59 protein-coding genes and 1 pseudogene (1 of these 60 running past the window's edge) are annotated in these 54,464 nt (G+C 70.5%); 34 read left to right on the top strand and 26 right to left on the bottom strand.

Features of this window, described 5'->3' with window-relative positions:
- Window positions 1–43, bottom strand: the 5' portion of a protein-coding gene (locus ABT004_RS15885) for a nucleopolyhedrovirus P10 family protein (protein WP_351336509.1). 707 nt of this gene lie to the left of the window's left edge; only the first 43 of its 750 coding nucleotides appear in the window; it begins with the start codon at window positions 41–43; its stop codon lies off the left edge, out of view.
- 107 nt (window positions 44–150) lie between these two features.
- Between ABT004_RS15885 and ABT004_RS15880 the strand changes: the two genes are divergently transcribed.
- The 5 genes from ABT004_RS15880 to amaP are packed head-to-tail and all read left to right on the top strand — an operon-like array spanning window position 151 to window position 2,435.
- Window positions 151–621: an Asp23/Gls24 family envelope stress response protein gene (locus ABT004_RS15880; RefSeq protein WP_351336506.1), complete on the top strand. Its 471-nt coding sequence runs from the start codon at window positions 151–153 to the stop codon at window positions 619–621.
- Between the two features lie 43 nt (window positions 622–664).
- Window positions 665–850, top strand: coding sequence for a hypothetical protein (locus tag ABT004_RS15875; RefSeq protein WP_351336504.1), 186 nt, complete (start codon window positions 665–667; stop codon window positions 848–850).
- Between the two features lie 3 nt (window positions 851–853).
- A complete protein-coding gene (locus tag ABT004_RS15870; protein ID WP_351336502.1) occupies window positions 854–1,198 on the top strand; it encodes an Asp23/Gls24 family envelope stress response protein in 345 nt (114 codons plus the stop codon).
- Complete coding sequence (locus ABT004_RS15865; RefSeq protein ID WP_351336499.1) at window positions 1,195–1,851, top strand: DUF6286 domain-containing protein; 657 nt, start codon at window positions 1,195–1,197, stop codon at window positions 1,849–1,851. The genes ABT004_RS15870 and ABT004_RS15865 overlap by 4 nt, the downstream gene beginning before the upstream one ends.
- Window positions 1,848–2,435 (top strand): alkaline shock response membrane anchor protein AmaP, encoded by a 588-nt coding sequence (gene amaP / locus ABT004_RS15860; protein ID WP_351336497.1) that lies wholly within the window; start codon window positions 1,848–1,850, stop codon window positions 2,433–2,435. The genes ABT004_RS15865 and amaP overlap by 4 nt, the downstream gene beginning before the upstream one ends.
- A gap of 134 nt (window positions 2,436–2,569) precedes the next feature.
- Here amaP and ABT004_RS15855 read toward each other — a convergent pair whose 3' ends face one another.
- The 6 genes from ABT004_RS15855 to ABT004_RS15830 all read right to left on the bottom strand — a co-directional run bounded on the left by ABT004_RS15855 (window position 2,570) and on the right by ABT004_RS15830 (window position 8,331).
- Window positions 2,570–3,325: an SDR family oxidoreductase gene (locus ABT004_RS15855; protein ID WP_351336494.1), complete on the bottom strand. Its 756-nt coding sequence runs from the start codon at window positions 3,323–3,325 to the stop codon at window positions 2,570–2,572.
- 4 nt (window positions 3,326–3,329) lie between these two features.
- Window positions 3,330–5,141, bottom strand: a complete 1,812-nt coding sequence (locus ABT004_RS15850) for a glycoside hydrolase family 15 protein (protein WP_351336491.1) — start codon at window positions 5,139–5,141, stop codon at window positions 3,330–3,332.
- A 100-nt stretch (window positions 5,142–5,241) separates the two neighbouring features.
- Window positions 5,242–6,036, bottom strand: a complete 795-nt coding sequence (locus ABT004_RS15845; RefSeq protein ID WP_351336489.1) for an SURF1 family cytochrome oxidase biogenesis protein — start codon at window positions 6,034–6,036, stop codon at window positions 5,242–5,244.
- Between the two features lie 77 nt (window positions 6,037–6,113).
- The gene (locus ABT004_RS15840) at window positions 6,114–6,347 is read right to left on the bottom strand and encodes a metallothionein (protein ID WP_351336486.1); all 234 of its coding nucleotides are present in this window, start codon (window positions 6,345–6,347) and stop codon (window positions 6,114–6,116) included.
- Window positions 6,348–6,638: 291 nt separating this feature from the next.
- A complete protein-coding gene (locus ABT004_RS15835; protein ID WP_351336484.1) occupies window positions 6,639–7,625 on the bottom strand; it encodes a DEDDh family exonuclease in 987 nt (328 codons plus the stop codon).
- A 79-nt stretch (window positions 7,626–7,704) separates the two neighbouring features.
- On the bottom strand, window positions 7,705–8,331 hold the full coding sequence (locus tag ABT004_RS15830; RefSeq protein ID WP_351336481.1) for a TetR/AcrR family transcriptional regulator: 627 nt from the start codon (window positions 8,329–8,331) through the stop codon (window positions 7,705–7,707).
- Between the two features lie 130 nt (window positions 8,332–8,461).
- On the opposite strand from ABT004_RS15830, the gene ABT004_RS15825 reads away from it, so the two are divergent.
- The 7 genes and pseudogenes from ABT004_RS15825 to ABT004_RS15795 all read left to right on the top strand — a co-directional run bounded on the left by ABT004_RS15825 (window position 8,462) and on the right by ABT004_RS15795 (window position 14,557).
- The gene (locus ABT004_RS15825) at window positions 8,462–9,259 is read left to right on the top strand and encodes an acetoacetate decarboxylase family protein (RefSeq protein WP_351336479.1); all 798 of its coding nucleotides are present in this window, start codon (window positions 8,462–8,464) and stop codon (window positions 9,257–9,259) included.
- Between the two features lies 1 nt (window position 9,260).
- On the top strand, window positions 9,261–10,145 hold the full coding sequence (locus ABT004_RS15820; RefSeq protein ID WP_351336476.1) for an SDR family NAD(P)-dependent oxidoreductase: 885 nt from the start codon (window positions 9,261–9,263) through the stop codon (window positions 10,143–10,145).
- A gap of 45 nt (window positions 10,146–10,190) precedes the next feature.
- Complete coding sequence (locus ABT004_RS15815; RefSeq protein ID WP_351336474.1) at window positions 10,191–11,483, top strand: amidohydrolase family protein; 1,293 nt, start codon at window positions 10,191–10,193, stop codon at window positions 11,481–11,483.
- Window positions 11,480–12,724 carry an amidohydrolase family protein gene (locus ABT004_RS15810; RefSeq protein ID WP_351336471.1) on the top strand — a complete coding sequence of 415 codons (1,245 nt, stop codon included), beginning with the start codon at window positions 11,480–11,482 and terminating at the stop codon, window positions 12,722–12,724. The genes ABT004_RS15815 and ABT004_RS15810 overlap by 4 nt, the downstream gene beginning before the upstream one ends.
- A gap of 24 nt (window positions 12,725–12,748) precedes the next feature.
- A pseudogene (locus ABT004_RS15805) lies at window positions 12,749–12,907 on the top strand (VIT1/CCC1 transporter family protein); the annotation flags it as partial.
- A gap of 79 nt (window positions 12,908–12,986) precedes the next feature.
- On the top strand, window positions 12,987–13,871 hold the full coding sequence (locus ABT004_RS15800; protein WP_351336468.1) for a sterol desaturase family protein: 885 nt from the start codon (window positions 12,987–12,989) through the stop codon (window positions 13,869–13,871).
- A 14-nt stretch (window positions 13,872–13,885) separates the two neighbouring features.
- Window positions 13,886–14,557, top strand: coding sequence for a lysoplasmalogenase (locus ABT004_RS15795; RefSeq protein ID WP_351336553.1), 672 nt, complete (start codon window positions 13,886–13,888; stop codon window positions 14,555–14,557).
- Here the strand turns inward: ABT004_RS15795 and ABT004_RS15790 are convergent.
- Entirely contained in the window at window positions 14,517–15,314 is a 798-nt protein-coding gene (locus ABT004_RS15790) for a class I SAM-dependent methyltransferase (protein ID WP_351336466.1), read from the bottom strand. The two genes, ABT004_RS15795 and ABT004_RS15790, sit on opposite strands and share 41 nt — an antisense overlap.
- 189 nt (window positions 15,315–15,503) lie before the next feature.
- Here ABT004_RS15790 and ABT004_RS15785 point away from each other — a divergent pair, with 189 nt between their 5' ends.
- Window positions 15,504–16,763 carry a sensor histidine kinase gene (locus ABT004_RS15785; protein ID WP_351336464.1) on the top strand — a complete coding sequence of 420 codons (1,260 nt, stop codon included), beginning with the start codon at window positions 15,504–15,506 and terminating at the stop codon, window positions 16,761–16,763.
- The gene (locus ABT004_RS15780; protein WP_351336461.1) at window positions 16,760–17,395 is read left to right on the top strand and encodes a response regulator; all 636 of its coding nucleotides are present in this window, start codon (window positions 16,760–16,762) and stop codon (window positions 17,393–17,395) included. The genes ABT004_RS15785 and ABT004_RS15780 overlap by 4 nt, the downstream gene beginning before the upstream one ends.
- A gap of 29 nt (window positions 17,396–17,424) precedes the next feature.
- Here the strand turns inward: ABT004_RS15780 and ABT004_RS15775 are convergent, their stop codons facing one another.
- From ABT004_RS15775 to ABT004_RS15765, 3 genes are all read right to left on the bottom strand, one after another.
- Complete coding sequence (locus ABT004_RS15775) at window positions 17,425–18,441, bottom strand: CopD family protein (RefSeq protein ID WP_451189429.1); 1,017 nt, start codon at window positions 18,439–18,441, stop codon at window positions 17,425–17,427.
- A gap of 145 nt (window positions 18,442–18,586) precedes the next feature.
- The gene (locus tag ABT004_RS15770) at window positions 18,587–19,999 is read right to left on the bottom strand and encodes a CoA transferase (protein WP_351336458.1); all 1,413 of its coding nucleotides are present in this window, start codon (window positions 19,997–19,999) and stop codon (window positions 18,587–18,589) included.
- 134 nt (window positions 20,000–20,133) lie between these two features.
- Entirely contained in the window at window positions 20,134–21,663 is a 1,530-nt protein-coding gene (locus ABT004_RS15765; protein WP_351336456.1) for a S8 family serine peptidase, read from the bottom strand.
- Window positions 21,664–21,933: 270 nt separating this feature from the next.
- Between ABT004_RS15765 and ABT004_RS15760 the strand changes: the two genes are divergently transcribed.
- The 3 genes from ABT004_RS15760 (at window position 21,934) to moaA (ending at window position 25,070) form a co-directional block, all read left to right on the top strand.
- Window positions 21,934–22,302: a DUF485 domain-containing protein gene (locus ABT004_RS15760; RefSeq protein WP_351336453.1), complete on the top strand. Its 369-nt coding sequence runs from the start codon at window positions 21,934–21,936 to the stop codon at window positions 22,300–22,302.
- An 8-nt stretch (window positions 22,303–22,310) separates the two neighbouring features.
- Window positions 22,311–23,930: a monocarboxylic acid transporter gene (locus tag ABT004_RS15755; protein WP_351336548.1), complete on the top strand. Its 1,620-nt coding sequence runs from the start codon at window positions 22,311–22,313 to the stop codon at window positions 23,928–23,930.
- 150 nt (window positions 23,931–24,080) lie between these two features.
- Window positions 24,081–25,070: a GTP 3',8-cyclase MoaA gene (gene moaA, locus ABT004_RS15750; RefSeq protein ID WP_351336450.1), complete on the top strand. Its 990-nt coding sequence runs from the start codon at window positions 24,081–24,083 to the stop codon at window positions 25,068–25,070.
- 4 nt (window positions 25,071–25,074) lie between these two features.
- Here the strand turns inward: moaA and ABT004_RS15745 are convergent, their stop codons facing one another.
- Both ABT004_RS15745 and ABT004_RS15740 read right to left on the bottom strand, forming a co-directional pair.
- Complete coding sequence (locus ABT004_RS15745; protein ID WP_351336448.1) at window positions 25,075–25,323, bottom strand: hypothetical protein; 249 nt, start codon at window positions 25,321–25,323, stop codon at window positions 25,075–25,077.
- Window positions 25,324–25,528: 205 nt separating this feature from the next.
- Window positions 25,529–25,879 carry a DUF3099 domain-containing protein gene (locus ABT004_RS15740; RefSeq protein ID WP_351336445.1) on the bottom strand — a complete coding sequence of 117 codons (351 nt, stop codon included), beginning with the start codon at window positions 25,877–25,879 and terminating at the stop codon, window positions 25,529–25,531.
- 226 nt (window positions 25,880–26,105) lie between these two features.
- On the opposite strand from ABT004_RS15740, the gene ABT004_RS15735 reads away from it, so the two are divergent.
- Window positions 26,106–26,381 carry a GlsB/YeaQ/YmgE family stress response membrane protein gene (locus ABT004_RS15735; RefSeq protein WP_351336442.1) on the top strand — a complete coding sequence of 92 codons (276 nt, stop codon included), beginning with the start codon at window positions 26,106–26,108 and terminating at the stop codon, window positions 26,379–26,381.
- Window positions 26,382–26,462: 81 nt separating this feature from the next.
- On the opposite strand, the gene tyrS is transcribed toward ABT004_RS15735, so the two are convergent.
- The 3 genes from tyrS to ABT004_RS15720 form a co-directional block, all read right to left on the bottom strand.
- Complete coding sequence (gene tyrS / locus ABT004_RS15730) at window positions 26,463–27,737, bottom strand: tyrosine--tRNA ligase (RefSeq protein WP_351336439.1); 1,275 nt, start codon at window positions 27,735–27,737, stop codon at window positions 26,463–26,465.
- A gap of 102 nt (window positions 27,738–27,839) precedes the next feature.
- The gene (locus tag ABT004_RS15725; protein WP_351336437.1) at window positions 27,840–29,234 is read right to left on the bottom strand and encodes a metallopeptidase TldD-related protein; all 1,395 of its coding nucleotides are present in this window, start codon (window positions 29,232–29,234) and stop codon (window positions 27,840–27,842) included.
- Window positions 29,231–30,754: a TldD/PmbA family protein gene (locus ABT004_RS15720; RefSeq protein WP_351336435.1), complete on the bottom strand. Its 1,524-nt coding sequence runs from the start codon at window positions 30,752–30,754 to the stop codon at window positions 29,231–29,233. The genes ABT004_RS15725 and ABT004_RS15720 overlap by 4 nt, the downstream gene beginning before the upstream one ends.
- 208 nt (window positions 30,755–30,962) lie before the next feature.
- Here ABT004_RS15720 and fabG point away from each other — a divergent pair, with 208 nt between their 5' ends.
- From fabG to ABT004_RS15705, 3 genes are all read left to right on the top strand, one after another.
- The gene (gene fabG, locus ABT004_RS15715) at window positions 30,963–31,682 is read left to right on the top strand and encodes a 3-oxoacyl-[acyl-carrier-protein] reductase (protein ID WP_351336432.1); all 720 of its coding nucleotides are present in this window, start codon (window positions 30,963–30,965) and stop codon (window positions 31,680–31,682) included.
- Between the two features lie 5 nt (window positions 31,683–31,687).
- A complete protein-coding gene (gene fabI / locus ABT004_RS15710) occupies window positions 31,688–32,473 on the top strand; it encodes an enoyl-ACP reductase FabI (protein ID WP_351336430.1) in 786 nt (261 codons plus the stop codon).
- An 82-nt stretch (window positions 32,474–32,555) separates the two neighbouring features.
- Window positions 32,556–32,930 carry a hypothetical protein gene (locus ABT004_RS15705; RefSeq protein WP_351336428.1) on the top strand — a complete coding sequence of 125 codons (375 nt, stop codon included), beginning with the start codon at window positions 32,556–32,558 and terminating at the stop codon, window positions 32,928–32,930.
- Here the strand turns inward: ABT004_RS15705 and ABT004_RS15700 are convergent.
- Window positions 32,905–33,600: a FadR/GntR family transcriptional regulator gene (locus ABT004_RS15700; RefSeq protein ID WP_351336426.1), complete on the bottom strand. Its 696-nt coding sequence runs from the start codon at window positions 33,598–33,600 to the stop codon at window positions 32,905–32,907. The two genes, ABT004_RS15705 and ABT004_RS15700, sit on opposite strands and share 26 nt — an antisense overlap.
- Window positions 33,601–33,690: 90 nt before the next feature.
- Between ABT004_RS15700 and ABT004_RS15695 the strand changes: the two genes are divergently transcribed.
- From ABT004_RS15695 to ABT004_RS15680, 4 genes are all read left to right on the top strand, one after another.
- Window positions 33,691–34,986 (top strand): CynX/NimT family MFS transporter, encoded by a 1,296-nt coding sequence (locus ABT004_RS15695; RefSeq protein WP_451189420.1) that lies wholly within the window; start codon window positions 33,691–33,693, stop codon window positions 34,984–34,986.
- A 75-nt stretch (window positions 34,987–35,061) separates the two neighbouring features.
- Window positions 35,062–35,172: an SGM_5486 family transporter-associated protein gene (locus tag ABT004_RS15690; RefSeq protein ID WP_351336545.1), complete on the top strand. Its 111-nt coding sequence runs from the start codon at window positions 35,062–35,064 to the stop codon at window positions 35,170–35,172.
- 166 nt (window positions 35,173–35,338) lie between these two features.
- Window positions 35,339–35,545, top strand: a complete 207-nt coding sequence (locus tag ABT004_RS15685) for a hypothetical protein (protein ID WP_351336423.1) — start codon at window positions 35,339–35,341, stop codon at window positions 35,543–35,545.
- An 84-nt stretch (window positions 35,546–35,629) separates the two neighbouring features.
- The gene (locus ABT004_RS15680; RefSeq protein WP_351336421.1) at window positions 35,630–36,148 is read left to right on the top strand and encodes a SixA phosphatase family protein; all 519 of its coding nucleotides are present in this window, start codon (window positions 35,630–35,632) and stop codon (window positions 36,146–36,148) included.
- A 94-nt stretch (window positions 36,149–36,242) separates the two neighbouring features.
- Here the strand turns inward: ABT004_RS15680 and serB are convergent, their stop codons facing one another.
- Complete coding sequence (gene serB / locus ABT004_RS15675; protein WP_351336418.1) at window positions 36,243–37,484, bottom strand: phosphoserine phosphatase SerB; 1,242 nt, start codon at window positions 37,482–37,484, stop codon at window positions 36,243–36,245.
- 124 nt (window positions 37,485–37,608) lie between these two features.
- Window positions 37,609–39,093, bottom strand: coding sequence for a streptophobe family protein (locus tag ABT004_RS15670; protein ID WP_451189416.1), 1,485 nt, complete (start codon window positions 39,091–39,093; stop codon window positions 37,609–37,611).
- A 285-nt stretch (window positions 39,094–39,378) separates the two neighbouring features.
- Here ABT004_RS15670 and ABT004_RS15665 point away from each other — a divergent pair, with 285 nt between their 5' ends.
- On the top strand, window positions 39,379–41,916 hold the full coding sequence (locus ABT004_RS15665) for an ABC transporter ATP-binding protein/permease (RefSeq protein WP_351336415.1): 2,538 nt from the start codon (window positions 39,379–39,381) through the stop codon (window positions 41,914–41,916).
- Window positions 41,917–42,041: 125 nt separating this feature from the next.
- On the opposite strand, the gene ABT004_RS15660 is transcribed toward ABT004_RS15665, so the two are convergent.
- The 3 genes from ABT004_RS15660 to ABT004_RS15650 all read right to left on the bottom strand — a co-directional run bounded on the left by ABT004_RS15660 (window position 42,042) and on the right by ABT004_RS15650 (window position 44,881).
- Window positions 42,042–42,785 (bottom strand): transglycosylase SLT domain-containing protein, encoded by a 744-nt coding sequence (locus ABT004_RS15660; protein WP_351336413.1) that lies wholly within the window; start codon window positions 42,783–42,785, stop codon window positions 42,042–42,044.
- Between the two features lie 318 nt (window positions 42,786–43,103).
- Window positions 43,104–44,186: an S-adenosylmethionine:tRNA ribosyltransferase-isomerase gene (locus ABT004_RS15655; protein WP_351336410.1), complete on the bottom strand. Its 1,083-nt coding sequence runs from the start codon at window positions 44,184–44,186 to the stop codon at window positions 43,104–43,106.
- Window positions 44,186–44,881 (bottom strand): SDR family NAD(P)-dependent oxidoreductase, encoded by a 696-nt coding sequence (locus tag ABT004_RS15650; RefSeq protein ID WP_351336407.1) that lies wholly within the window; start codon window positions 44,879–44,881, stop codon window positions 44,186–44,188. The genes ABT004_RS15655 and ABT004_RS15650 overlap by 1 nt, the downstream gene beginning before the upstream one ends.
- Window positions 44,882–45,066: 185 nt before the next feature.
- On the opposite strand from ABT004_RS15650, the gene ABT004_RS15645 reads away from it, so the two are divergent.
- From ABT004_RS15645 to ABT004_RS15630, 4 genes are all read left to right on the top strand, one after another.
- Window positions 45,067–46,212 carry a GAF domain-containing sensor histidine kinase gene (locus ABT004_RS15645; RefSeq protein ID WP_351336404.1) on the top strand — a complete coding sequence of 382 codons (1,146 nt, stop codon included), beginning with the start codon at window positions 45,067–45,069 and terminating at the stop codon, window positions 46,210–46,212.
- Window positions 46,205–46,846 carry a response regulator gene (locus ABT004_RS15640; protein ID WP_351336402.1) on the top strand — a complete coding sequence of 214 codons (642 nt, stop codon included), beginning with the start codon at window positions 46,205–46,207 and terminating at the stop codon, window positions 46,844–46,846. The genes ABT004_RS15645 and ABT004_RS15640 overlap by 8 nt, the downstream gene beginning before the upstream one ends.
- Before the next feature lie 172 nt (window positions 46,847–47,018).
- Window positions 47,019–47,264 carry a chaplin gene (locus ABT004_RS15635; protein WP_351336399.1) on the top strand — a complete coding sequence of 82 codons (246 nt, stop codon included), beginning with the start codon at window positions 47,019–47,021 and terminating at the stop codon, window positions 47,262–47,264.
- Between the two features lie 222 nt (window positions 47,265–47,486).
- The gene (locus tag ABT004_RS15630) at window positions 47,487–47,726 is read left to right on the top strand and encodes a chaplin (protein WP_351336397.1); all 240 of its coding nucleotides are present in this window, start codon (window positions 47,487–47,489) and stop codon (window positions 47,724–47,726) included.
- 78 nt (window positions 47,727–47,804) lie between these two features.
- On the opposite strand, the gene ABT004_RS15625 is transcribed toward ABT004_RS15630, so the two are convergent.
- Complete coding sequence (locus tag ABT004_RS15625; protein WP_351336394.1) at window positions 47,805–48,587, bottom strand: Rv1486c family protein; 783 nt, start codon at window positions 48,585–48,587, stop codon at window positions 47,805–47,807.
- Between the two features lie 165 nt (window positions 48,588–48,752).
- Between ABT004_RS15625 and ABT004_RS15620 the strand changes: the two genes are divergently transcribed.
- The 3 genes from ABT004_RS15620 (at window position 48,753) to ABT004_RS15610 (ending at window position 51,146) form a co-directional block, all read left to right on the top strand.
- Window positions 48,753–49,550 (top strand): ABC transporter ATP-binding protein, encoded by a 798-nt coding sequence (locus ABT004_RS15620; protein ID WP_351336391.1) that lies wholly within the window; start codon window positions 48,753–48,755, stop codon window positions 49,548–49,550.
- 68 nt (window positions 49,551–49,618) lie between these two features.
- Window positions 49,619–50,053 carry an NfeD family protein gene (locus ABT004_RS15615; RefSeq protein ID WP_351336388.1) on the top strand — a complete coding sequence of 145 codons (435 nt, stop codon included), beginning with the start codon at window positions 49,619–49,621 and terminating at the stop codon, window positions 50,051–50,053.
- Between the two features lie 136 nt (window positions 50,054–50,189).
- Entirely contained in the window at window positions 50,190–51,146 is a 957-nt protein-coding gene (locus tag ABT004_RS15610; protein WP_326016807.1) for an SPFH domain-containing protein, read from the top strand.
- A 60-nt stretch (window positions 51,147–51,206) separates the two neighbouring features.
- Here the strand turns inward: ABT004_RS15610 and ABT004_RS15605 are convergent, their stop codons facing one another.
- The 3 genes from ABT004_RS15605 to ABT004_RS15595 form a co-directional block, all read right to left on the bottom strand.
- Window positions 51,207–51,713 carry an HNH endonuclease gene (locus ABT004_RS15605; protein ID WP_351336386.1) on the bottom strand — a complete coding sequence of 169 codons (507 nt, stop codon included), beginning with the start codon at window positions 51,711–51,713 and terminating at the stop codon, window positions 51,207–51,209.
- A 172-nt stretch (window positions 51,714–51,885) separates the two neighbouring features.
- A complete protein-coding gene (locus ABT004_RS15600; RefSeq protein ID WP_351336383.1) occupies window positions 51,886–52,428 on the bottom strand; it encodes a YbhB/YbcL family Raf kinase inhibitor-like protein in 543 nt (180 codons plus the stop codon).
- 68 nt (window positions 52,429–52,496) lie between these two features.
- Entirely contained in the window at window positions 52,497–53,279 is a 783-nt protein-coding gene (locus tag ABT004_RS15595) for a sporulation protein (RefSeq protein WP_351336381.1), read from the bottom strand.
- A 114-nt stretch (window positions 53,280–53,393) separates the two neighbouring features.
- Between ABT004_RS15595 and ABT004_RS15590 the strand changes: the two genes are divergently transcribed.
- A complete protein-coding gene (locus ABT004_RS15590; RefSeq protein WP_351336378.1) occupies window positions 53,394–54,035 on the top strand; it encodes a DNA-3-methyladenine glycosylase in 642 nt (213 codons plus the stop codon).
- Window positions 54,036–54,464 lie beyond the last annotated feature (429 nt).

The following is a 54,464-nucleotide window of genomic DNA, read 5'->3' as shown; positions in this document are numbered from 1 at the left end:
CCAGCTGCGTACGCACTGCCTCTGTCCATCGATCAGCCGTCATTGCCCCAGGCTGCCCCATACCGAGCGCGCCTTCCTGTTGCTGGACCTAATGTGGGCAAAAGAAGGCAGCACACCACCGAGATCCCACCTCACCGAGGGGACGGCCCGATGAGTGACACCGCGCAGAAGCCGGGCGAGACGCCCGGTTCGGCCGCAGCCAGGACCAATGTGACCAAGCGGGCCGGCGGCGACCCCGCCGGCCGTGGGCGGACGACCATCGCCGACGGCGTCGTCGAGAAGATCGCGGGCCTCGCGGCACGCGACGTCGAGGGCGTCCATGCCATGGGCAGCGGCCTCTCCCGCACGTTCGGCGCGGTGCGCGACCGGGTCCCCGGCGGCGCCAAGTCCGTGTCGCGCGGGGTGAAGGCCGAGGTCGGCGAGGTACAGACGGCGCTCGATCTGGAGATCGTCGTCGAGTACGGCGTGTCGATCGCGGACACCGCGCGCGCCGTCCGGGAGAACGTGATCGTCGCCGTCGAGCGCATGACCGGGCTCGAGGTCGTCGAGGTCAACATCGCCGTCAGCGACGTGAAGCTGCCGGACGAGGAGGACGAAGAGCCGGAGTCACGGCTCCAATGACATCCGTCGCCGTAGCTACGGGCTTCCCTAGGAGGAGCGCACGATGAACCTGGCCGTGGTCGGCATGATCGCCGGCATGGCCCTCGGATTCGCCGGATACTTCGGCGGTTTCGGGGCCTTCCTGCTGGTGGCGGCGCTCGGCGCCATCGGTTTCGTCGCAGGCCGGTTCCTGGAAGGGGACCTGGAATTCGGCGAGTTCTTCCGTTCGCGCGGCGATCGGCGGGGGTGACCGATGTCGGCTCAGGTCGCGCCGACCGAGCGCGGCGCGACCCGGATCGCCGACCGGGTCGTCGCGAAGATCGCCGCGCACGCGGCACGAGAGGCACTGATGCGGATCCCCGAGGACGGGGCGGCGCCGGGCGCCACGGTCACCGTGCGGCAGGGCAGCGCGCGGGTCCGGATCAGCATTGAGCTGGAGTATCCGACGGACATCGGTCGGCAGTGCGGTGCCGTGCGTCGTCAAGTCTCGCAGCGGGTAAGGGAGTTGGCGGGAATGGAAGTGCCCGAGGTGGCCGTCCAGGTCGAGCGGCTGCACTCGGCGCACACGCGTGGAACGGACCGGGGGAGGATCCGATGAGCGAACCCACCCGGCCGATTCCGGTGGTCGAGCGGGACGGAAGCAGCGAGCTCGACCAGTCGGCGTCCGCCGCCTCGTACGAACCGCACCCCACGCTGGAGAGCGAGCCGAAGGCGAGCCGTTTCTGGTCGGGTCGGCGCGTCCCGGCGGCGCTCGTGGCGCTGGTGCTCCTGGCCGCCGTCGGGCTGCTGCTCTACGACGTGGCCGCGGTGCGGGCGGGGCGCGACGCGATGGGGTGGCGGCAGACGCTCGCGGACGAGCTCTCCACGCGGCCCCTCGACGACACCGCCGTCCTCATCGGCGCGGGTGTCGCGGCCGCGCTCGGCCTGTGGCTGATCGTGCTCGCGGTGACGCCCGGACTGCGCTCCCTGCTGCCGATGCGCCGCACGCACCCCGAGGTCCGCGCGGTGCTGCACCGGGACGCCGCCGCGATGGTGCTGCGCGACCGGGCCATGGAGGTGTCGGGCGTGCAGTCCGTACGCGTACGTATGAAGCGCTCCAAGGTGGACGTGCGGGCGCTCTCGCACTTCCGTGAACTCGACGACGTACGGGCCGACTTGGACGCCACGCTCGGCGACGGGATCAAGGAGCTGGGGCTCGGCAAGGCGCCGGGCCTCGCCGTGCGTGTCGCACGGCCGGGGAAGAAGGGATGAGCGGCGTGCTCAGGACCGTCAACCGGATCGTGCTCGGCCTGCTGGGGCTCGTTCTCGCACTCGGCGGCGGCTCGGTGCTCGCCGTCGGGCTCGGCGTGCAGCCGCCGTCGTGGTGGATCCACGACGGCCGGGACGACGTGCTGGTCAGCGATGCCGACCGGGCGCGCTGGCACGACGAGGGCTGGTTCTGGCCGACGGTGATCGCCGTGCTCGGCGTCGTCGTGCTGCTCGCCCTGTGGTGGCTGATGGCGCAGCTACGGCGCCGCAGGCTCGCCGAGGTGCTGGTCGACAGCGGTGACGGCGAGGGGGCGCTGCTGCGGGGCCGGGCCCTGGAGAACGTCCTCGCGAGCGGCGCGGAGTCCCTGGACGGGGTCGACCGGGCCGGCGTGCGGCTGACCGGCCGCCGCTCCACTCCGCAGGCCCGCGCGACCCTCACCCTGGAGCCGCACGCGGTTCCCGGCGAGGCGCTGCGCCTGCTGAGCGAGGACTCCCTGAGGCAGGCGAGGGACTCGGCGGGCCTGACGGAACTCCCGACGGAGGTCCGGCTGCGGGCGGTCAAGCACCGTGCGGAGCGGGTGAGTTGAGCATATTCAGCCCGCGCGACGATTGAGGACGGGCCGAAGCCCCGTGCATTCGGCGGCAAAGGGCGGGATCCATTTCAAGCCCGCTCTGGGACGAGAGGCACACGAGCCCGAAGGGCGATCCCTACGGCCAGCCGTCAGAACCCGTGCCGGAAACCCCCGTCCACCGGCAGCATCACACCGGTGAGGTAGGACGCGGCGGGTGACAGGAAGAACGCCGCCGTCCGCCCGAACTCCTCCGGAGTCCCGTACCGCCGCAGCGGGATCCGGGACTCCTGCGCCGTCCGGGCCGCCTCCGGATCCGCCGCCATCCCGTCCAGCTCGCGCACCCGGTCCGTGTCGATGCGGGCGGGCAGCAGCCCCACGACACGAATGCCGCGCGGCCCCAGCTCGTCCGCGAGGGACTTGGCGAAACCGGCGAGCCCGGGCCGCAGCCCGTTCGAGATCGTCAGTCCGGGGATCGGCTCGTGCACGGAGCCGGAGAGCACGAACCCGATGACGCCGCCCTCGTGCAGTTGCGCCGCGGCCGCCCGGGCTAGCCGCACCGCCCCGAGGAACACGGACTCGAACGCGGCGGTCCACTGCTCGTCCGTGTTGTCGGCGACGAAGCCGGGCGCGGGCCCGCCGACGCTCACCAGGATCCCGTCGAAGGAGCCGAACTGCTCGCGGGCCGCCCGGATCAGCTGCTCCGCGACGTCCGGGTCGGAGTTGTCGGCGGCGACGCCGTACGCGTTCGGTCCGAGCGCGGCCGCCGCCTCCTTGGCCGTCTGCTCGTCGCGCCCGCTGATGACGACCTTCGCGCCGTCGGCGACCAGCTCGCGCGCGGCCGCGTTGCCGAGGCCCCGCGTCGCGCCGGTGACTACGTACACACGGTTCTTCAGTCCAAGATCCATGCTCCTATCCTCCCTCTCCCTCGGACGGCGTGCCGAACAGGGTCAGCGCCGTGCCCACGAGGCCGATGTGACTGAACGCCTGCGGGAAGTTGCCGAGCAGGCGGCCCGCCACGGGGTCGTACTCCTCGGCGAGCAGCCCCACATCGTTGCGCAGCGCCATGAGTCGTTCGAACAGCTCGCGCGCCTCCTTCGTGCGCCCCGTCATGTGCAGCGCGTCCGCGAGCCAGAACGAGCAGACCAGGAACGCGCCCTCCTGGCCGGGCAGCCCGTCCACGACGGTCTCGTCGGTGCTGTAGCGGCGCAGCAGGCCCTGGTACGACAGCTCGTCGCGGACCGCGTCGACCGTGCCGACCACGCGCGGGTCGTCCGGCGGCAGAAAGCCGACGCGGGGCAGGAGCAGGAGCGACGCGTCGAGTGCGGACGAGCCGTAGTACTGGGTGAACGTGCCGCGCTCCGCGTCGTAGCCGCGCTCGCACACGTCCCGGTGGACGGCGTCGCGCAGCTTGCGCAGCCGGTCGATGTCGCCGGGCAGCTCCGGGTCGTCCTCCATGGCGCGCACGGTGCGGTCGGCGGCGACCCACACCATCACCTTCGAGTGCACGAAGTGCCGGCGCGGCCCGCGCACCTCCCACAGCCCTTCGTCGGGCTCGCGCCACGCCTCCTCCAGGAAGTCGAGCAGCGCCAACTGCAGCCGCCAGGCGTGCGGTTGGGCCTGCAGGCCCTCGCGGCGGGCGAGCGCGAGGGAGTCGACGACCTCGCCGTACACGTCCAGCTGGAGCTGATGGGCGGCGTCGTTGCCCGCGCGTACGGGGCGGGAGTCGCGGTAGCCGCTCAGCCAGCCGAGCTCCTGCTCGGGAAGGCGCCGCTCGCCCGCGAGGCCGTACATGATCTGCAGGTCGGCCGGGTCGCCCGCGGCGGCCCGCAGTAGCCAGTCGCGCCAGGCCTCGGCCTCGTCGAGATAGCCGGCGGAGAGCAGCGCGCCGAGCGTCAGCGTCGAATCGCGCAGCCAGCAGTACCGGTAGTCCCAGTTCCGTACGCCGCCGATCTCCTCGGGGAGCGAGGAGGTGGGGGCGGCGACGATGCCGCCGGTCGGCGCGAAGATGAGGGCCTTCAGCGTGAGGAGGGAGCGGAGCACGGCCTCCCGGTGCGGCCCTTGGTAGCGGCAGCGGTCCGCCCACGCACGCCAGTCCTCCAGGCTGTGCCGCAGCGACTCGTGCGGGTCGATCTGGGGTGGGCGCTTCTCGTGCGAGGGATGCCACGTCAGGACGAAGGCGACGGTCTCGCCGGCCTCGACCGTGAACTCCGAGTGGGTACCGAAGTCCTCGCCCCACGTGTGGACGTCCGGTTCGCTGCGCAGCCACGCCGAGTCCGGTCCCGCGACGGCGACCCGGTGCCCGTCGGAGCGGCGCATCCACGGCACGACGGAGCCGTAGTCGAAGCGCAGGCGCAGCGTGCCGCGCATCGTGACGCGTCCGCTGAGGCCCTCGACGATGCGGACGACGTCCGGGGCCTCGTCGCGCTGCGGCATGAAGTCGGTGACGCGGACGCTGCCGTCCGGCGTCTCCCACTCGGTGTCGAGCACGAGGGAGCCGGGGCGGTACGCGCGCGTGGTGCGGTGTTCGGCAACTTCGGCCCCTTCGGGTGCTTTGGGGGCGAGCCGCCAGTGACCGTTCTCCTCGCCGCCGAGCAGCGCGGCGAAACAGGCGGGGGAGTCGAAGCGGGGCAGGCACAGCCAGTCGATCGACCCGTCCCTGCCGACGAGCGCGGCGGTCTGGTGGTCACCGATGAGGGCGTAATCCTCGATATGTGGGCGCACACGACATGGGTTCCCCGTGAGAGGCGGGGTGCTGCATGTGAATTTCTGTCGCGTCCTGTATGCCGTGCCCTGCGTGCCGCGCTCTGTGTGCCGGTCCGTTTCAGCCGACGGCGGCAGGCGTCTCGGCCTCGGCCGTGGACGCCTCTTCCTTACGGCGACGCTCCCGCAGCTCGCGACGCACCAGCACCACCCAGCCCACGGGCACCGCGGCGGCGAACAGCCACCATTGGATCGCGTACGCGTAGTTCAGTGCGGAGTCCTCTTTGCCGGGGGCTCCGACCAGTTCGGGGGTGGACCCCTTCGGGTCGGGCGCGGTCTGGGCGACGTAGCCGCCGAGCACCGTCTTCCCGAGGCGCTCGGCCTCCTGCTTGCTGTTGATCAGCATGACCTGTCGGTCGGGCAGGTCCTTGATGTCCTTGATGCCGCTGGCCTCGGTCGTCTCATTGGGCATCAGACGGCCGGTGACGGTGGTCTCGCCGCGCGGCGGGGCGGGGACCCTCGGGAAGGAGGTCTGCGCCCCGTTCGCCGGGATCCAGCCGCGGTTGACCAGCAGGACCTTGCCGTCCTTCAGGATGAACGGGGTCAGGATGTGATAGCCGACCTCTTCGTTCGTGTTGACGCGGCGCCGCACCACGAGCTCGTCCGCGGTGTCGTAGCGGCCCGTCGCGGTCACCGAGCGGTACCGCTCATTGCTGGTGACGGTGTGGTCGACGGACGCCAGGTCCTCCACGGGGACGGGCTTCGCGTTGAGCGCGTCGGTGACCAGCTGGTTCCTGGCGTCGCGCTCGTGGTAGCGGTCCATCTGCCAGATGCCCAGCCGGATCATCGTGGGGATGAGAACGAGGGCGACCAGGGTGAGGATCACCCACTGCCGGGTCAACAGGAAGCGGTACACCCCACGACCGTACAGCGGCGGGCATGGGGTGCTTTCAGTGGGGTGCGCCCGATTGGGGCGGGCGTGTTCCGGAGGGCTCAGGCGTTGTCGACGATGCCCACCTTCCCTTCCGCGCGGGAGCAGTGCGCCCCGCAGAACCAGTGCCCGTCGACCTCGACGCCCTGCCCGATGATGCGGCACCGGCAGTGCTCGCAGATCGGCGCCATGCGGTGGATGGCGCAGCTGAAGCAGTCGAAGACGTGCACCGCGCCTTGCGCGTGCACCTCGAAGGACATGCCGTAGTCGTTTCCGCAGACTTCGCAACGTGCCATGCGCCACAGGGTGGGCGTCCGAGGCCGCGCCGGGCGAGCGGTCGCGGGGCGAGTCGCCCCGCGTTCACCCGTCTGCCAGGGGCCGGTGGCCTAGGGACTGTCGTTTGGGTCAGGCCGGGCTCGCGGGGTCTGGCACGCACGCTCGCTGCGTTGTCGTCGGTCGACGACTTCCCCAAGCTCTCGGCTTCGCTCGAGCAGGGGAGGCCCCATTCGCGTCGCCTCCCTCCTCCGCCTTGCGATCGCACGCACCAGCCCCCGCTCCCTGATCCGGCCTGACCCAAACGACAGTCCCTACGCGCCGTCCGCCGGTGTGACGTCCTGCAACAGCTGTCCGAACGCCGCCTCGTCCATGACCGGCGTCCCGAACTGCTTCGCCTTCACGACCTTCGAGGTGTACGAGTCCGGGTCATTGGTCACGAGGAGGCTGGTGAGCCGGGACAGGCTCGTCGCGACATGGAGGCCCGCTTCGGCCGCCCGGTCCTCCAGGAGTTCACGGTCGACCGAGGTGTCCCCGGAGAACGCCACCCGCATGCCCTGCTTGAGCTGCCGGCCCGGCTCGTAGCGCCCCGGGTTCGGGTACGGGCAGGCGGGGCGCTTGCGCGAGGCGCGCCAGGTGCCCCCGCCGCCTCTCGCGTAGGAGGAGGACCCGGGCTGACGCGGCACCGACGCCTCCGACCACTCGGTGAGCGGGCGGCATTCGAGCAGCGGCAGCCGCACGTTCCCCGCCGCGGCCGTGCGCAGGCTCGGGCGGAACGCCTCCGCGAGCACGCGCGCGTCGTCCAGCGCGTTGTGCGCGTGCTCCTGTATGACGCCGAAGTGCGCCGCGAGGGACTCCAGCTTGTGGTTGGGCAGCGGCAGGCCCAGCTCCTTGGAGAGCGCGATGGTGCACAGGCGCTGGCGGACCGGGGCGGTGCGCTGTGCGCGCGCGTACTCACGGGCGATCATCGACCAGTCGAAGACCGCGTTGTGCGCGACCAGGACGCGGTTGTCGAGGCGGGCGGCGAACTCCTCGGCGATGTCCGGGAACAGCGGCGCGGCCGTGAGCACGTCCGTCGTCAGGCCGTGGATCCACACGGGCCCGGGGTCGCGCTCCGGGTTGACCAGCGTGTACCAGTGGTCCTCGACATCGCCCCGCGCGTCCAGGCGGTAGACGGCGGCGGAGATGATCCGGTCGTCCCGGGACAGGCCGGTGGTCTCCACGTCGACGACCGCGTATCCCTTTGGATACGCGGCCGGCCAGGAGGCTGCGGACGCTGCGGTCGGATGGTCTTCGAGCATGGTCCCAGAGGATACGGGCCGGGACTGACACTCCGGTCGCCGCCTTCCCCACAAGCCGTGTCACGGATCACCGGGCGGCTCAAGTGGGCGGGTCCAGGAGCGACTTCACCAGGGCACGTACGGACGTGGTGAAGATCCGCTCCGGGTCGGCGGGCGCGGCGAGCGCGCGGGCCAGCACCCGGTCCTCCTCCGCGGTGCCCGCGCCCCAGAGTTCCTCCTCGCGCGGGTGCTGGGCCGGGGCCCGCTCCCGGTTCCGCTCGACGAGGACGTGGCCGACGACCTGGAAGACGACCGCCCGTACGGCGTCCGCGGCGTGCGTCCCGCGCAGTCCCGCGGCGTGCACCTCGTGCACGAGGGCCTGCTGTGCGGGCAGGAACATCCGCTCGGTGAGGCCGCGTTCGTGGACCATCGCGATCAGATGCGGGTGGGCGCGCAGCCGGTGGCGCAGCGTGCGGGCGACGGAGAGCACGCGGTCCTGTGGGGTGGCCCCGCGTGGCCGGAAGCCGCCGAGGTCGGCGACGGTGCGCTCCACGAGGGCGTCGAGCAGGGACTCGCGGTTGCCGACGTGCCAGTAGATCGACGTGACGGCCGTGCCGAGTTCGGCCGCGAGCTTTCGCATGGTCAGCGCCTGCGGGCCGTGCTGCTTGACGAGACCGGCGGCGACGACGATGACCTCCTCGCGGGTGAGCGGTGCGCGTGCGGCCACTTTCCGCCTCCCCGTCGCTGTCTCGCGCGTATGTCTTTACCCTTCATCGCCTCCGGTGTAACTGTGTTACAGGCGCCTCGCGAACGACCGAACGACCCCCCATCACGGCTCGTACGAAGGGTGGTACGACATGGCACGCGTACGGTACGGAGCGCGCAGTGAGGCGGAGATCGCCGCTTCGCGCTCGGCGAGCAGCAAGCTTCCCGACATCTGGTCCACCGGTGTGGTGGCTGTGTGGGAATCCGATCCGGACGCGGTGGCCGCGGTGCTGCCGCCGCCGCTGAAGCCCACGGGGCGGCCCCTGGTGCGGGCCAACATCAGCAAGGTCGATCTGCCGGGCTATCCGCTGGGCGCGGGCTCGGTGGCCGTCGCCGCCGAGCACGGGGGAGTGCAGGGCTGGTATCCGCTCGTCATGCCGATGACGCACGAGCGGGCGCTGATCGGCGGGCGCGAGGTCTTCGGCGAACCGAAGAAGCTCGGCGAGGTCACGGTGGAGCGCGAGGGGCTCGTCGTGACGGCGGCGCTCGCGCGGCACGGCATCGCCTTCGTGGAGGTGCGCGGCGCCGTCAGCGGTGACCTGCCGCTCCCCGAGCCTTCGCAGAAGACGGACTTCTACTTCAAGTTCCTTCCAGGGGTGGACGGTTCGGGTTTCGACGCGGAGCCGGTCCTGGTGCACTGCCTGCGCAACGAGAAGGTCAGGAAGCTGGAGCGGATCACCGGGGACATCGTCCTGCGGGAGTCCATGTTCGACCCGGTCGCCGACCTTCCGGTGCGGTCCCTCGTGGAGATCACCATCGGCGAGAAGACCACCGACCAGAAGGGCAAGGTCGTCGAGCGGGTCAGCGCCGAGGCCCTGCTGCCGTACATCCATCAGCGCTACGACGACCCGCAGCAGATCCACGACGGCCCGCCCGAGGGGAGCGCCTGACATGGAGTTGCGTGAGGGACAGGTCGCCGTCGTCACGGGTGCGGCGAGCGGGATCGGGCTCGCCATGGCGCGGCGGTTCGCGGCGGACGGCCTGAAGGTGGTCCTCGCCGACGTGGAGAAGGGCGCGCTGGAGAGCGCCGCCGAGGAACTGCGGCGCACCGGTGCGAGCGTGCACGCACGCGTGGTCGACGTCGGCGAGCGCGAGCAGGTCATGGACCTGGCCGCGGACACGTACGCGACGTTCGGCGCCTGCCATGTGCTGTGCAACAACGCGGGCGTCGGCTCGGGTGCCGAGGGCCGCATGTGGCAGCACGAACCGAACGACTGGAAGTGGGCGTTCAACGTCAACGTGTGGGGTGTCTTCCACGGCATCCAGGCCTTCGTGCCGCGCATGATCGAGGGCGGTGAGCCCGGCCACATCGTCAACACGTCCTCTGGGGACGGCGGCATCGCGCCGCTGCCGACGGCGTCCGTGTACGCGGTGACGAAGGCGGCCGTCGTGACCATGACCGAGTCGCTGTACGCGCACCTGAAGGCGGAGCACGCGCGCGTGGGCGCGTCCGTGCTGTTCCCAGGACCTCACATGTTGCGTACAGGCCTGTGGGAGTCGCACCGCAACCGGCCGGACCGGTTCGCGAAGGAGCGTCCACGTAAGACGCCGTACCGCAGCCTCGACCAGTGGGAGGCCGCCATGAAGGAGGCCGGGAACGAGGTCGCGTTCACGCCCGTGGAGGAGGTCGCCGACTTCGTCGCGGAGGGCATCGCGGCGGACCGGTTCTGGCTGCTTCCGGCCAGTGAGCACAGCGACAAGCAGATCCGGGCGCGGTCGGGGTCGATGCTCGACCGGGCGAATCCGGCGTACCTGGAGAGCTTCATTCTCGACTGAGTCCGAGTGACCTTCCCGTGACCTTCCCTTAAGGAGGGACGCACGATGAGCAATCAGGACAATCAGGACCCCTATCTGATCATCTCCTCCGACTGCCACGCCGGGCTGCCCACCGAGGAGTACCGGCCCTACCTGGACAGCCGTTTCCATCGCGACTTCGACGGCTTCCTCGGCGAGCGGGACAAGCGCCGTGAGGAGGCGACCCGGCTCGGGATCCGCAACGACGCGTTCGCCGCCAAGTGGTTCGAGGACAACGAGGAGGGCCTGCGCGGCGGCTGGGACAGCGCACAGCGCCTCAAGGAACTCGACGGCGACGGGGTGGCCGCCGAGGTCGTCTTCCCCGACGCGGACGCCGTGGACAGCCAGACGGCGGCGCCCTTCGGCGTCGGACTCGGCCTCTCCGGCGACCAGGACCCCGAACTCGGCATGGCGGGCGCGCAGGCCCACAACCGCTGGCTCGCCGAGTTCGTCGGCCAGAACCCCGAACGGCACTGCGGCGTCGCCCTGTTGCCGGTCACCGCGGACCCGGACAAGGTCGTCGCCGAGATCCACCGGGCCAAGGAGTCGGGGCTCGGCGCCCTGATGATCCCCTCTATGTGGGTCGACCAGGACCCGTACCACGCGCGCCGCTACGACCCCGTGTGGGCGGCGGCGGCCGAGTGCGAGATGCCCGTGGTGACGCACTCGGGGGCGGCGCCGCGGCACGAGTACGGCGACCATCTGGGCATCTACGTAAGCGAAGTGACGTGGTGGCCCGCGCGCCCCCTGTGGTTCCTTCTCTGGTCGGGCGCCTTCGAGCGGCATCCGGGGCTGAAGTTCGGTGTCGCCGAGTCGGGCTGCTGGTGGCTGCCGAACCTGCTGTGGTTCATGGACCGCCTCTACCTGGGGGCGCACGGCGGCAAGAAGCTGTCCCCGTTCGCCGAGTTGAAGCGCTCTCCGGCGGAGTACCTCGACCGGCAGGTCTTCGTCTGCGCCACCAACACCAAGCGCCGCGAACTCGCCCAGCGCTACGAGATCGGCGTCGACAACATCCTGTGGGGCAGCGACTTCCCGCACCCCGAAGGGACCTGGCCCGACACGCACACGTGGTTGCGCAAAACCTTCCACGACATCCCGGTCTCCGAGACCCGGCGGATGCTCGGCCTGTCCGCCGCCGAGGTCTTCGGCTTCGACACCGCCCAGCTGGTGCCGCTCGCGGCCCGCATCGGCCCGACCCCGGCCGACCTCGGCCAGGACGCCGACCAGAGCGCCGTTGAGGCCTCCTGGGCGCGCTCGCGCGAGGTGGGCAGGCACTGGCTGACCGAGCACGACTTCCCGAACATCGGGGTGACCCCATGACTGCCGCAGCTTCTTCTGAGGACCGGTACACCGTCATCTCGGCGGACTGCCACGCGGGCGCCGATCTCCTCGACTACAAGCCGTACTTGGAGGCACGGCACCACGACACGTTCGACGCCTGGGCCGCCGGCTACGTGAACCCGTACGAGGACCTGCTCGCCGACAGCGCCGACCGGAACTGGAACTCCGGGCGGCGCGTCGAGGAGCTGGAGCGGGACGGCATCGTCGCCGAGGTCGTCTTCCCGAACACTATCCCGCCGTTCTTCCCGTCCGCCTCGCTCATGGCGCCCGCGCCCACCCGCGAGGAGTTCGAGCAGCGCTGGGCCGGTCTGCGCGCCCACAACCGGTGGCTGGCGGACTTCTGCGCCGCGGCCCCCGGCCGCAGGGCGGGCGTCTTCCAGATCCTCCTCAACGACGTCGACGAGGCCGTCAAGGAGATCCGCTGGGCAGCCGAAGCGGGCCTCCAGGGCGGCCTGTTGCTGCCCGGCACGCCGCCCGGCTCGGGCCTGCCGGAGCTCTACTCGTCGACGTACGACCCGATCTGGCGGACCTGCGCCGAGCTCGGCGTCCCGGTCAACCACCACGCGGGTTCGGCGTCCCCGCCGCTCGGCGAGGAACCGGCCGCCCGCGCGGTCTTCATGGTCGAGACGACGTGGTTCTCGCACCGTGCCCTGTGGCACCTCGTCTTCGGCGGCGCGTTCCGTAAGCATCCGGACCTTCGGCTGGTCCTCACGGAGCAGGGTTCCGGGTGGATCCCCGGAGTGCTCGACATGCTGGACTACTACCACGCGCGCCTGGTGAAGGCCGCCACGCGCGCGAACACCGCGGAGTCCAAGTTCGGTGCGGGCCTTGCCGATTCGATGGGCAAGGGGCCTTCTACTGTGTGGCGCGAGAACTGCTACGTAGGCGCGAGTTTCATGCGTCCCCACGAAGTGCCCCTGCGGGACCGGATCGGCCTCGACAAGATCATGTGGGGCAGCGACTACCCGCACGACGAGGGCACGCACCCGTACACGCGCGAGGGCCTGCGCATCGCCTACGCCGGGCTGCCGAAGGACGAGATCGCCGCGATGGTCGGCGGCAACGCGGCCCGCGTCTACGGGTTCGATCTCGGCCTCCTCGACCCCATTGCGGCCCGTGTGGGCCCCACGGTCGCGGAGATCGACGAACCGCTCAAGGAGCCGCCCGCGGACGCGACGAGCCCGGTGTTCGCACCAGGGGCGTCGGTACGCGTGTGGTGACGCGCCTGGTGGCACGCTCAGCGCGTGACGGAACCCGGAGCGCGATCCACCCATGACGAGTCCCACGGCGGCGCGCTCGGCCCGCGGCTCAACTGGCTGCGCGCCGCCGTGCTCGGCAGCAACGACGGCGTGGTCGCGATGGCGGGCGCGTTTGCGGCGGGTTCTTTGTTGGGTGTCGCCGGAATCCGACCCGTTACCGGGGGTATTACTTGTCGGTAACTACCTCTAGCCGGGGTCCGTGTCCGGCGCTTACGGTGCACACATGCCGACCCCGAACCTGCCCGACGCCGTGCTGTGGTCGATTCCCGCCTTCGTGCTGCTCACGGTGATCGAGATCGTCAGCGTGCGTATCCATCCCGACGAGGATGCCGCCGGCTACGAGACCAAGGACGCGGCGACCAGCGTCACCATGGGGCTCGGAAGCCTGGTATTCGACCTCCTGTGGAAGATCCCGATCGTCGCGATCTACACGGCGGTCTACGAACTGACACCGCTGCGCGTGCCCGTCCTGTGGTGGACGATCCCGCTGATGCTGCTCGGCCAGGACTTCTTCTACTACTGGTCGCACCGCGGACACCACGTGATCCGCATCCTGTGGGCGTGCCACGTGGTGCACCACTCCAGCCGCAGGTTCAACCTCACCACGGCGCTCCGGCAGCCCTGGACGAGCCTGACCGTGTGGCCGTTCTACCTGCCGCTCATTGCCCTGGGCGTGCACCCGGCGGCGCTCGCGTTCTGCTCCTCGGTCAACCTCGTGTACCAGTTCTGGATCCACACCGAGCGCATCGACAAGATGTGGCGGCCCTTCGAGTTCGTCTTCAACACGCCCTCCCACCACCGCGTCCACCACGCCTCCCAAGGCGGCTACCTGGACCGGAACTTCGGCGGGATCCTCATCCTCTGGGACCGCCTCTTCGGGTCGTGGGTCGCGGAGGTCGAGCGACCCGAGTTCGGGCTCACCAAGAACATCAGCACGTACAACCCGCTGCGCGTCGCCACGCACGAGTACGCGGCCATCGCCAAGGACCTGCGGGCGGCGTCCGGTTGGCGCGAGCGGGCCGGGAGGGTCTTCCGGGGGCCGGGGTGGCAGCCCAAGCCCACCGGCGCCCCGAGCGCCCCGCAGAAGGTCACCGAGGGCGCTGCGTGAGACCTGCCGCACCGATGTGGCGCGCCGCGTTCCTCGGTGCGTGCGCCGCCGACCTCGGCGCGCTGCTCGTCGGCGCGGAAGATGCGCACGTCGTCCTCAAGCCCCTGCTCATGCCGCTGCTCGTGGCCTACGTGATCGCGTGCCGCGGCCCCCGGCTGCTGTGCGCCGCCCTGCTGCTGGGGTGGTGCGGCGACGTGCTGCTGCTGTTCGACCAGGACACGGTGTTCCTCGCCGGAATGGGCGCCTTCGCCGTCGGACACGTCTGCTACCTGGTGCTGTTCAAGCGGCACGGGACGGCACGCGCACGTGGTGCGCTGCTCGGGGCCGCGTACGGCGTCGCGCTCGTCGTGACCGTGGCCTTGCTGTGGCCCGATCTGCCGGCGGACATGCGCGGGCCCGTCGCCGCGTACAGCGTGCTGCTGACCTGCATGGCGTTCGCGGCCTCACGGCTCGGTGCGGCGGCGGGCGTCGGCGGCGCCCTGTTCCTTCTCTCGGACTCGCTCATCGCCACGGGCGTCGCCGACTGGCCCGCCCTGCCGCGCCCCGACTTCTGGGTCATGGGCACCTACGTAGCGGCGCAGTATTTGCTCGCCCGGGGAGTGCTCGGGGAGCGACATGGAGGGCGTGCCCGGTGGCTACAAGGCCCTAGGAATCGGTCCGGGCCTGCCGGTCCGTCGCGCGCGTGACGCGGATCTTGGACTGGCCGTGCTTCAACTCCTCCCAGTCGTCCATGAAGCGCGCCGCCAGGCCGTGCTGGGCGGCCAGCGCGGCCAGCGTCTCAGTGCGGTAGTAGAAGTCCTCCCGCAGTACGTGGTGTTCCTCGCCCTCCGTGCGGTCGAAGGTGAAGTCGAACCAGCCGCCGGGCGCGAGGAGCCGGCCCATGTGCGCGAAGCACTCCTCGATGACCGGAAGCGGGGAGTGCGAGAACACGCTGTGCGCGTGCACCACGTCGAACTCGCCCTCCGGGAGGAACCCCAGCGTCAGATCGCGCACCGGGGTCAGCGTCGGCAGCCGGTCCTGGAGCTCCTGGTCCCGGAGGGTGTCCTGGGCGGCGAAGAGGATGTCGGGGGAGATGTCGACGCCGTAGTAGTGGCCTGGTTCGAGGTAGTCGATGAAGCGCCAGCCGGCCCGCAGATTGCCGCAGCCGATCTCCAGCATCCGGTGCTCCGGACGCAGCCCGTGGCGCCGCAGATAGTCGAACTGCATCGCCCCCAGCGCCAGCCAGCGCTCCCGGCTGCGGCCGCCCACCGCCGCGTCGGGATCGCGGCGCGTGTCGGAACGCATGACCGCCCTGTAGTAGGCGACATGGTCCGGCGAGCGGTGACGCAACCAGGCGTCGCGGGCCGCGCGGCGCAGATGGCGCGGGACGCGGGCGGGGTTGCGCAGCGCGTAGCCGACGCGGTGGGAGAGGGCGGCGCGGTTGGCGGTGAGGTTCTTCGGCATGGTGGTACTCGATCTCCGTAGGGGCCGTGTACCGGAAGTCTCACGGCCGCCCCGCGCCGCCTCTTCGGACGTGCGGCTGCGTCGGGGGGTCCCGCCGGGCCGTACCGATGTCAGCCGATCGGATGATGTCCCCAACGCCGCGTGCGGATATACGTGGTCGGACGGTACGGGCGAGGCGATGGGGAAACGGTGGAACGAGCGGACACGCGGCCGGACGCCGGCCCGCGGTGGCTGACCACCGCCCTGCACGCCGCGTTTGCCCTGCTGCTCGCGGGCGCGGTCGTCCGGCTGCTGACCCGCGGCCCGACCACCGGGCGCATGGTCTTGGTGCTCGCCCTGTTCCTCGTCTTCGGGGCGCTCTACGTGGCCGGCCAGGCACTGGCTCCCGCGCCCCAGCACGGCGGGCGGCCCACCGCCCGCCATCTGCTCTGGCTGGCCGCCGTCCTCGCCGTCTGGCTTGTACTGCTCGCCCTGGAACCGAGCGCCACCTGGTGCACCATGCCGCTGCTCTTCATCGGCCTGCACCGGCTGCCGGTCCGGATCGCGGTGCCGCTGGCCGCCGTCCTCGTCGTGCTGGTGGTCGCCACCGAACTGCGGGTGGCCACCGGCGGGTTCAACCCCAATCTGGTGCTCGCCCCGGTGGCCCTCGGCACGATCGCCACCGCCGTCCTGGTCGACGCCCGGCGGCTGACCGACCGGCAGCGCGTGCTCATCGACGACCTGGTGCGCGCCCGCGGCGAACTGGCCGCCACCGAACGGCACGCGGGCGTCCTGGCGGAGCGCCAACGCCTGTCGGCGGAGATCCACGACATCCTCGCCCAGAGCCTGTCCAGCCAGCGGATGCTGCTCCAGGCCGCCGAACGGCACTGGCACACCGCACCGGACACCGCGCACGCCCACGTACAGGACGCCGCGGGCACGGCCGACCGCGCGCTCGCCGAGGTCCGCCGGTTCGTCCGCGACCTCACCCCGCTCGACCTCGCCGGCAGTTCCCTCGTCCAGGCACTGCGCGAACTGGCCGAACCGGGCGGGATGCCGGGGCCGGCCGAAGTGCCCCGGCCAGTCGTCGAGTTCCGGCTCGACGCCGAGCCCGGTGCTCCCGGCCCGCTGCCGGGACCGGCGGAGACCGCGCTGCTGCGAGTGACCCAGCAGGCTCTGGCCAACGTACGGGAGCACGCCGGGGCGCGTCGGGCCGTCATCACCCTGACCTGCCTGGAGGACCGGATCACCGTGGACATCGCCGACGACGGACGAGGCTTCGACGCGGACAGGCCGCCCCGCCGCGGCCTGTCCGGGACCCGGGGCCACGGCCTCCCGGGCATGCGGAACCGGGCGCGGCAGGCGGGCGGGACACTCGACGTGGAGTCGGTGCCGGGCGAGGGGACGGTGGTGACGATGTCCGTGCCGCTGCCCGCGGACCGCGGCGGAAACGTCAGGGGGACGGCGTGAGCCCCACCGTACGGGTCCTGCTCTGCGACGACCACGCCGTCGTGTGCGCCGGGCTGCGTGCCCTGCTGTCCAGTACCGAGGGCATCGAGGTGATCGGGGAGGCGGGCAGCGGCGAGGACGCCCTCGCGATGGCCGAGGCGCTGCGCCCGGACGTGGTCCTCATGGACCTGCAACTGGGCACCGGCATGGACGGCGTGGAGGCCACCCGGCGGCTGACCGCGTCCGAGGCCGGGGAGGCCCCGCGTGTGCTGGTCCTCACCATGTTCGACACCGACGCGGACATCGCCCGCGCCGTCGCCGCGGGAGCCACCGGGTATCTGCTCAAGGCCGAGCGGCCGGACCGGCTGTTCGCGGCGATCCGGGATGCCGCCGTGGGACGCACCTCGCTGTCGAGCGCGGTCGCCGACCGGGTGGTGTCCAGGCTGCGTGCCCCCGGGCCCGCGCTCACCGAACGCGAACGCGATGTCCTGGCCGGCCTTGCGCAGGGTCTTGGCAACCGGGAGATCGCCCGGGACCTGTTCCTCAGCGAGGCCACGGTCAAGACCCACCTGGGGCGTGTGTACGCCAAGCTCGGTGTGCGGACCCGGGCGGGCGCGGTGGCCGCGGCGGCCCGGCACCGCCTGCTGCCGTGAGCGACTCGCCTTCTGTATAAGGCGATCGCTCACCAGCGGATCGGCACCGGCAGCGCCGTCAACGCCGCCGACACCGCCACCACGACCGTCAGGATCACGATCTCCGCGCGGGCGGGCGCGTAGGCGTTCCCGCGGTCCGGGGCGCGGCGCAGCCGCAGCCGCGCCGCCAGGGCGAGTCCTGCGACGACGGCGACGAGGAGCACCTTCGCGAGCAGCACGCGCCCGTACGCCGTCGTCGCCAACTGGTCGAGGATCGTGCTCGGCGGCATCCGGCGCAGGGTGCTGCACACGCCCGTCGCGGTGATGGCCGCGAGCAGCGCCGCGGCCACGCGCGCGTAGAGGCCGAGAAGTGCCGTGCCCGCCTCGGGGGCGGTCGTGCGCCAGGCGTGCGTTGTGCGCAGCACGTACAGCAGCCCGCCCACCCACAGGGCGGCGCAGGTCAGATGGACCAGGGTGAGACCCGACCCGAGCAGCGCGCCGTCCTCGGCCGCAGGGTGCGCCCGCAGCGCCTCTGCGACGGCCACGGCGGCCAGGGGGAGGAGCGCCGTCGCGGGACGCCGCCTGGCGCACAGGCCCGCGAGCAGGAAGCCGTTGACCTCCACCAGCGCGAGCGTGCCGTCACGTGTCCCGCCCAGGCCACCGATGTCTAGGGCCGCGACGCTGTGCGGAATCAGGTTCCCGGACGCCACCACGGAGGCGAGCCCGAGCGCGGCCGCGAACCCGGCCCACGGCGCGTACGCCGACCAGATGCGGGGCGGCTCCCGCGACGGGTCCACCCTGCGGGCGAGGAACCCCGCGAACACCTCGCCCGCCTGGACGCACAACGCCGCGAACAGGACCGCACGCAGGAGCGCGATCACGCCGACGCCGGGCGCCGCTGCCTCACCGGTGCCGTCGAGGGCGGCGCGCGGCCCCAGCAGCGGGATCAGCGCGGCCACGGCGACGAGTACGAGCACGGCGACGGCGCGCCCCGCGCCGGGTCTGCGCAGGGAGACGTCGGCCCCGACGGAAACGGGGGCCTCGGTGGGCGGCGGTATGGAACTCACCACTGGATCTTCACCAGGCGACCCTGATTCCGGCAAGCGCAGACCAACAAGTGGGGCATGCGAATCCGGACCGTCAGAGGCCGGCTCCGGTGCTGCGCTGTGTCGGTTCACGACTACGTAGGACGCGATTTCGCGACCCCTTGGTTCACCCCGCCGGCAGCCACCCGGCATCGTCGCTGCCCCAACAGCCGGGAGGGCGCGCCCAGTTCGCGGGGCCGCCGTCGAACGACAAGGGTGGCAGGGCGTGCCGCAGGCGCCCGATCGGGCTGTCCGCCTCGGTCAGCCAGGCGGCAGGGTCGCCCGCCTCGTACGGCTCCGCGCGCTCGCCGTACTCTCCCGGGTGCGCTCCTTGGACGAGCCAAGCAGCCGTCTGCGCGAGCGCGAGCCGCACCACCCGCGAACCGCCCCGCGCCGTTTGCTCGGTGAGCGCGCGCAGCACCGCCGCCGCGAGCAGATAGCCCGTACCGTGGTCGAGCGCCTGCGCGGGCAGCGCTCCGGGGCGCGCGGCGGAGCCCTCGGCCGCCGCGATGCCCGACGCCACCTGGACGAGGCTGTCGAAGCCGCGCCGCCCGTTCCACGGCCCGTACCCGCCCCAGGCCGACAGCGCCGCCACCACGAGCCCCGGCCGCCGCTCCGCGAGCGCCTCCGGAGCGAGCCCGAACCGGTCGAGCGCGCCGGGCCGGTACCCCGTGACCACCACGTCCGCGCCCGCGAGCAACTCGTCGAACGTGCGCCGGTCCGCCGCGTCCGTCAGGTCGAGGCGGGCCGAACGCTTGCCGAAACCGGTGTCGGCGTGCGCGTCCGCCGCCTCCGGCAGCTGCGGCGCGTCCACCCGCAGCACGTCCGCGCCGAGCAGCGCCAGGGTGCGGGTGGCGACAGGACCCGCGATGACGCGCGTGAGGTCGAGGACCCGGATCCCGGCCGCGGGCGAGAGCACCCCGCGCGACAGCGTCCGGACCGGCGCCGTGTCCACCCGGTCGAGCGTCAGGAGCGGCTGGGCCGCCACCTGGGCGCCCTGCGGATGCGCCGCCCACTCCTCGGGCGTGCGCAGCGCGACAGCCAGGCCACCGGCCGCGTGGACCGTCTCCTCGACCTCCGGCGCGGAGCGCTCCGCGAGCAGCGGCGCCACCTCGTCCACGGTCGCGTCCACGCCGACCCCGAGGGCCGCGCACAGTCGCGCCCGGTGGTGCGGATAGTTCGCGTGGGTGCGCAGCCAGCCGTCCCGCGTGCGCCAGAAGCGCGACAGCGGCGCGAAGTTGACCGGCGCGCGCCCGTCGATCAGCAGATGCCGCTCGCTGGTGAACGCGGTGGCCACCGCGCCGTCGTCGACGCGCACCCGGATGGCGCCGAGGGGGTGCCTCGCACGCGTGGCGGCCAGTTCGGCAGCGGCGAGGGAGCAGCAGCCGACACAGGACCTGGCCAGGTCGACGACGGGGAGGCGGGCGGGCAGCGCACCCGCGCGCGTGCGGTACGAAACGCGGGCGAGCAGGGCGGGGTCGCCGCCGAGCGCCGCCCACGCGGCCCGGGTGTCGACCGGTGCATGGGGCGCATGTGTCATGTCCGCACTATCGCGCAGCACTTGGCCCGGCACACGGTCGGCACACGCAGGGGGCGGGTGGCGTGCGCCACCCGCCCCCTGTTCGACTCACATGTTTCGTACGGAGTGGGCCACTAAACGGGCTACTTGACGGCCTACTTGACGGCCTTCAGCGCGTCGACGATCCCGTACCCGTAGAAGCCGTTGCGCCGCTCGGGGCCTTCGCAGACCGCGTCGACCGTGCCGTCGCCGTCCCCGTCGTACGCGGTCGGGCACGCCTCCTTGTCGGCCTGCGCCTTCATGAGGGACTGCAGCTGCGCCGGAGTGGCCTTCGGATGCGTCGACTTGAGGAGCGCGGCGACGCCCGCGGCGTGCGGCGATGCCATCGACGTTCCCTGCAGCCAGCCGTACTGGTTGCCCGGCAGCGTGGACAGGATGCGGCCGTCCTGCGACGGGGTGTCGGCCGGCTTCTTGTACTTGTCGCCGCCCGGGGCCGCGATGTCGATGACACCGTTGCCGTACGTCGAGTAGTACGACTTGGCCTTGGTCACGCCCGTCGCGCTCACCGTGACGACACCCGGCAGCTGGGTGGGGATGTCGAAGCAGGTGTGCGGGTCGATCGTGCGGTTCACCGGCGTCGAGTCGTCGGGGCTCGTGTCGTCCACGATCGCGTCGGCGTCGAGGTCGTGGTTGGAGTTGCCCGCGGACGCCAGGTTCAGGGTGCCCTTCTTCTGGGCGTACAGCTGGGCCCGGTTGACCGCGTCGACGATGGCCCGCTGGTCGGGATCGTCCATGCAGTTGTACTGCCACGGGTCCACGTAGTAGCTGTTGTTGGTGACCTCGATGCCGTGGTCCGCGGCGAACACGAAGGCGCAGACCACGCTCTCCGGGTAGAACAGCTCGCTGACCGGGTCGGCCACCTTGATGCCCGCGACCTTGACGCCGGGCGCGACACCGGCGACGCCGATCCCGTTGCGTGCGGCGGCGATCTCACCTGCGACGTGCGTGCCGTGGTAGTGGTCCGGGTTCGCGGGCCGCCAGGCGCCCGGCGAGGTGTCCGCCTTGCCGCCGACACAGTTCGCGGACTGCGACGCGGAGAAGTTCGGGGCGAGGTCGGGGTGGGTGTCGTCCACGCCGGTGTCGATGACGCCGACCGTGACCCTCTTACTGCCCGGGTTGATCTTCGCGGCCTTGTCGGCGCCCATCGCCCGCAGGTCCCACTGGTCGGCCTCGAGCGGCTCCTGCGCGGAAGTGGCCTGCGCGGCAACGGACTTGGCGTCCGTCTTCGACAGCTTCTGGACGGCGCCCTCTTCGGTGGTGCCGGCCGGGCTGAGCGGCGCTGTGCGGGTCGCGCCCGCCGTGGCCACTCCCTTCGCCGCGCGTATTCGCTTGCCGAAGTCGGCGTTCGAGGACTGCACGACGAAGACGCCGATCTTCGCGTACGTCGCGACTATGGAGCCGTCCGCCGCGGATATCGCCTTGCCCACTGAGGAGATCGTGCGGGCATCGGTGCCGCGCGTGTTCACCACGTACGTGAGTGAGGAGGCCGAGCTGCTCGAACCGGCCGTTACCGCGTGGGAGTCGGGTGCCGCGACCGCCGTCGGCAGGAAGCCGAAGGAGGCTGTCAGCGCGATGCCGATCGGCAGGGCGAGGGCCAGCCGGCGTCTGCCAGGCAGATGAGCCATGGGGTCTCCACATCATCCGTCGTTTATGGAAATGCCCGGTACACGAGTGCGTCCTGGGCAGGTACATGACGCGTAGTGCGGTGTGAACGTATCCCTGGCCAGCGCGGTTCATCAATGAATCCCGAAAGAATCAAGGCGAGTTGAACCACCACGCTCGTGCTCCCGTGCCGTTGTGCAAGGGGGCGGGGCGCTCTACCATCGCGACCCGGCCCGCGTGATCCAGATCACGCCGAGGTGAGATACAGCAGCACCCCATCATGAGGAGAGTCCGTGGCCACCGACGCACCACCACCGCAGCAGGGCAGCCCGCACGACGGGCCCGCGCTGCCCTCCACCGAGAATTTCATCGAGGTGCAGGAAGGCGCGGAGTTCGGTGAACTGCGCCGCGCGCACCGCTCGTTCGCCTTCCCGCTGACCATCGCGTTCATCGCGTGGTACCTCGTGTACGTGCTGCTGTCGAGCTACGCGGGCGACTTCATGGGCACCAAGTTGTTCGGCAACATCAACGTCGCCCTCGTCCTCGGGCTCGCCCAGTTCCTGACCACGTTCCTCATCGCCTGGTGGTACTCGCGGCACGCCGCCACCAAGCTCGACCCGAAGGCCGAGGCCATCAAGTCCCGTCTGGAGGGCGGCGCGTGAACCCCCACATGTCACAACAGGTGACCCTGGCCGCCGAGGCGAGCGAGCACCGGCCGCTGATCATCAGCCTGTTCGCGGTGTTCGTCCTCGCGACCCTCGTCATCACCGTCTGGGCGGGCCGCCAGACCAAGAGCGCGTCCGACTTCTACGCGGGCGGCCGCCAGTTCACCGCCTTCCAGAACGGTCTCGCGGTCTCCGGCGACTACATGTCCGCCGCGTCCTTCCTCGGCATCGCCGGCGCCATCGCCCTCTTCGGCTACGACGGCTTCCTCTACTCGATCGGCTTCCTGGTCGCCTGGCTCGTCGCCCTGCTCCTCGTCGCCGAACCGCTGCGCAACTCCGGCCGCTACACGATGGGCGACGTCCTCGCCTACCGGATGCGCCAGCGCCCTGTGCGCACGGCGGCCGGTGTCTCGACGATCGTCGTCTCGATCTTCTACCTGCTCGCGCAGATGGCGGGCGCGGGCGTCCTCGTCTCGCTGCTGCTCGGCATCACCACGGACGCGGGCAAGATCCTCATCGTCGCGCTCGTCGGCGTCCTGATGATCGTGTACGTCACCATCGGCGGCATGAAGGGCACCACCTGGGTGCAGATGGTCAAGGCGGTGCTCCTCATCGCGGGCACGATCCTGCTGACCTTCCTCGTCCTGCTGAAGTTCAACTTCAACATCTCGGACCTGCTGGGCACGGCGGCCGAGAACAGCGGCAAGGGTTCGGCGTTCCTGGAGCCCGGACTGAAGTACGGCCTCACCTCGACGTCGAAGATCGACTTCATCTCGCTCGGCATCGCGCTCGTGCTCGGCACGGCGGGCCTGCCGCACATCCTGATCCGCTTCTACACGGTGCCCACCGCCAAGGCCGCCCGTAAGTCCGTCAACTGGGCCATCGGCATCATCGGCGCCTTCTACCTGATGACGATCGCGCTCGGCTTCGGCGCGGCCGCGCTCATCAAGCCGGACGAGATCATCGCCTCCAACCCGGCGGGCAATACGGCGGCACCCCTGCTGGCGCTCCATTTGGGCGGCGTCGACTCCAGCTGGGGCGCGATCCTGCTCGCCTCCATCTCCGCGGTCGCCTTCGCCACGATCCTCGCGGTCGTCGCGGGCCTGACCCTCGCCTCGTCCTCCTCGTTCGCGCACGACATCTACGCGAACGTCATCAAGAGGGGGCAGGCGTCCGAGAAGCAGGAGATGAAGGCGGCCCGCTGGGCCACCGTCTTCATCGGCATCGTCTCGATCGCCCTCGGCGCGCTCGCCCGCGACCTGAACGTGGCGGGCCTCGTCGCCCTGGCCTTCGCGGTCGCGGCCTCCGCGAACCTGCCGACGCTCCTGTACTCCCTCTTCTGGAAGCGGTTCAACACCAACGGCGCGCTCTGGTCGATCTACGGCGGCCTGTTCACGGCGGTCTTCCTCGTCTTCTTCTCGCCCGTCGTCTCGGGCAACGAGAAGACCTCCATGTTCAAGGGCGTCGACTTCCACTGGTTCCCGCTGGAGAACCCGGGCATCATCTCGATCCCGGTCGGCTTCCTGCTGGGCATCATCGGCACCTACGTCGCCAAGGAGAAGGCCGACAAGGGCAAGTACGCCGAGCTCGAGGTCCGCTCCCTGACGGGCACCGGAGCCCACTGACCTGCTCCGTCCCCGTGTGCCGTGCCCCGCCTCGTAGGGATCTACGAGGCGGGGCACGGCACACTCGTCTGTTCGCAGGCCTGCCGCTGTCAGCGCCGTCACGTAGGCTCGGGATCAGTACGCAAGAACACGCTGAGGGAGGGGGCCCACGTGCTCATCGACACTTTCGGCCGAGTGGCAACCGACCTGCGGGTCTCGCTGACCGACAGGTGCAATCTGCGGTGTACGTACTGCATGCCCGAAGAGGGCCTGCAGTGGCTGGCCAAGCCCGATCTGCTCGACGACGACGAGATCGTCCGCCTCATCCGCATCGCGGTCACCGACCTCGGCATCACCGACGTCCGTTTCACCGGCGGCGAGCCCCTGCTCAGGCCCGGTCTGGTCGGCATCGTCGAGCGGGTCGCGGCCCTTGAGAACCGCCCGAAGATGTCCCTGACGACGAACGGGATCGGGTTGAAGCGCACGGCGCAGGCGCTCAAGGAGGCGGGCCTCGACCGGGTCAACGTCTCACTGGACACGCTCCGCCCCGATGTCTTCAAGACCCTCACCCGCCGCAGCCGGCACAAGGACGTCATCGAGGGCCTCGAAGCGGCGAGCGACGCGGGCCTGACGCCGGTGAAGGTCAACTCGGTCCTGATGCCGGGGCTGAACGAGGACGAGGCCCCCGACCTCCTCGCCTGGGCGGTCGAGCACGACTACGAGTTGCGCTTCATCGAGCAGATGCCGCTCGACGCCCAGCACGGCTGGAAGCGCGAGGGCATGATCACCGCGGGCGACATCCTCGCCTCGCTGCGTACGCGCTTCGAGCTCACCGAGGAAGAGGCCGGCGAGCGGGGCTCCGCGCCTGCCGAGCGGTGGATCGTGGACGGAGGGCCGCACCGGGTGGGCGTCATCGCCTCGGTGACCCGCCCGTTCTGCTCGGCCTGCGACCGCACGCGGCTCACGGCGGACGGCCAGGTCCGCACCTGCTTGTTCGCCACGGAGGAGACGGATCTGCGGGCGGCCCTGCGCTCCGACATGCCGGACGAGGAGCTGGCCGCCATATGGAAGCGCGCCATGTGGGGCAAGAAGGCGGGCTCGGGGCTCGACGACCCGTCGTTCCTGCAGCCGGACCGCCCGATGTCGGCGATCGGCGGCTGAGGCCTCAGCCCTCGGAGGCCTCGGGGTCGTCCCACTCCGCCAGCGCCACGACATCCTTCAGGAAGCCGCGTACGCCAAGGAACTTGGCCAGGTGCTCGCGGTGCTCGTCGCACGCCAGCCACGTCTTGCGGCGCTCCGGAGTGTGCAGCTTCGGGTTGTTCCACGCGAGCACCCACACCGCGTCGGCGCGACAGCCCTTGGCCGAGCACTGGGGAGTTTCGGGTGACGGTCCGGAGAGGTTCGCGAGGTTCACGCGTCAACCTTAAACGCCCCGGAAATGGCGACGCCGAGCAGCCACGGGGGGAGCTGCCCGGCGTCGGTCCGTCGCTCCGACGGGGGATGCGGAGCGCTCACGCAGTATGTCACGCGGGACCCGCCGCCCGGCACCGGAACAACATGATTGATCTGAGCTTTTCTTGAGCTTTGTCGACCGATTGTGCGCCGGCGTGAACCCGCGCTCAGGCCCGGTCTTCCGGGGCGGATTCCGTGGGATCGGCGGACGGCACCGGCGAGATCATGGGGCGCGAGGGCGCGGGCACGAAGGTCGACGGAAGCCCGGGGGCGTTCTCCCGGCCCGCGTTGGCGAAGACCACGGCGACGTAGGGCAGGAGTACGCCGAGCACCAGCGTCACGATGGCGACGTGCCGTTCCACGTTCCACAGCACTGCGGTGAGAATCACGGAAACGGTGCGGACGGACATCGAGATGATGTAGCGACGCTGTCGGCCGCGGACATCGTCGGCCAGCCCTTGCCGGGCTCCCGTGATCCGGAAAACCTCTGCTCCGCCGTTGTCCTTGCGCTTCCGCATCACGCTCCACCACCCGCCAGCTCGCCGGACTCTCCCCGGACCGGACTGCGTCCACGGTACGCCCGGTATGCGTCGCCTACGAGACCGGGGGCGGGCCCGCCCCGGGAGAGCTGCCTGCGACATACCACGTACGGAGCCGTCCGACATGCGCCGTATGGCGTACGCGGTGAGACTGATCGCGCGGGGTGACCGTTCGGCGTCCCGCACCGCGCGAGGAGGCGACGACATGAGCTGGTTGTGGGCGATCATCGTGGGCTTGGTGCTTGGCCTGATCGCGAAGGCGATCCTGCCCGGCAAGCAGCAGATCCCGCTGTGGCTGACAGTGGTCTTCGGCATCATCGGCAGCGTCCTGGGCAACTGGGCGGCCACGGGGCTGGGCGTCAACGACACCAAGGGCATCGACTGGATCCGCCACCTGCTGCAACTGATCGGAGCGGTGGTCGTGGTCGGCGTGGGCGACCGGGTGTGGGTGGCGCTGCGCGGAAACAAGAGCAAGGCCTAGACGATGTGCGAGTGTCCCGCACCCCGGAAAGGGTGCGGGACACTCGCACATCGTGCTCGGGCCTGAACCGAACGACGGGCCCTACGCGCCCTTGACCTCCACGGCTGCCAGGTTCTTCTTGCCGCGCCGCAGCACCAGCCACCGCCCGTGCAGCAGCTCGTCCGCGCCCGGCACGAAGTCCTCGGCGGCGACCTTGACGTTGTTCACGTACGCGCCGCCCTCCTTCACGGTGCGGCGCGCGGCCGACTTGCTGGCGACGAGGCCGACCTCGGCGAACAGGTCGACGACCGGGCCGAGCTCGGCGACCTCGGCCTTCGGCAGCTCGGAGAGCGCCGCGGCGAGCGTCGCCTCGTCCAGGTCCGCCAGGTTTCCGTCGCCCTGACCGAACAGCGCCTTCGACGCGGAGATCACGGCGGCCGTCTGGTCGGCGCCGTGCACCAGCGTCGTCAGCTCCTCGGCCAGCGCGCGCTGCGCGGCACGGGCCTGCGGCCGCTCCTCCGTCTGCCGCTCCAACTCCTCCAGCTCCGCAGGGGACTTGAAGGACAGGATGCGCATGTACTTCGAGATGTCCCGGTCGTCCGTGTTCAGCCAGAACTGGTAGAACGCGTACGGTGTCGTCATCTGCGGGTCGAGCCAGATGGCACCGCCCTCGGACTTGCCGAACTTGGTGCCGTCCGCCTTCACCATCAGCGGCGTCGCGAGGCAGTGCGCCACCGCGTCCGGCTCCAGGCGGTGGATCAGGTCGAGCCCCGCCGTGAGGTTGCCCCACTGGTCGGAGCCGCCCTGCTGGAGCGTGCACCCGTAGCGGCGGTACAGCTCCAGGAAGTCCATGCCCTGGAGGAGCTGGTAACTGAACTCCGTGTAGCTGATGCCCTCTTGGGACTCCAGGCGGCGGGCCACGGAGTCCTTCGTCAGCATCTTGTTGACCCGGAAGTGCTTGCCGATGTCGCGCAGGAACTCGATCGCGGACATCCCGGCGGTCCAGTCCAGGTTGTTCACCATCGTCGCCGCGTTCTCACCCTCGAAGTCGAGGAACGGCTCGATCTGCGAGCGCAGCCGGGAGACCCAGAGCGCGATCGTCTCCGGATCGTTCAGCGTGCGCTCCGCCGTCGGGCGCGGGTCGCCGATCTGGCCCGTGGCCCCGCCGACCAGGGCGAGCGGGCGCAGGCCCGCCTGCTGGAGCCGGCGCATGGTGAGGACCTGCACCAGGTGCCCGACGTGCAGGGAGGCCGCGGTCGGGTCGAAGCCGCAATAGAACGTGACCGGACCGTCCGCGAGCGCCTTGCGCAGTGCGTCCTCGTCAGTGGACTGGGCCCACAGGCCACGCCACTTCAGCTCGTCGACGATGTCGGTCACGGTTCTGGGTCTCCTCGAACAGGTGGAACAGAGGTCTGCTGGAACCCTGCCAGTCTATGGGCGGCCACCGACATCGCCGTACCGAGTTGTTCTGCGTGGGCCTCAGACGCCCTGGCTGACCGAGCTCATGTTGAAGTCCGGCACCCGCAGCGCGGGCATCGCGGCCCGAGTGAACCAGTCGCCCCACTCCCTCGGCAGCGTCTTCTCCGTCCGCCCCGCCTCCGTGGCCCGGCCGAGCAGGCCGACCGGCGACTCGTTGAACCGGAAGTTGTTCACTTCGCCCACGACCTCGCCGTTCTCCACGAGGTACACGCCGTCGCGGGTGAGCCCTGTGAGCAGCAGCGTCGCCGGGTCGACCTCCCGGATGTACCAGAGGCAGGTGAGCAGCAGCCCGCGACCGGTGCCCGCGACCATCTCGTCGAGGGACTTCGTGCCGCCGCCGTCGAGGATCAGGTTGTCGATCGCCGGGGCGACGGGCTGCCCGGTGAGCGCGGCGCTGTGCCGGGTCGTCGTGAGGTGCTTGAGCTCGCCCTCGGAGATCCAGTCCGTGGCGCCGACCGGCAGCCCGTTGTCGAACACCGACGACGCGTCACTGGAGGCGTGCGCGAGGACGAACGGCGCCGATTCGAGCCCCGGCTCGTGCGGATCGCTGCGCAGGGTCAGCGGCAGCTCGCTGAGCCGCTCGCCCAGCCGTGTACCGCCGCCAGGCTTGGAGAACACGGTGCGGCCCTCGGTCGCGTCCCGCGCCCCCGCCGACCACATCTGGTAGATCAGCAGGTCCGCCACTGCGGTCGGCGGCAGCAGCGTCTCGTAGCGGCCTGCCGGCAGGTCGATACGCCGCTCGGCCCACCTGAGCCGGGTGGCGAGCTCCGCGTCCATCGCCGCCGGATCGACGTCCTTGAAGTCCCGCGTGGAGCGCCCCGCCCACGCGGACCGCTTGCGTCCGTGCGACTTGGCGTTCAGCTCAAGGGTCCCGTTCGGCTGGTCGTGACGCAGCCGCAGCCCCGCCGACGTACCGAGGTAGCTGCTGGTCAGCTCGTGGTTGGCGAACCCGTACAGCTCGCGGCCGCCCGCCCTGGCCCGCGCGAACGCCTCGCCGAGCGCCGGCGCGAAGTCCACGAAGACGGCGGACGAGGTCTCGGCGGGCGCGTCCGTGAAGCCGGGGGAGTGCGCCACGTCGCCGACCAGCGGCTGCGCGTCCTCGGCGGGCCCGGCCTTGGCGGCGGCCTCCTCGGCGGCGCGGACCAGCGGCTCCAGGTCGTCCGCGGTCACCGCCGACCGGGACACGACACCGGACGCCGTGCCCTCCTTGCCGTCGACCGTCGCGACGACGGTGAGCGTGCGCCCGCGCGTGACGCCGTTCGTGGTGAGCGCGTTGCCCGCCCAGCGCAGATTGGCGGTGGACGTCTCGTCGGCGATGACCACACAGCCGTCGGCCCGCGACAGTTCGAGTGCGCGCTCGACGATCTCGTACGGCTTGCTGCTACGCGGGCTCATCGACCGGCCTCCTGCGTCGTATTGAGGATGTTGACGCCCTTGAAGAGCGCGCTCGGGCAGCCGTGCGAAACGGAGGCGACCTGGCCCGGCTGGGCCTTGCCGCAGTTGAAGGCGCCGCCGAGGACGTACGTCTGCGGGCCGCCGACCGCCGCCATGGAACCCCAGAAGTCGGTCGTCGTCGCCTGGTACGCGAAGTCCCGCACCTGCCCGGCGAGCTTCCCGCCCCGGATCGCGTACGCGCGCTGCGCCGTGAACTGGAAGTTGTAGCGCTGCATGTCGATGGACCACGACCGGTCACCCACCAGGTAGAGGCCGCGCTCCACCCCCGAGATCAGGTCCTCCGTCGCGAGCCCGCCCGGATCCGGTTGCAGCGACACATTCGCCATCCGCTGCACGGGCACGTGCTCGGGGGAGTCCGCGTACGCGCAGCCGTTGGAACGCTCGAAGCCGGTCAACTTGGCGATGCGCCGGTCGAGTTGATAGCCGGCGAGGATCCCGTCCTTCACCAGGTCCCAGGACTGCCCGGCCACACCCTCGTCGTCGTACCCGATGGTGGCGAGCCCGTGCTCGGCCGTCCGGTCGCCGGTCACGTTCATGAGCTCGGAGCCGTACTTGAGCTTCCCCAACTGGTCGAAGGTGGCGAAGGAAGTGCCCGCGTACGCCGCTTCGTAGCCGAGCGCACGGTCCAGCTCGGTCGCGTGCCCGATCGACTCGTGGATGGTCAGCCAGAGGTTGGACGGGTCCACGACCAGGTCGTACGCGCCCGCCCTGACGCTCGGTGCGCGCATCTTCTCGGCGAGCAGCTCGGGGATCTCGGCGAGCTCCCGGCCCCAGTCCCAGCCGGTCCCCGTGAGGTACTCCCAGCCGCGCCCCACTGGCGGCGCGACGGTGCGCATGGAGTCGAACTCGCCGCTGGAGTCGTCCACGGCGACCGCGGTCAGCTCCGGGTGCAGCCGCACGCGCTGCTGGGTCGTGACGGTCCCCGCCGTGTCCGCGTAGAACTTGTTCTCATGGACGCAGTACAGCGAGGCGTCCACGTGGGACACCCCGTCCGCCGAGAGCAGCCGCGCGCTCCAGTCGGCGAGCAGTCCGGCCCGCTCCTCCTCCGGCACGGTGAAGGGATCGATCTCGTACGAGGAGACCCAGGTCTTGTCGGCGTGCACGGGCTCGGACACCAGCTCCACCCGCTCGTCGGACCCCGCCGCCTTGATCACCTGCGCGCTCAGCTTCGCCATCGCGACGGCCTGCGAGGCCACCCGCGCCGCGCCGTCCATCGTCAGATCGACACCGGAGGCGAACCCCCAGGTCCCGCCGTGCACCACACGGACCGCATACCCCAGGTCCGTGCTGTCGGAGGACCCCGACGGCCTGGCGTCCCGTAGCCGCACGGAAGCGCCGCGGATCCGTTCCAGACGGAAGTCCGCGTGCTCGGCTCCCAACGCGCGTGCGCGCGCGAGAGCGGCGTCGGCGAGTGCCCTCAAGGGCAGTGCGAGGAACGACTGATCGATCTCATGGGCCATGGGCGGCTTCCCCTTCTGTCGAGTCTTCCTGGCGCGTCTTCTGTCACAGCACGGGCGGCACAGTGCGTGTGAGTGAACCACGACACGTGCTGTCTGTGAGAACCCCACAGACAGCACCCCTTCGCCCTGTCGTCCCCGGATTCGGCACCCGGTGCCGCGGCCGGATAGGTTCAGGACGTACCTGACCGCCGAACGAAAGGGTGATCCGTTGAGCCGCTCGGTTCTCGTCACCGGGGGAAACCGGGGCATCGGCCTCGCCATCGCCCGCGCCTTCCTGGAGCAGGGCGACAAGGTGGCCTTCACCTACCGCTCCGGAGAGCCCCCCAAGGAGCTCGTCGACGCCGGCGCCCTCGGCGTCCACTGCGACATCACGGACTCCCAGCAGGTGGACGCCGCCTACAAGGAGATCGAGGAGAAGCACGGCAACGTCGAGGTCCTCGTCGCCAACGCGGGCGTCACGAAGGACCAGCTCCTCATGCGGATGTCCGAGGAGGACTTCACGTCCGTCCTCGACACCAACCTCACCGGCACCTTCCGTGTCGTGAAGCGCGCCAACCGCGGCATGCTGCGCGCCAAGAAGGGCCGCGTCGTGCTGATCTCCTCCGTCGTCGGCCTGCTCGGCTCGGCGGGGCAGGCGAACTACGCCGCTTCGAAGGCGGGTCTGGTCGGTTTCGCGCGCTCGCTCGCCCGTGAGCTCGGTTCGCGCAACATCACCTTCAACGTCGTCGCCCCCGGTTTCGTGGACACCGACATGACCCAGGCGCTCACCGACGAGCAGCGCAAGGGCATCGTGTCGCAGGTGCCGCTCGGCCGGTACGCGCAGGTCGAGGAGATCGCCGGAGTGGTGAAGTTCCTGACCTCCGACGACGCCGCGTACATCACTGGAGCCGTCATCCCGGTTGACGGCGGACTGGGAATGGGTCACTGAACACGATGACGAACACGGCTGGAATCCTCGAGGGCAAGAAGATCCTCATCACCGGTGTGCTGATGGAGTCCTCCATCGCCTTCCACACCGCGAAGCTGGCCCAGGAGCAGGGTGCGGAGATCATCCTCACCGCCTGGCCGCGGCCGACGCTCACCGAGCGCATCGCCAAGAAGCTGCCCCACCCGGAGAAGGTCAAGGTCCTTGAGCTCGACGTCTCCAACGACGAGCACCTCGCCCGCCTTGAGGGCCAGGTCCGTGAGCAGCTCGGTGACCGGCTCGACGGTGTCGTGCACTCCATCGGCTTCGCGCCGCAGGACGCCCTCGGCGGGAACTTCCTGAACACGCCGTTCGAGTCCGTCTCCACGGCCATGCACGTCTCCGCCTTCTCGCTGAAGTCGCTGACGATGGCGCTGCTGCCGCTGATGACCGAGGGCGGTTCCGTCGTGGGTCTGACCTTCGACGCGCAGTTCGCCTGGCCGCAGTACGACTGGATGGGCCCGGCCAAGGCCGCCCTGGAGGCGACGAACCGCTACATGGCGCGTTACCTGGGCGAGCACGACGTCCGCAGCAACCTGGTCTCGGCGGGCCCGCTCGGCTCCATGGCCGCCAAGTCCATCCCCGGCTTCAGCGACCTGGCCGCCGTGTGGGACTCGCGCTCCCCGCTGGAGTGGAAGCTGGACGACCCGGAGCCCGCCGGCAAGGCCATCGTCGCGCTGCTCTCGGACTGGTTCCCGAAGACGACGGGCGAGATCGTGCACGTCGACGGCGGTCTGCACGCCATCGGCGCCTGACAGCTCCTGGCTCACTCGTTCGGCCCACCGGCCGGGCGGGCCGTAGGGACCTCCACGCACGCTGGTGCGAGGAGGTCCCTACGTGCGTCTGCACCCCCGTTTCACCGCCGCCGTCGTCGTCCTGTTGCTCTCGCTGCCGTACGTCGCCGCGTGCGCGCCGGCGCAGGGGGCGACAGCCGAAAAGGGCGGCCACGCGCGCGTGGCCGACAAGAAGCGGGAGCTTTCCGGCGCCGCGTGCCGGATCGACATCGACCGGGATCTCGTGAGCGCGATCTGCCACAACCCGTACCCGACGATCGACCGCGTCGCCCTGCACATCGAGTGCGCGAAGTGGTGGGACATCGACACGGACTCCCGCCCGAAGGCGGTCTTCCCGGCCGGGACGCTACGGATGGACGGCCGGTGCTGGAAGAACGTGCGGACCGCGTGGGTCAGTCACCACAAGCCCGCGAAGTGAGCCGACCGGGGCGGCAGTCGAACGGATAGCGCGCGGCTTCCTTGGCCGCGGCCTCGGCATCGCCCACCCGGATCGCGTCGACGAGCGTGGTGTGGTCCATGTGGTTCTCCGCGGTGAGCCGCTCGCCGACGTCCTCGCGCAGCCAGTCCCGCATGACCTCGCCGAGGTCCGCGTACATCGCCGTCAGCACCTCGTTGTGGGACGCGGCCACCACGGCCAGGTGGAACGTCGCGTCCGCCGACACGAACGCCTCCGTGTCCCCGGACGACCAGGCCTCCTCGCGCCGCACGAGCAGCGCGTCGAGCTGCTTCAGGTCGCGCTCGGTGCGCCGCTCCGCCGCGAACTTCGCCGCGCTCGACTCCAGCGTGGCGCGCAGCTCGGCGATGTCCTGCGGGGCGGCCTCGGCGAACCGCCGCTGCATGACGCCCGCCAGCTCACTCGTCGCCACGACGTACGTGCCCGAGCCCTGCCGGATGTCCAACAGGCCGTTGTGCGCCAGGGCGCGCACCGCCTCCCGCACCGTGTTCCTGGCCACACCCAGCTGTTCCACGAGCTCGGGCTCCGTCGGGATGCGGGAGCCCACCGGCCACTCGCCCGCGGAGATCTGGGCGCGCAGGGCGGAGATGACCTGCTCGGACAGGGCCGAGCGCTGGGGCGAGGTCAGCGGCATGACATTCCTTCGTGCGGAGTCGTGCGGGCGGTGTCGTACCGTAGCGAATCGATTGGACAACCAATCATCCCATGATTCTAAGATGGCCTCATGGCTAGTGAGGAAACCCCGACGATGGCACCACCGAGCGCCGACCCCGAGACCCCCCTGCGGACCGAGAACCCCGCCCCGCGCGCGTGGGTGGTCCGGCTGGTCATGGTTGGCATCGTGCTCGCCGCGGTGAACCTGCGGCCCGCCATCACCAGCCTCGGCGCCCTCCTCGAAGAGGTCCGCGACGGGCTCGGGATGAGCGGCAGCGTCGCCGGTCTCCTCACCTCCGTACCGCCGCTCTGCTTCGCCGTCTTCGGCGTGATGGCACCCCGGCTCGCCAAGCGCTTCGGCCCGAGCGCCGTCGTCTGCGCCGGCATGTTCGCCATCGCCGCGGGCCTCGTCATCCGCCCGTTCACCGGCGGCACTCCGGGCTTCCTCGTGGCCAGCGCGCTCGCCCTGATGGGCATCGCCGTCAGCAACGTGCTGATGCCGGTCATCGTCAAGCGCTGGTTCCCCGACAAGGTCGGCACCATGACCGGCCTGTACTCGATGGCCCTCGCGCTCGGCACCTCCACCGCGGCCGCCGCGACGGTGCCGGTGACCTCGGCACTCGGCGGGAGCTGGCAGGCCGGGCTCGCGGTGTGGACGGTGCTCGCCGTCGCGGCGGCCCTGGCCTGGCTGCCGCTCGTGGGCAAGAAGGACACGGCCACCCTGGCGGCAGCCGCCTCGCCCGCCGCCGAGTCCGTGGCGGCCTCCGAAGGCAGCGGTCTGCGCATCGCCCGCAGCCGTACCGCCTGGGCGCTCGCCGTCTTCTTCGGGCTCCAGGCCACGGCCGCGTACATCACGATGGGGTGGATGGCGCAGATCTTCCGCGACTCGGGGGTCTCCGCCTCGACCGCGGGTCTGCTGCTCGCCGTCACCATGGCGATGGGTATCCCGCTCGGCTTCGTCATCCCGAGGATGGCCGCCCGGCTGCCCAGCCAGGGGCCGATGGTGATCGCCCTCGGCATCTGCGGTCTCGCCGGTTACGCGGGCCTGTACTTCGCCCCGGCCTCCGGCGCCTGGGTGTGGGCGGTGCTGCTCGGCATCTCCAACTGTGCCTTCCCGCTGGCGCTCACCATGGTCGGAATGCGCGCCCGCACGGGCGCGGGTGTCGCCAAGCTGTCAGCCTTCGCGCAGTCCACCGGCTACCTGATCTCGATCCCCGGACCGCTGCTCGTCGGCGTCCTCTACCAGCACAGCGGGGGCTGGGGCGCACCGATCGCGCTCATGGCCGCGCTGATGGTGCCGCAGATCGTGGTCGGCGTCTTCGCGGGCCGTCGCCGCACCGTCGAGGACGAGGCGGGCCAGGCCTGATCCGAACGACAGGCCCAAGGCGGCCCCGGCATCCTGAGCGGCGGGGACAGGTGCGACACTTGGCGCATGTCGCCTGTGCTCGAGCCGAATCCCCAGAACGGCCAGAAGAAGCTGCTGCTCGTGCTCGGCACGATGCTGGCCATCACGGTCGTCGTCGGCATCATCGCGTCCATCGCAGCGCCCTGACGCCATGGTGGGGCTTTCCCCACCATCCCCTAGGGGGACAGTGTCAGGGTGAAGTGGGTGGATCACCGGATGGGCCCGAGGTCCCCGGTTCCGTACCTTCGAAGTGTCGCCGAGATCGTCGGCACACCGGACGAAGCGCATACGGAACACGGACCTCGGAGGCACCATGTCGGCCCCCACGCACTCCCGGCCCCGCGAGGCAGCCCCGGGTCGCGTCGACATCCGGCTGCCGTGGTGGGCGATCGTGCTCCCGGCCGTGGCCTTCGTGGCGCTGCTCCTGCTGATCCTCAACCCGGCCGACGCCCAGGCCGTCGCGGGCGAACCGAGCCTGGTCCACATACTTGGGCGCGCCAAGGACCTGGTGCTCCGCTAGCGAATCCGTGCGTCGTTCACTCGTGCCGGGCGACCCCGCCAACTCCCTGCGCCCGGCCGAGGGTTTCATGCGAAGCTGGGATGCATGAGCGTCGCAGAACCCCGCAGGATTGTCCTTTTCCGGCATGCCAAGGCGGACTGGCCGCAGGTCTCCGATCATGAGCGGCCGCTCGCCGAGCGGGGCCGCAGGGACGCCCCCGTCGCCGGCCGCAAGCTGGCCGACGCAGGCATCTCCTTCGACCTGGCCCTGTGCTCGACCGCCATGCGTACCCGAGAGACCTGGAAGCTCGCCGTGCAGGAGATGCCGGAGCGACCGAAGACCGTGTACGAGGAGCGGATCTACGAAGCGTCGCCCGGCGAACTGATCGCCGTGCTGAACGAGACCCCCGACGACGTGCACAACGCCGTGCTGATCGGCCACAACCCCGGCGTGCAGGCCCTCTCCGAGATCCTCGCCACGGACGCCGAGGGCGACGCCCGGCAGCGGCTGAACCGACGGGGCTTCCCGACCGCCGCGTTCTCCGTGCTCACATTCACCGGACCGTGGAAGAGCCTGGAGCCCGGCACCGCCACGCTCGCCGACTACTGGGCGCCGAGCGAGTAACCGTCACCGCCCGTCCGTCCGTCATACGCATACGTACGCCGTGGGGCCCGATACCGACGATCGGTACCGGGCCCCACGGCGTACGTATGACGTCCTACGCGCCCTGCGCGTCCGCGGCCTCGACCTCTTCGCGCGTGATGCCCAGCAGATACAGCACCGTGTCGAGGAACGGCACGTTCACCGCGGTGTGCGCGGCCTCGCGCACGACCGGCTTGGCGTTGAAGGCGACGCCGAGCCCCGCAGCGTTCAGCATGTCCAGGTCGTTCGCCCCGTCGCCGATCGCCACGGTCTGTTCGAGCGGCACCCCCGCCTCGGTGGCGAACCGCCGCAGCAGGCGCGCCTTGCCCGCGCGGTCCACGATCTCGCCCGTGACCCTGCCGGTCAGCTTGCCGTCGACGATCTCCAGGGTGTTCGCCTGCGCGAAGTCCAGCCCGAGGCGCTCCTTCAGATCGTCCGTGACCTGCGTGAACCCACCGGAGACCACGCCCACTTGGTAACCGAGACGCTTGAGCGTACGGATCAGCGTGCGCGCGCCCGACGTCAGCTGGACCTCGCTGCGCACCTTCTCCACGACCGAGGCGTCGAGGCCCGCGAGCAGCGCCACGCGCGCGTGCAGCGACTGCTCGAAGTCGAGCTCGCCGCGCATCGCCGCCGCCGTCACCTCGGCGACCTTGTCCTCGCAGCCCGCGTGCGCCGCGAACAGCTCGATCACCTCGTCCTGGATGAGCGTCGAGTCGACGTCCATCACGACGAGCCGCTGCGCCCTCCGGTGCAGCCCGGCCGAGACGACGGCCACGTCCACGCCCAGCCTTGCGGCCTCTATGGCGAGGACCGTGCGCAGCTCCTCCGTCGCGGTACCGGACACCGCGAACTCGACCGCCGTCACGGGGTACTTCGCGAGCCGGAAGATACGGTCGATGTTGCCGCCGGTGCCGGTGATGGAGGCCGCTATCGACGCGGTCGACTCGGCGGTGAGCGGGTGACCGAGGACGGTGACGTGGGAGCGGCCCGTGCCGCGCGGACGGTTGTCGCCGATGCCGGAGATGATCTCCGCCTGCATCTTCATCGACTCCGCCCAGCTGTGGACGGTCGACCGCAGGTCGCCTTCGAGCCCGGCCGGTGGCTGGGTGACCAGGGCGCACAGGACGATGCGGCCACGCGTGACGACCTGCTCGATGTCGACGACATCCACGGAGTAGGCGGCGAGGGTGTCGAAAAGCCCGGCGGTGATGCCGGGCCGGTCCTTGCCGAAGATCTTGACCAGAACAGTGGGGACGTCCACCGGAACGTCCACGGAAGGGGCATCAGCGGTGTGCTGGGGCTGCGAAGCGCTCATGATGCCCCCTACGTTATCGGTCCTTTGTACGCCCACCGCAATCAAGCCCCACCCCTCAAGCCCCGCCGGCGATTGAGGAGCGGGGTCCGGGGCAGAGCCCCGCGACCGCAACCCCGGCCGCCCCTCACGGTTCGTACGGCCGCAGATACGGATTCGTATCCGGATTGGCCGGCCGATAAGGCCGACTCGGCTGATACGGCCCGCTCGGCCCCGGCGGCCCCGCCGCCCCGTCGCCCGAGGGCGGCACGCCCCGAACCGCCCCACACACATACGCCAACACCGCCCCAACGACCCCCGCCCCGGCCCCCCACACCGCACCGAGCAGCACCGCCACCCCAACCTGCCCGTGCAACTCCACCCCCGCCCCGAACGCGTCGACCCCGAGGACCGAGAGCGACGCCCCCGCCGACACATCGGTGAGCCACACAAGGAGCGGCAGCGCGAGCGCCGTCACGCCCCCCAGCCGCACCGCGCACCGCCCCGCGAACCCCCAGACGCCCCCCGTCACGGGCGCTCGCACCGCCGCCAGCACCCCCGCGAGCAGCATCATCACGGCCACCCCGACGCCCAACAGCCACACCCTGCCGTCGAGTTCCGCGAGCCGCCCCAGCGTCACCGGCTCGTTCGCCGACGCCCCGAGCAGCTCGTCCAGCGGATCCGGCAGCAGCTTCGCGAGCTCACCCGTCGCCTTGCCGTCCCAGGGCACGAAGAGGCCGAGGGGGATGCCGAGCCACACCCCGTTGGGCGCCCCGAGCAGCGCGGCGCCCGCGATCCGCTTCGGATGGTCGTCGCCGATCATCGCGTACGCGGCCGCCGCCAGGCCCGCGACGACCGCCATCAGCAGTACCGCCACGAGCGCCGACGCGGCCGGGCGGACGGTCCGGTGCAGCGGGGCGAGCGCGCGCGGCAGCGGAGTGCGCCGGGACGCGAGCAGGGCGATCACCAGGACGCCCACCACGAACGCCGCGCCGCCGAGCAGTGAAGGAACCGTTTCCACGGTGAACCCGACGGAGGCCTTCGCGTCGACCAGATCGCCGACCTTGTCGGGCAGCAACCCGCCGATACCGCCCGGCAGTTTGTCCGAGATGCCCTCCGGCAGCCCGTTTTCGCCGCCCGTGATGTCGTCGAGCCCCAACTGCGAGCCGTCGATCGTGATGATGTCGTGACCGGCCCAGGCGAGGCCGCCCATCATCGCCACGAAGAGCGCCCCCACGGCGCCCACGCGCGCGAGGAGCTCCCTGGGCGACACCTCAACTCCCGCCGCCCGCAAGGAGCGTAGAAAGAACCAGCTCAGCGCGAGCGCCCCCACCAGGCCCACGCCGAGCGGCCAGATGTCGATCGAGGTGTCCGCCTGCGCGCCCTTGAGTCCGAAGGCCGAGACGTCCCCGGACGGCGTCACGCGCCCGCCCGCGCCGAGCGCCACCACCGCGGCCGTCATCGGCCCGAGTGAAGCGGCCGTGTCGGCGTCCAGCAAGTGCAGGCCGAGCGCCGCGACTCCGGCCATGGCGATGAACGCCCAGCTCACCGAGGCCACGGCGGACAGCAGGACATCGCCGACGGGCAGGCGCGCGCGCCGCTTCGCGCCGTGGCCACTCTCCGCCAAGGCCATCAAGGACCCCCCGATCCGGCCTGATCCAAACCACAGGCCCTACCCCTGAGATCCCAATTGCGCATGATCCGCCTGGAGTTGTGGGCTCGTACCACTCTCCGGGGCCGCATCCGTACCGTCAACGGGGTGGGTGCCAAGGGGTGTACAGGAGGTACGAAGGGGCTCGGCGCAAGGCCCGCCTTTCGGTCACGCGGTGCTTCCTGAAATAGTTCCTCACGATGTTCGACATCCCTAGACTCCCCATGTCGGGGGAAAAATTCGGGGGACAACTCAGTGGGGCATGGAGTGCCTGATCTCGTACTGGAATTGAATGGCAGGACCTGGACGCTCGACGCGTCCAGGCCGTACACCCTCGGACGTGATCCGCAGGGTGACATCGTGCTCGACGACGCCCGGGTGTCCTGGCGTCACGCCACGATCAGCTGGGGCGGCCGCAGTTGGGTCATCGAGGACCACGGCTCGACCAACGGCACCTTCGTGCAGGGGCAGCGGATCCACCAGATGGAGATCGGCCCCGGCTCGTCCGTGCACCTGGGCAACTCCACCGACGGCCCCTGCCTGAACGCGCAGGGCAGCGCCCGCGCCGCCGCCGTGGCCTCGCCGCACCAGGCCCAGCAGCAGGCCGCCGGCCTCGCGCAACAGCCGCCACCCCAGCACCAGCAGCAGCCGAGCTGGTCCCAACAGGCGTCGCAACAGGCGCCCCAACAGCGCGAGGCGCCGGGGCAGCAGTGGCCACAGCCACAGCCACAGGCGCGGAAGGTGCCGCAGCAGCAGGGCGCCGGCGGGGTCGCGGGGGCCCCGCCCGTGTACGGCGACCGCAGCCCCACCACGTTCCACCAGCTGGCACTCGGCCGCGTCATGCGCATCGGCCGCTCCCTGGAGAACGAGCTGGTCGTCTCCGACCTCCAGGTGTCGCGGCTGCACGCCGAGTTCCACGCGTCGCCCGATGGCCGCTTCGAGATCCACGACCTGGGCTCGCACAACGGCACGTACGTCAACGGCCAGCCGATCCCCAAGGGCGGCACGACCCTCCTCGGGCCGAACGACATCGTCGGCGTAGGACACTCGACGTTCCGCCTGGTCGGCGACCGCCTGGAGGAGTTCGTCGACACCGGTGACGTCTCCTTCTCGGCGCGCCACCTGACGGTCACCGTCGACGGCGGCAAGGACATCCTCAAGGACGTCTCCTTCGGCGTCCCGGAGAAGTCGCTCATCGCGGTCATCGGCCCCTCGGGCTCCGGAAAGTCCACCCTGCTCAAGGCGCTCACCGGTTACCGGCCCGCCAACAAGGGCGACGTCCTCTACGACAACCGGAACCTCTACAAGCAGTTCGCCGAGCTGCGCCAGCGCATCGGTCTGGTCCCGCAGGACGACATCCTGCACAAGGAACTGACCGTCAAGAAGGCGCTCAAGTACGCCGCCAAGCTGCGCTTCCCCGCGGACACCAGCGAGCAGGAGCGCCAGCAGCGCATCGACGAGGTGCTGCGCGAGCTCAAGCTGGACATCCACAAGGAGAAGAAGGTCACCTCCCTCTCCGGTGGCCAGCGCAAGCGCGTGTCGGTGGCCCTGGAGCTGCTCACCAAGCCGTCGCTGATCTTCCTGGACGAGCCGACCTCCGGCCTCGACCCGGGCATGGACCGCGACGTCATGCAGCTCCTGCGCGGGCTGTCCGACGACGGGCGCACGGTCCTCGTCGTCACCCACTCGGTGGCCGAGCTGGCGCTCTGCGACAAGCTGCTCGTGATGGCGCCGGGCGGCGCCGTCGCCTACTTCGGCCCGCCGGAGGAGGCTCTCAACTTCTTCGGCTACAAGACGTGGGCCGACGTGTTCTCGGCGTTCGAGAACTACCGCGACTACGACTGGGCGGGCCGCTGGAAGGGCTCGCAGCACTACCAGATGTACGCGGCCGACATCGACGCCGTCGCCGCGCAGTCGGACCCGGTGGCGCCGCCCGCCGCGATCAAGGCACCCAAGACGCAGCCCTGGGGCTCCCAGCTGATCACGCTGATCCGGCGCTACTGCTCGGTGATCGCCTCGGACAAGGGCTTCATGGGGCTGATGGTGATCCTGCCCGCGGTCCTCGGCATCGTCTCGGTGGTCATCCCGGCCGACTTCGGCCTGGGCCCGCCCAAGCCACCGGCCAAGTTCAACGGCGACGCCGGCACGATCATGCTGATCATCGCGGTCGGCATGTGCTTCTCCGCGGCGGCCAACTCGGTCCGTGAGCTGATCAAGGAGCGGGTCATCTACGAGCGAGAACGGGCCACCGGCCTGTCCCGCTCCGCGTACCTGATGTCCAAGGTCATCGTCCTCGGCTTCATCACGGCCATCCAGGGCGTCATCATCTGCGCGATCGGCTTCTCGACACGTGACCTTCCGAAGGAAGGTCTGGTGCTGCCGCCGGCCGCCGAGCTGTGCATCTCGATCATCGCGCTCGGCTTCACGTCGATGATGTTCGGGCTCGTCATCTCCTCGCTGGTGAAGACCTCCGAGAAGACGATGCCGCTGCTCGTCATGTTCGCGATCGTCCAGGTCGTGTTCACCGGCGTGCTCTTCCAGATCTACGGAACCGTGGGCCTGGAACAGTTCGCCTGGCTGATGCCGTCCCGCTGGGCGGTCGGCGCCGCCGGCGCCACCCTGGACCTCGGCCACCTGATGCCGCCGTGGGACCCGCAGAAGCCGAACGACCTGGATCCCCTGTGGGAGCACTCGGTCGGCCAGTGGGGCATGAACCTCACGGTTCTGATCGTGCTCGGCATCCTCTGCGGCGTCATGGTCGCGCGCCTGCTGCGCCGCCACGAGCCCGAGGTCATGCGCAAGTAGTCGACCCACCGCGGACACGCCTCCGGACGCGCCTGCGGACACACGAAGGGCGGCACCCTGTGGGTGCCGCCCTTCGTGCCATGGGGGTTCAGCGTGTGCCGGACCTGGAGGTCCCGACTACAGGATCAGTACGCGCTGTCCACGTTGTCGATCGAGCCGTACGTGTGGGCCGCGTAGTTGGCCGCGGCCACCAGGTTGGCGACCGGGTCGGTCAGGCTGTTCGCGGTGCCGTCGACGTGGTAGGTGTCGAAGGTCGGCTGGATGACCTGCAGCAGGCCCTTGGACGGCGTGCCGTTCACCGCGTTGATGTCCGTGTTGTTCTGCGCGTTCGGGTTGCCGCCGGACTCACGCATGATGTTGCGGTGCAGGCCCTCGTACGAACCCGGAATGCCCTTGTCCTTCATGATCGCGAGGGCGTTCTTGATCCAGCCGTCCAGGTTGTTGGCGTAGACGGGCTTGCGGGCGGCGGCACGCGCGGCGGCCTCCTTGGCCTCGCGCTCCTTCTTCGCCTGCTCCTCGGCCTTCGCCTTGGCCTCGGCCTGGGCCTTCTTCTCGGCCTCGGCCTTCTTCTTCGCCGCGGCCTCCTGGCGGGCCTTCGCCTTCGCCTCGGCCTGCTTGGCCTTCTCGCTGGCGGCGGCCTGCTGGTCGGTGACGCTGGCGTGGACGTCCTTGATCTGCTTCGCACCGGCGTCGGTGGTGAACGCGACCGGAGCGGCGGCGACCGTCTCGTCCTTCGCCGAGGCCTGAGTGTCGTGACCCGGCACCAGCGTCACCGCGAGGGCGGCGGCACCGAGAGCGGCGACACCGGCGAACGAGAACTTGTGGGTACGGGTCAGCTGACTATGGCCGGGAATGCTGTGCTTGGACATGAGACGGGGACCTCTCTAAGAACGGAAGTCGCTCGCAGGCCGGGGACCGGACGGTCGTGTTTAGGACACGAACGCCACGGGTAGAGGCCCGTGGCGCCGAACAACGTTGGCCATTCTTAGCGGCCGCAAAATGCCGAGGCAAAGGTGTGACCTACGAAGCCGGATAGTGAGCCGGGGAGGCGCAAAAAGGGACAAGAAGTCGATGTCCGACTTCCTGTCCCTGTGTAGCAACGGGCTTAACCCCCTTACTCATCCACTACGGACCTTCGTACGTGACGTGGGCCCTATGCGCGGCGTCACACGCGCCCCCTTCCGAATTCACCGGCAGTTGCCACTGCAACGCACAGCGTGAGGGCCCTCATCCGGGAGGATGAGGTGCACGTCGCCGAACTCGTGCCACAGGTAGCGCCCCCGTAGCGCCTCCTCATACGCACGGTCCACCGCGGCCCGCCCCGCCACCGCCTCCAGCATCAGAAGGTGGGAGGCCTCCGGCTCGTGCAGCCCCGTCAGTAGTCCGTCCACCACCCGCACGCCGCGCTCCGGCGTCACGACGAGATCCGTCCAGCCACGCGCCGCGCGCACGACCCCGTCGCCGTCGACGGCGGACTCGACGGCCCGCACGGCGGTTGTCCCCACGGCGATGACGTTCTGCCCGGCGGCCCTCGCGGCGTTGATCAGACGGGCCGACGCCTCGGGCACCTCGAAACGCTCCGCATAAGGAGGCTCGTGGGACTCGGTGGACGCCACCCCCGTATGCAGCGTGATCGGCGCGAACTGCACACCGCGGCTCACGAGCCGCGACACGATCGACTCCGTGAAGGGCCGCGCCGCACTCGGCATCTCCGCACTGCCCGCCCCGGCGGCGTACGGCAGCGCGAACACCGTCTGGTAGGCGGCCAGCGGCTGGTCCCGCTCCGTGTAGGAGTAGCGGATGGGCCGCCCGCGCCGGACGAGCAGCGCCGGCACGTCCCCGGTCGCCCGCACCCACCACAGCCGCTCGCTCCCGGCCGCCAGAGGCTCCTCATGGGTGAGGCGTACGCCGCCGGGGAGCGCGATCACGGTGCCCGCGGGCCCGCCGGTGCGCGGCCGCGTCGTGCCCCGCTCGTCCGGCTCCCGCAGCTCGACCGCCCAGCGCCCGTCGTCGCCGCGCGTCGAGAAATGCACGACCACGCGTGCGTGCCCCAGCGTTCCGTCCACGGCGGCCGCCAACGTAGGAGACGTGTTGACGACGAGCAGATCCCCTGCCTGCAGCACGGACGGCAACTCGGGGAACCGGTGATGGGTGGCCTCCGTGCCGCGCGACACCAGAAGACGTACGGACGATCTGTCCCGGCCGGGCCCCCGCTGCTCGGCCGGGACCCGCGCCGACAGCTCCTCGGGCACCCGCAGCGCCAGTGCCATCACGCCTCCAGGAGGGACGGGGCCGAGTACCGCCCGCTCGCGGGACGCCGGTCCAGAAGGCTCAGAAAGGCGGGGACCACGTCCTCGGGGCGCGGCACCTCGCTCAGATCCTCGTCCGGCTCCGCCGCCGCCAGCATGTCCGTCCGCATCCCGCCCGGATCGACCGCCCACACACGCAGGCCCGGCTCCTCCACCCCGAGCACGGCGGAGAGCTGATCGAGGGCGGCCTTCGTGGAGCCGTAGCCACCCCAGGTGCCGTACGCCTCCGTGGCCGCGTCGGAACTCATGTTGATCACCGTCCCGGCGGGCGACTCGCGCAGCAGCGGAAGCGCCTCCTGGAGCAGGCCCAGCGGAGCCACCACATTGACCTCCAGGGCCGCGCGGAACGCGCCGAGGTCGTGCATGCCCAGCGGTCGCAGTGGCGTCACTCCGAGCACGCTCGCGTTGTTCACGAGCAGGTCGAGCCCGCCCAACTCCCAGGCCGCCGCGATCAGTTCGACCCGGTGTGCGGGTTCGGACACATCGCCCGGCACGACCGTCACCGCCCCGCCGTGCTTGCGCAGCCGCTCCGCCACGTCCTCCAGCGGCCCCGCGGAGCGCGCGTCGAGCACCAGATCCCAGCCCCGCTCGGCCAGAGCCGTGGCGAGCGCCCTCCCGAACCCCCGCGAAGCCCCCGTGATGATCGCTACCGTCATGACAACCGTCCCCTTGAGTACGTCATCCGTTCTGCGTCGTGCCTTCAACGTAGGAACGCGGCCGCCCTCGGCGCCTCGTGCGCGAGCAGCAACAACGCAGGGCCCTTCGCCCTACGCCGACCGACCTAGGCGGCGGCCTCCTTCGGCCCGATCCGGCTGTCACACCCCGCCGGTACGGTGAGGTCATGAGTCAGGGTCCACGCACGGGGTTGGCGGCGGTGAGCGCCGCGCTCCTCGCCATGAGCAGGCACCTCGAGGTGCGCGACGTCCTCAAGACGATCGTCGCCTCGGCCCGCGAGCTGCTCGACGCCGAGTACGCGGCGCTCGGCGTGCCCGACGACCACGGGGGCTTCGCCCAGTTCGTCGTCGACGGCGTCAGCGACGCGCAGTGGAAGGCCATCGGCCCGCTGCCGCGCCAGCACGGCATCCTCGCCGCGATGCTGCACGACGCCAAGACCGAGCGCCTCGCCGATGTCCGCAAGGACCCCCGGTTCGAGGGCTGGCCCTCCGCCCACCCGGACATGTCCGACTTCCTGGGCCTGCCCATCAAGGACGGCGAGGAGACGATCGGCGCCCTCTTCCTCGCCAACAAGAACTGCCCCAAGCCCGAAGGCGGTTGCGGCTTCACGCAGGACGACGAGGAACTGCTCGGGATCCTCGCCCAGCACGCGGCCATCGCGCTCACGAACGCCCGCCTGTACGAGCGCAGCCGCGAGCTCACCATCGCCGAGGAGCGCTCCCGCCTCGCCCACGAACTGCACGACGCGGTGAGCCAGAAACTCTTCTCGCTGCGCCTCACCGCACAGGCCGCCGCGACGCTGATGGACCGTGACCCGGCGCGCGCCAAGGGGGAGTTGGCGCACGTGGCGGAGCTCGCCGCGGAGGCGGCCGACGAACTGCGCGCGGCCGTGGTCGAGTTGCGCCCCGCAGCCCTCGACGACGACGGCCTGGTGGCCACGCTCCGTACGCAGATCCAGGTACTCGACCGCGCCCACTCGGCGCACGTCACGTTCACCACCAGCGGCACAAAGGCGCTGCCCGCGTCCCAGGAGGAGGCGATGTTGCGCGTCGCCCAGGAGGCGCTGCACAACGCGCTGCGCCACTCCGGGGCGGAGCAGGTGCGGGTCACGCTCGACAAGCACGGCCAGGGCGCCGTGCTGCGCGTCACCGACGACGGAGTGGGCTTCGACCCGAAGGCGATCCGCAGCGCGGGCCGCCACCTGGGCCTCGTCTCCATGCGGGACCGGTCCGGCGGTGTCGGCGGCAGCCTCACAGTGGAATCGGAGCCCGGCAAGGGCACCACGATCGAGATGGAGGTCCCCGGTGGCTGACCCGATCAAGGTACTGCTGGTCGACGATCACCAGGTCGTCCGCCGGGGCCTGCGCACCTTCCTGGAGGTGCAGGGCGACATCGAGGTCGTCGGCGAGGCGGCGGACGGCGCCGAGGGGGTCGCCCGCGCCGAGGAGCTGAAGCCCGACGTCGTCCTGATGGACGTCAAGATGCCGGTCATGGACGGGGTCGACGCGCTGCGCCGGCTCCGCGAACTCGACAACCCCGCCAAGGTGTTGATCGTCACCAGCTTCACCGAGCAGCGCACCGTCGTGCCCGCCCTGCGCGCGGGGGCCGCCGGTTACGTCTACAAGGACGTGGACCCGGACGCGCTGGCCGGCGCCATCCGTTCCGTCCACGCGGGCCACATCCTGCTCCAGCCGGAGGTGGCGGGCGCACTGCTCGCCCAGGACGAGGGCAACAACGGGCAGGGGAGAGGCGGTTCCCTCACGGAGCGCGAGCGCGAGGTGCTCGGCCTGATCGCCGACGGCCGCTCGAACCGGGAGATCGCCCGCGCCCTCGTCCTCTCCGAGAAGACGGTGAAGACCCATGTCTCGAACATCCTGATGAAGCTCGACCTGTCGGACCGGACCCAGGCCGCTCTGTGGGCCGTGCGGCACGGCATCGCGGGCTGAGGGGCACGCGCGGGCGCACCCGCGGGGCGGCAAAACGGAGCGTCGCACTCCGTTCTGGAATTCATACCGTCGTGTAGATGTCCCTCGGATGGCGTATCCCTTCGGGCGGTGCCGCGTTCTTCAATGCGTGCTGCGGCGGTCGTGTCGCGGCGACCGCTAGGAGGACCCAGAAGTGAAGAACCTGAAGAAGGCCGCGGCCGTCACCCTCGTGGCCGGTGGCCTTGTTGCCGCCGGCGCCGGACTCGCCTCCGCCACCGACGGCGCGCAGGCCCACGGCCACGCCGTGAAGTCCCCGGGCGTCGGCTCGGGCAACCTGGTGCAGGCCCCGGTCCACGTTCCGGTGAACGCCGTGGGCAACACCGCCACGGTGATCGGCGCCCTCAACCCGGCGTTCGCGAACGACGGCTTCAACGGCTGACGCGTGCTCAGTGTTCGCCGGCCCCCGGGGTGCTCCCCGTGGGGCCGGTCCGCTTTCCCGGGTAACTCCCTTGTTCGATAGCGCGACTGGTCGAATCGTCGGCCTATTGATCCAATCGAGCGGAACCGGGGTTCCTCCCGTGTCTGACGCGCGCCCCGCGCGTTTCTCAGCGTGCGACCCCGCGGCTGGGGTCGAACCGCAATATCTGGAGGAACGCTTCTCATGAACATCGCCAAGAAGGCCGCCCTGGCCGTCGCCGTCGCCGGTCTCGCCGCGGGTGCCTCCGCCGGCGCCGCCTTCGCCGACTCGGAAGCCGACGGCGTGGCCGCGAACTCCCCGGGCGTCGCCTCGGGCAACAACGTGGGCGTCCCGGTCCACGTCCCGGTGAACGTCGACGGCAACTCCATCAACGTCATCGGTCTGCTGAACCCGGCGTTCGGCAACACCGCGGCGAACAACTGAGTTTCGTCGCCCCTGAGGCACAGGAAGGCCCCCACGGACCCGGTCCGTGGGGGCCTTCCCTCTTTTCCGGCCCTGCCCTCAGCCCCGCTCCCGCTCCTCCACGAACGCGTTGTACGCGGCCACCTGCGCGCGCCGGGCCGTCCGCTCCACCGGGCGCAGTGCGAGCGCCCGTGCCCCCATCTCCGACGCGCTCACCGCGCCGCCGTGCCCGCTCTCGTACGCCACGGAGATCAGCAGCCCCACCCGCTGCGCCAGCTCCAGCACCCGCACGGCCCGCCCCGGATACCCCGGCGCCAGCGCCTCGCGCCCCCGCTCGGCCCGCGCCCGGTACGCGTCCACGGCCGCCTCGGACACCGGCCCGGACCCGGCCACGTCGAGCCGCGTCAGCACCTCGGTCGCGTCCCGCAGCGCCTCCGCCAGCTCCCGCTCCGCCTCGCCGAGCGAGGGCACATCCGCCGGCGGCGCCTCCCGCACCGGCAGACAGTGCCACGTCACCTGGACATGTACGTCGCCCTCGGGACCGACCTCGTACACCTCCGGGACGAGCCCGAGCGCGGAGCCGTGACAGACCACGGCCTCCTCGGCCTCCAGGGCCCGCGCGTTGAACTCCGGCGGCCCGCTGAGACCCAGCGGATGGCCCGGCGCGGGCAGTGCCACGCGCAGGCCGCCGACGCCGAGCGTCCGCAGGCGGCCGAGCGCCAGCGTCAGGCCGACGGGCCCGTCCTCGCCCGGAAGGCCCGCCACGCGGTGCGATGTGTCCTCGCCGACAATCGCGAGGGCCGCGTCATCGGGCGCGACAAATCCACCAAGAAGGGCATTTCCCCAGGCCGCGAGCCGTCCGGAGCGTGGTTCAGTGAGCATGCGCTCCACCTTAGAAGCCCGCAAAGCCGCCAAAAGCCCGACCGATGGAATGGACCCCGGGGGCGGTGGCGTAGGTTTTCCCTGGGGGCCGTGCCGAGCAGGAACTATGCGAAGGCATGACGGACGCGGCGAACAGACGAGACTGCAATGGGAGACAACGCGCTCATGAGCGATGTACTGGAGCTGGAGGACGTATCCGTGGTCCGCGAGGGCCGGGCTCTGGTGGACCAGGTCTCCTGGTCGGTGAAGGAGGGGGAGCGCTGGGTCATCCTCGGACCCAACGGCGCGGGCAAGACCACCCTCCTGAACCTCGCCTCGAGCTACCTCTTCCCGAGCGGCGGCACCGCCACCATCCTCGGCGAGACCCTCGGCAAGCCCGGTACGGACGTCTTCGAACTGCGCCCGCGCATCGGCGTCGCCGGTATCGCGCTCGCCGACAAGCTGCCCAAGCGGCAGACCGTCCTGCAGACCGTGCTCACCGCCGCGTACGGCATGACGGCCGGCTGGCAGGAGGAGTACGAGGACGTGGACGAGCGGCGCGCCCGCGCGTTCCTCGACCGCCTCGGCATGAGCGAGTACCTGGACCGCAGGTTCGGGACGCTCTCCGAAGGAGAGCGCAAGCGCACGCTGATCGCCCGCGCCCTGATGACCGACCCCGAGCTGCTCCTCCTCGACGAGCCCGCGGCAGGCCTCGACCTCGGCGGCCGCGAGGACCTGGTGCGCCGCCTCGGCCGCCTCGCCCGCGATCCGATCGCCCCCTCGATGATCATGGTGACGCACCACGTCGAGGAGATCGCCCCCGGATTCACGCACGTCCTGATGATCCGCCAGGGCCAGGTCCTCGCCGCGGGCCCGATCGAGCTCGAGCTCACCTCCCGCAACCTCTCCAAGTGCTTCGGCCTGCCGCTGGTCGTCGAGGAGAGCAACGGCCGCTGGACCGCGACCGGTCTGCCCCTGAGCTGACCCTTCGCGCCCCCGCGCGGACCGGATGACCCCTGTCCGCGCGGCAGTTGCGGATCTACCATGGCCCTGTGGCAGACATCGACGCATGGGTGTGGTGGCTGATCGGGGCGGCCGCACTCGGAATCTTCCTCGTCATCACCGCCATGCCCGAACTGGGCATGCTGGCCGTCGGCGCCGTCGCGGGCGCCGTCACGGCGGGCATGGGCGGCGGTGTCGTCCTCCAAGTGATCGTCTTCGCGGTCGTCTCGTGCGCGCTCATCGCGGTCGTACGACCCGTGGCCGCCCGGCACCGCGCCCAGAAACCCCAATTGGCGACGGGCGTCGAGGCGTTGAAGGGCAAGCAGGCCATAGTCGTCGAGCGCGTCGACGGACAGGAGGGCGGCCGGATCAAGCTGGGCGGCGAGATCTGGTCGGCCCGCACCCTCGACGCGGAGGCGACCTTCGAGCCGGGCCGCCAGGTCGACGTGGTCGAGATCGAGGGGGCCACGGCGATCGTCATCTGATCCGATATGTGGCCCGAACCAGCCCCGCCACGTGGGCAGTTCTGACACACTCGACTGCGCAAGACCTCATGATCTTCCGGCGCGAGGGCGCCGGGACCACGACGGTACGAACGGTACGAGGGGCACGGGAGACTCGATGTCAGCGATCATCATCGTCCTGATCATTCTGGTGGTGTTGGTCTTCATCGCGCTGATCAAGACCATCCAGGTCATCCCGCAGGCCAGCGCCGCCATCGTCGAGCGCTTCGGCCGCTACACACGCACGTTGAACGCGGGCCTGAACATCGTCGTCCCGTTCATCGACTCGATCCGCAACCGCATCGACCTCCGCGAGCAGGTCGTGCCGTTCCCGCCGCAACCGGTGATCACCCAGGACAACCTGGTCGTCAACATCGACACGGTCATCTACTACCAGGTGACCGACGCCCGCGCCGCGACGTACGAAGTGGCCAGTTACATCCAGGCCATCGAGCAGCTCACCGTCACCACCCTGCGAAACATCATCGGTGGCATGGACCTGGAGCGGACCCTGACCTCCCGCGAGGAGATCAACGCGGCGCTGCGCGGTGTCCTCGACGAGGCCACCGGCAAGTGGGGCATCCGCGTCAACCGCGTCGAGCTCAAGGCGATCGAGCCGCCCACCTCCATCCAGGACTCGATGGAGAAGCAGATGCGCGCCGACCGTGACAAGCGCGCCGCGATCCTCACCGCCGAAGGCATCCGCCAGTCGCAGATCCTCACCGCCGAAGGTGAGAAGCAGTCCGCGATCCTCAGGGCCGAGGGCGAGGCGAAGGCCGCGGCCCTGCGCGCGGAGGGCGAGGCCCAGGCCATCCGTACGGTCTTCGAGTCCATCCACGCCGGAGACCCGGACCAGAAGCTGCTCTCGTACCAGTACCTGCAGATGCTCCCGAAGATCGCAGAGGGCGACGCCAACAAGCTCTGGATCGTCCCCAGCGAGATCGGCGACGCACTCAAGGGCCTCTCCGGCGCCTTCGGCAACTTCGGCGGCATGGGGGGCGGCAGCGACGCGAAGACCCCGCCGGTGATGCCGACACCGCCCCAGCCCCGCCGCGAACAGCCGCCGATCGACTAGCGCTTCGCACACAACGAGGGCCCGCCGACCATGCGGTCGGCGGGCCCTCGTCTCATGTCCCTACGCGGCGGTCCGCGCCAGCCAGTCCGGCAGCCCGGCCCGCCCGCCGGCCCCCAGCGACAGCAGCATCGCATCGGCGGGCGTCGGCTCGAACGGCTGCCACAGCAGCGGCATCCCCGCCTGCTCGGGCGTCCGGTTCGCCTTGCGGTGGTTGTCGTCGGCGCAGGACGCCACCGTGTTCAACCACGAATCAGCACCGCCGTGCGACCGCGGCACCACGTGGTCGACCGTCGTCGCCCTCTTGCCGCAGTACGCGCACCGGTGCTGATCCCGTACGAGCACGCCCCGCCTGGACCACGGCGCGCGTCTTCGGAACGGCACCCGGACATACCTGCACAGCCTGATCACCCGGGGCACCGGAATATCGATCGCGGCACCACGCATGCGCAGCTCGGGGTGGACCTGCTCGACGACGGCCTTGTCCTGCAGCACCAACACGACGGCTCGATTGAGCGTCACCGTGGAGAGCGGCTCGAAGCTCGCGTTCAGCACCAGTGTGTCCCGCACCCTGCCCACCTCCCGTACGCAGCGGATCGCCCCTCGGCGTCCGTGCGTCAACTCTGGCCGTGCACGCCGAGATGGACAACGCAATAAGTGCGGCCCTAAACAGAAAGTGCCCGCCCCTGATCAATTCCATGACCAGAGGCGGGCAAACGTTCAGTGAACGCCCGGCTGAGACTCAGCCCTCGGCGGGCGCCCCGTACTCGGCGATGACCTGGGCCCGGCCAATCGTGTGAAACCGCAGATTGAACCCGACGAAAGCGGGAGAAGCGTCCGAATCCGGGCCGAGCTTCTCCTGATCGACCGCGTACACGGTGAACACATAACGGTGGGCGGGGTCCCCGGGCGGCGGCGCGGCGCCCCCGAACTCCTTCGTCCCGTAGTCGTTGCGCACCTGTACGGCGCCCTCGGGAAGCCCCTCGAACTTGCCGCTGCCGGCGCCCACCGGCAGCTCGGTCACCGAGGCCGGGATGTCGAACACGCTCCAGTGCCAGAACCCGCTGCCGGTCGGCGCGTCCGGGTCGAAGCACGACACGGCGAAGCTCTTGGTCTCCGCCGGGAAACCCTCCCAGCGCAAGTGCGGCGACGTGTTCCCGGCCGCGTACACCTGCGCGTCGTCCAGCGTCCCGCCCGGCTCGAAGTCCTGGCTCACGACGGTGAACGACGGCACCTGCGGATGAAAGTCATGAGGAAGCGATGCCCTCTGGGGCTGCTCGGTCACAACGACACCTCCTGAATCTCTACGGAAACACCGGTCCCACAGAGCCTGTCGGCCCTGCTCCTGAAACCCTAGAACCAGTTCCTCTTGCTGCCGACCTCGGACAGCCACTGGTGCACATACGCCGACCAGTCCGTCCCCTGGAAGTCGTGGTGCCCAACGACGAACGACCGGAACGTATCGCTGCCCTCACTGAACAGCCCCGGCTTCTTGTCCATCTCCAGTACGACGTCCATCTCCCGGTCGTCGGCCACGAAGCTCAACTCCACCTGGTTGAGCCCCCGGTACTGCTGCGGCGGGTGGAACTCGATCTCCTGGTAGAACGGCAGCTTCTGCCGCGTGTTCCGGATGTGCCCACGCTCCATGTCCGCGCTCTTGAACCGGAAGCCGATGCGGATGAAGGCATCGAGAAGCGCCTGCTGGGACGGCAGCGGGTGCACATTGATCGGGTCGAGGTCACTCGAGTCGATGGCCCGGGCGATCTCCAGCTCGGTCGTCACGCCGATGTTCATGCCACGCAGCTGCTGCCCGTCGATCATCGTGACGGGCGTCTCCCACGGAATCTCGAGCCCAAACGGAACGGCGTGCACGGCCTGCGCCTTCAGCTCGAACGCACCCCCGAGCCGCACCCTGGTGAACTCGATGTCCTGCTTCGTCTCCTGGTCGTTGCCCTCGACCTCGACGCGCGCCTGCAGACCGACGGACAGCCCCTCGATCTCCTGGTCGACGGACCCGCCCTGGATCCGCACCTCTCCCTGAACGACACCACCGGGCACGACATTGACCTCGGTGAGCATCGTCTCCACGGATGCCCCGCCCGCGCCCAGACTCGCCAACAGCCGCTTGAACCCCATGCCTCGATCTCCTCCGTGTGCGAACCACTGCTGATACTGCTGACTACAAACGCGGGACACCCGCGCCCGGTTCCGCGAGCGCCTGTCCCACCCGCCCCACTACCCTCGGAGAGCATGATCGCGGCCCCTGACCGTACGCCCCTCGAACGTGCCTTCTTCGATCGACCTGTACTGGACGTCGCCCCCGACCTTTTGGGGCGCACGCTGGTCCGGCACACCCCCGACGGGCCGATCGAGCTCCGCCTCACCGAGGTCGAGGCATACGACGGCGCGAACGACCCCGGGTCTCACGCCTACAGAGGCCGGACCGCCCGCAACGACGTGATGTTCGGGCGCCCCGGACACGTGTACGTCTACTTCACCTACGGCATGTGGCACTGCATGAACCTGGTCTGCGGCGAGGAGGGCAGGGCGAGCGCCGTACTGCTCCGCGCCGGCGAGATCACCGCAGGCGCCGAACTGGCCCGCAAACGTCGACTATCGGCCCGGCATGACAAGGAACTGGCCAAAGGCCCGGCCCGCATGGCTACGGCCCTCGGCGTGGACCGTTCCCTGGACGGCACCGACGCATGCGCCCGCGGGGACTCCCCGTTGCGGGTCCTGCACGGCACCCCCGTACCCACTGACCAGGTACGCAACGGCCCACGTACGGGCGTGTCCGGCGAGGGCGGCGTTCACCCCTGGCGCTTCTGGGTCGCCAACGACCCGACGGTGAGCCCTTATCGGGCCCATACGCCGCGCCGCCGCTCAACTTGACGCGCCCTTGCGGGATCCGTAATGTGGCCCGAGCCGCTGAACCCGGGTCTGGCTCTCAGCCAACCACCGGAAGCGGCCAAACCACTCATTAGGACTTCCCTCCGCGGAGTCTTTTCGGTGTGCCTGCATGCCGAAATTCGAACCCGCGAAACTCGATTATGAGTTGCCGGAAGGTTCGGCTAATGTAGTGGACACGCCGAAAGGCAAAGGCCCTCCAGCGGCCACCGGAATTGAAATCCGAACCGGAAACGGGACGGAATACGGATCTGGTAGAGTTGGAAACGCAAGAACAGAAAGACCGAAGGGAAGCGCCCGGAGGAAAGCCCGCGAGGGTGAGTACAAAGGAAGCGTCCGTTCCTTGAGAACTCAACAGCGTGCCAAAAATCAACGCCAAAATTTGTTGATACCCCGTCTCCAGCTATTTGCTGG

The sequence above is a fragment of the Streptomyces sp. NPDC002790 genome (assembly GCF_040295505.1).
Classification (GTDB): domain Bacteria; phylum Actinomycetota; class Actinomycetes; order Streptomycetales; family Streptomycetaceae; genus Streptomyces.
This window is presented reverse-complemented; position numbering and strand designations above follow the sequence as displayed.

What these genes read in the sequence shown, in the direction of transcription:
- ABT004_RS15650 (WP_351336407.1), bottom strand. Translation starts at nt 44,881, where the DNA reads ATGACGGTAGCGATCATCACGGGGGCTTCGCGGGGGTTCGGGAGGGCG.
- ABT004_RS15590 (WP_351336378.1), top strand. Translation starts at nt 53,394, where the DNA reads ATGATCGCGGCCCCTGACCGTACGCCCCTCGAACGTGCCTTCTTCGAT.
- serB (WP_351336418.1), bottom strand. Translation starts at nt 37,484, where the DNA reads ATGAGCGCTTCGCAGCCCCAGCACACCGCTGATGCCCCTTCCGTGGAC.
- ABT004_RS15720 (WP_351336435.1), bottom strand. Translation starts at nt 30,754, where the DNA reads ATGGCCCATGAGATCGATCAGTCGTTCCTCGCACTGCCCTTGAGGGCA.
- ABT004_RS15595 (WP_351336381.1), bottom strand. Translation starts at nt 53,279, where the DNA reads ATGGGGTTCAAGCGGCTGTTGGCGAGTCTGGGCGCGGGCGGGGCATCC.
- ABT004_RS15660 (WP_351336413.1), bottom strand. Translation starts at nt 42,785, where the DNA reads ATGTCCAAGCACAGCATTCCCGGCCATAGTCAGCTGACCCGTACCCAC.
- ABT004_RS15685 (WP_351336423.1), top strand. Translation starts at nt 35,339, where the DNA reads ATGTCGGCCCCCACGCACTCCCGGCCCCGCGAGGCAGCCCCGGGTCGC.
- ABT004_RS15620 (WP_351336391.1), top strand. Translation starts at nt 48,753, where the DNA reads ATGAGCGATGTACTGGAGCTGGAGGACGTATCCGTGGTCCGCGAGGGC.
- ABT004_RS15645 (WP_351336404.1), top strand. Translation starts at nt 45,067, where the DNA reads ATGAGTCAGGGTCCACGCACGGGGTTGGCGGCGGTGAGCGCCGCGCTC.
- ABT004_RS15855 (WP_351336494.1), bottom strand. Translation starts at nt 3,325, where the DNA reads ATGGATCTTGGACTGAAGAACCGTGTGTACGTAGTCACCGGCGCGACG.
- ABT004_RS15835 (WP_351336484.1), bottom strand. Translation starts at nt 7,625, where the DNA reads ATGCTCGAAGACCATCCGACCGCAGCGTCCGCAGCCTCCTGGCCGGCC.
- ABT004_RS15865 (WP_351336499.1), top strand. Translation starts at nt 1,195, where the DNA reads ATGAGCGAACCCACCCGGCCGATTCCGGTGGTCGAGCGGGACGGAAGC.
- ABT004_RS15795 (WP_351336553.1), top strand. Translation starts at nt 13,886, where the DNA reads ATGTGGCGCGCCGCGTTCCTCGGTGCGTGCGCCGCCGACCTCGGCGCG.
- ABT004_RS15625 (WP_351336394.1), bottom strand. Translation starts at nt 48,587, where the DNA reads ATGCTCACTGAACCACGCTCCGGACGGCTCGCGGCCTGGGGAAATGCC.
- ABT004_RS15840 (WP_351336486.1), bottom strand. Translation starts at nt 6,347, where the DNA reads ATGGCACGTTGCGAAGTCTGCGGAAACGACTACGGCATGTCCTTCGAG.
- fabI (WP_351336430.1), top strand. Translation starts at nt 31,688, where the DNA reads ATGACGAACACGGCTGGAATCCTCGAGGGCAAGAAGATCCTCATCACC.
- ABT004_RS15880 (WP_351336506.1), top strand. Translation starts at nt 151, where the DNA reads ATGAGTGACACCGCGCAGAAGCCGGGCGAGACGCCCGGTTCGGCCGCA.
- ABT004_RS15820 (WP_351336476.1), top strand. Translation starts at nt 9,261, where the DNA reads ATGGAGTTGCGTGAGGGACAGGTCGCCGTCGTCACGGGTGCGGCGAGC.
- ABT004_RS15655 (WP_351336410.1), bottom strand. Translation starts at nt 44,186, where the DNA reads ATGGCACTGGCGCTGCGGGTGCCCGAGGAGCTGTCGGCGCGGGTCCCG.
- ABT004_RS15755 (WP_351336548.1), top strand. Translation starts at nt 22,311, where the DNA reads ATGTCACAACAGGTGACCCTGGCCGCCGAGGCGAGCGAGCACCGGCCG.
- ABT004_RS15630 (WP_351336397.1), top strand. Translation starts at nt 47,487, where the DNA reads ATGAACATCGCCAAGAAGGCCGCCCTGGCCGTCGCCGTCGCCGGTCTC.
- ABT004_RS15725 (WP_351336437.1), bottom strand. Translation starts at nt 29,234, where the DNA reads ATGAGCCCGCGTAGCAGCAAGCCGTACGAGATCGTCGAGCGCGCACTC.
- ABT004_RS15810 (WP_351336471.1), top strand. Translation starts at nt 11,480, where the DNA reads ATGACTGCCGCAGCTTCTTCTGAGGACCGGTACACCGTCATCTCGGCG.
- ABT004_RS15680 (WP_351336421.1), top strand. Translation starts at nt 35,630, where the DNA reads ATGAGCGTCGCAGAACCCCGCAGGATTGTCCTTTTCCGGCATGCCAAG.
- ABT004_RS15790 (WP_351336466.1), bottom strand. Translation starts at nt 15,314, where the DNA reads ATGCCGAAGAACCTCACCGCCAACCGCGCCGCCCTCTCCCACCGCGTC.
- ABT004_RS15610 (WP_326016807.1), top strand. Translation starts at nt 50,190, where the DNA reads ATGTCAGCGATCATCATCGTCCTGATCATTCTGGTGGTGTTGGTCTTC.
- amaP (WP_351336497.1), top strand. Translation starts at nt 1,848, where the DNA reads ATGAGCGGCGTGCTCAGGACCGTCAACCGGATCGTGCTCGGCCTGCTG.
- ABT004_RS15735 (WP_351336442.1), top strand. Translation starts at nt 26,106, where the DNA reads ATGAGCTGGTTGTGGGCGATCATCGTGGGCTTGGTGCTTGGCCTGATC.
- ABT004_RS15700 (WP_351336426.1), bottom strand. Translation starts at nt 33,600, where the DNA reads ATGCCGCTGACCTCGCCCCAGCGCTCGGCCCTGTCCGAGCAGGTCATC.
- ABT004_RS15825 (WP_351336479.1), top strand. Translation starts at nt 8,462, where the DNA reads ATGGCACGCGTACGGTACGGAGCGCGCAGTGAGGCGGAGATCGCCGCT.
- ABT004_RS15870 (WP_351336502.1), top strand. Translation starts at nt 854, where the DNA reads ATGTCGGCTCAGGTCGCGCCGACCGAGCGCGGCGCGACCCGGATCGCC.
- ABT004_RS15670 (WP_451189416.1), bottom strand. Translation starts at nt 39,093, where the DNA reads ATGGCCTTGGCGGAGAGTGGCCACGGCGCGAAGCGGCGCGCGCGCCTG.
- ABT004_RS15765 (WP_351336456.1), bottom strand. Translation starts at nt 21,663, where the DNA reads ATGGCTCATCTGCCTGGCAGACGCCGGCTGGCCCTCGCCCTGCCGATC.
- ABT004_RS15770 (WP_351336458.1), bottom strand. Translation starts at nt 19,999, where the DNA reads ATGACACATGCGCCCCATGCACCGGTCGACACCCGGGCCGCGTGGGCG.
- ABT004_RS15875 (WP_351336504.1), top strand. Translation starts at nt 665, where the DNA reads ATGAACCTGGCCGTGGTCGGCATGATCGCCGGCATGGCCCTCGGATTC.
- ABT004_RS15800 (WP_351336468.1), top strand. Translation starts at nt 12,987, where the DNA reads ATGCCGACCCCGAACCTGCCCGACGCCGTGCTGTGGTCGATTCCCGCC.
- ABT004_RS15815 (WP_351336474.1), top strand. Translation starts at nt 10,191, where the DNA reads ATGAGCAATCAGGACAATCAGGACCCCTATCTGATCATCTCCTCCGAC.
- ABT004_RS15695 (WP_451189420.1), top strand. Translation starts at nt 33,691, where the DNA reads ATGGCTAGTGAGGAAACCCCGACGATGGCACCACCGAGCGCCGACCCC.
- ABT004_RS15740 (WP_351336445.1), bottom strand. Translation starts at nt 25,879, where the DNA reads ATGCGGAAGCGCAAGGACAACGGCGGAGCAGAGGTTTTCCGGATCACG.